We start from the raw sequence: 54,223 nt of genomic DNA, 5'->3' as shown, positions 1-54,223 counted from the left end.
GGAGGTGCTGGTCGAGGCGGAGCGCATCGCCCTCCAGGAGACGGGGGCGATGGACGGCACCGTCGCTCGGTTCGCCGGACTCTACGGCCCGGACCGCTACCGGATAGAACGGTATCTCGACGGGCCGGTGGCCGAGGGCTACCTGAACCTCGTCCACCGCGACGACGCCGCGGGGGCGGTCCGGTTCCTGCTGACGGAGGATTACGCACGCGACGACGTCGTGCTCGTCGTCGACGACGAGCCGGTGAAACGACCCGCGCTCGCCAGGTGGCTTGCGGACGAGTGCGGCGTCGAACGCCCCGAGGTGCGGCCCGCGGGACAGTCCGAGCGCGCGCGGACGAGCAAGCGCTGCTCGAACGAGAAACTCCGGGAACTCGGGTACGAGTTCGAGTACCCGACGTTCCGCGAGGGGTATCGGCCGGCGATATCAGAGTTCTGTTAGCGTCTGACACCTGTAATCATCGGGAAAAATTCTTGTTTTCTCGTATCGTCCAGGGAATATGGAGTTTCCGGGCGGCGGGTCGGCACCGACTGCACGAAGCCTGGTCCGGGAGGTCGAGGCCTACAGCGCTACGAATCCGGTCCTCGTCGCCGTGGCGGTGCTCGGCGTCGTCGTGGTCGCCGTCTCGCTGTGGCTCGTCGTGCGCTGGATTCGCCGGCCGATGGGCGCCCGACTTCGGCGGGCGCTGGCTAAACGCGACGAGATAGTCGTTTTGATGCATCCGAACCCCGACCCGGACGCGATGGCCTGCGCCGTCGGCGTCGCTCACCTCGCCGAAGCGGTCGGCACGGACGCGACGCTGCAGTACTCCGGCCAGATACGCCACCAGGAGAACCGAGCGTTCCGGACCGTCCTCGACCTCGATCTCGAATCGGTCGACGACGTCACCGACCTCGCCGCGTCCACCATCGTGCTCGTCGACCACAACACGCCCCGGGGCTTCGACGGGGCGGAGCGAATCGAACCGTACGCCGTCATCGACCACCATCCCGGTAACGGCACCGGCGAGGTGTTCACCGACAAGCGGACGAGCTACGGCGCGTGCTCGACCATCGTCGCCGAGTACTTCCGCGACCTCGGCGCGGACCCCATCGGTCCCGACGCTGTTCCGCCCGAGAACGACCTCGCACTCCCCTCGCTGGTCGCGACGGGTCTCATATACGGCATCCAGTCGGACACGAAACACCTGACCAACGGTTGCTCGGAGGCGGAGTTCGACGCGAGCGCCTTCCTCTACCGCGGCATCGACGAACATCGCCTCGACCGCATCGCCAACCCGCAGGTCAGCGCGGAGGTGCTCGAGGTGAAATCGCGGGCAATCACGGACCGAGAGGTGCGAGGCTCGTTCGCGGTCAGCAACGTCGGCGAACTGTCGAACGCCGACGCCATCCCGCAGGCCGCCGACGAACTGATGCAGCTCGAAGGCATCACGGCGGTCGTCGTCTACGGGCGGCGCGAGGACGCCCTCCACCTCTCGGGGCGTTCGCGCGACGACCGGGTTCACATGGGTCGGGCGCTCCAGGAAGCCGTCGACGACATTCCGGGCGCGAATGCCGGCGGACACGCCCGGATGGGCGGCGGGCGGGTGCCGGTGGAGTCCGCCATCGTCGCTGGCGGCTCCGAGGTCGGCCTCTGGTCCGAACAGCAGTTCACCGACGACGTGTTCGACGCGCTCAGCGGGAACGTCTGAGTACGGCGGTCCTTCGTCCGCCCCGCGCACAGGGTGGCTCGCACGACCGACTCGGGCGGCTCGTCGCGACGTCGTTGCCGGACCACGCGTTTATGTCGAACGACCGCCAAGCGTGCATATGGGTCTCTCGCTCGACGCGACGCAACTTGACCGTTACTCCCGGCACATCATCATGGACGAGGTGGGCACGGACGGCCAGGCCGCGCTGCTGGACGCGTCGGTGCTGGTCGTCGGCGCCGGCGGTCTCGGCTCGCCGGCCATCCAGTACCTCGCCGCCGCGGGCGTCGGGACGCTCGGCGTCGCCGACGACGACGTCGTCGAGCGGAGCAACCTCCAGCGCCAGGTCGTCCACGGCGACGACGACGTCGGCCGGCCGAAGGTCGACAGCGCCGCCGAGTTCGTCGCCGACCTGAACCCCGACGTGACCGTCGAGCGCCACCAGACGCGGGTCGAACCGGGGAACGTCGAGGAACTGGTCGACGGCTACGACTTCGTCGTGGACGCGACGGACAACTTCCGGACGCGCTACCTCGTCAACGACGCCTGCACGCTCGCCGACGTCCCCTTCTCGCACGGAGCCATCTACAAGTTCGAGGGGCAGGTCACCACCGTCACGCCCGGCGGCCCCTGCTACCGCTGTCTGTTCCCCGAAGCGCCCCCGGAGGGGATGGTCGCCGACTGCGCGAGCACGGGCGTCCTCGGCGTCCTCCCCGGGACCGTCGGCTGTGTGCAGGCCACTGAGGCGGTCAAGGCCGTCGTCGGCGTCGGCGACCTCCTCGAAGGGCGGATGCTGTTCTACGACGCGATGGCCATGAGCTTTGAGGAGGTGGAGTACCGGCAGAATCCGGACTGTCCCGTCTGCGGCGAGGACCCCATCGACTCCGTCGCCGACGTGGACTACGCCGACGACTCCTGTGCGGTGAACGCGGACTGACCGTCGGCGCGCCGTCGCGGTACGCGCGAGGCGGTCGGAATCCCCGACGGTCGTCAGCAGCAGAAGATGAACGGGTACATGAGCGCGACCCGGTCGCCGTCGCGCAGTTCGGTGTCCAGCCCGTCCAGGTGCTCGTTGAACCGGCCGTCGACCGTCACGCGGGCGTACGCGCGGGTCTGTTCGCCCTCGGGGTTCTTCCGCCACGTCCCCGGGAGGTCGCTCACCTCGGCCCAGCCGCGGGTCGTCGCGTCCGCCTCCGTCTCGGCGATGATGAGGTCGGCGACGTCGTACTCCTCGAAGAAGGCGTCGAGGAACTCCCTGAGCGTCGAGCCCTCGAAGCTGAACTCCAGGCGGGACTCGCCGATGGCGGTCCTGACGTGACCCGTACAGCGCACCGTCACGGTCGTCGCCGTTTCCTCGCCCGGGTCGTCCGCGGTAGCGACGGTCGTGCTGTCGTTCATGCGACTCGGTACGTCTCGCCGGCACCTACCTCGACTTCCGAACATGTTCGTCAGTTCTCAGTCGTCGGGAACCGGAGCCATCGTCTTTTGTACGGCCCCGAAAGTCGAGAGCGAGTGATACAGATGCGATCAGATCGACGCACGTACCTGAGAACTCTCGGTATCGCGGCGACGAGCACGAGCCTTCTGGCCGGCTGTCTCGGGGGCCAGACGGACGGCGACGGCGGCGACGGCGGCGGAACGACCACCGACGGCGGTGAAGGCGCAACGACCACCGACGGCGGCGACCAGTCCTCGTCGTCTGAGTTCGGCGGCTGGTTCGACGGCGTGACCAACTTCGACGGCGTAACCGACGAAACGGGCTCGAAGAAGGTGACGGTGAAGGTCGGGACGAAGGGTAACAACGGTAACAACGCCTTCTCTCCGGCGGCGGTGAAGGTCTCGAAGGGCACTACGGTCGTCTGGAAGTGGACCGGTAAGGGCAGCATGCACAACGTCGTGGCGAAGAGCGGCGACTTCGAGAGCGACATGATGTCCGATGAGGGCGCGACGTTCGAACAGACCTTCGACAGTGCGGGAACGTACAAGTACTACTGCAACCCCCACAAGGCGATGGGGATGAAAGGCGCTATCGTCGTCGAGTGAGACGACCGACGGGGTGGCGGCGGGGGAAGTCGGTCAGCTCACCCGTCGGAACTCACTCGTGGTCGGCCGACGCACGGACGGGAGACGAGCGACGCCGAATCACGACGAGACGCACCGTCGAAACGGTCGAGGAGCGGGCTCGTTCTCACGGGGCGGGAACGATTTCAGTGTCGTGAGAACGACTCTCTACTTATATGCAATCTTCCGTCCAAGATGTACTTGTAAGGTGACCGAAGATGGCAACTAACGAAATCGAGACTGGAGCGAACACGTTCGAGAGCAAGCTGGGCGGCCTGACGGTCCGCGGCCGGGCGCACAGCCTGAGCGCGTGGTTCGTCCTCGCGCTCCGGCTGATGATGGGCTACGCGTTCCTCCACGCGGGGTGGACGAAGATCGCGGCGGCCGAACCGTTCGACGCGGCGGGCTACCTGACCCACGTCCCGGCGGCCAGCCCCGCGACCGGGCTGTTCCACTGGATGGGCACGACCCCCTGGTTCGTGGACTTCGTGAACGTCGCGGTCCCGTGGGGCGAGTTCCTCATCGGACTGGGCCTGCTCGTGGGCGCGTTCGTCCGCCTCGCGGCGTTCTTCGGCGCGTTCATGATGCTCACGTTCTACCTGGGGAACTGGAGCGTCGAACACGGGTTCATCAACGGCGACTTCGCCTACATGCTCGTGTTCCTCGCCGTCGCGGCGTTCGGCGCCGGCCACATCCTCGGGCTGGACAGCATCATCGAGGAGTACGAGGTCGACGGCGAAGCCCTGATCGAACGCTACCCGGCGCTGCGGTACGTGCTCGGATGAGCGCAGCCCGCACCCTCACGAACTGATTTTCGCGGTCCCGACGTGGACCAGAGAGTTCTCTTCCCGCGTGACGCGGAGCCTCGCCTCCCCGCGTCGGCAGGAGTTCTATTATCGTCGACCGTGTAGGTCCGTGTCATGGGCGACCCGCCGGGCAGGGAGACGCGACCAGCGCGGAGCGCCCGCCGTAGCTCCTGGTACGGCCTCGGGAAGACGACGACCGTCGAGAAGGACGGCGTCGGCCGCTTCATCGACGACCTCGTGTACGCGTTCGCCGACGTATCGCTCACCGGCCTCCCCGTGCTCTGGCACGTCGCGACGACGGCGACCAACCGGTACGCGGGGGTCAAGACCGCCGCCCTCGTCGCCTGGACGACGATGGTCGTCGGCGCCGCCGCGATTCGCGGCGGCTGGGTCACCCCGCTCGGCACCTCGGTCCCCGGCTGGGTGTCGGTGACCCCGCTCCTGGTCGTCTTCCGCGTCTTCTACTTCGGCGTCGCGCTGGCGGTGGCCGCCTACGGCGGCGGCGCACTCGCCGTGGAGTTCGCCCTCCCGCTGGAGTCGGTGACGTTCGCGGCGACCGTCGCGGCGCTCGCCGTCGGCGCGTTTCCGCGGTTCGCCGAGGAGTACTACCGGGTCGCGTCGGCGTACGTCGACGCCTGGAAGGCGAGGCCCCGATAGCGACCCCGCCGTACCCGGACCGGCCGCCGCCGGAGTGCCCGGGACGCGAGACCGTCGCTCGACGAATCCGGAGTTTACATGCCCGTCCGACCGCTACGCCCAGGCATGAGAACCGCATCGATACGGAGACTACTTCTCTCCGCGCTCGGCGGGTTGACGGCCCTCTCTGGCGTCGCCGCGGCCCACGGTGGCGGTCACCCCCGACCGTACCCCCAGTGGCTCGCACTGGCCGTGCTGGTCGCGGGGGTAGTCGTCGCCGCCGGCAGCGTCTTCCTGGGTCGAGGCGACGTGCCGCGAAGCTCCGCGCTCGGCGGCGTCTTCCTCGGTCTCGTGGTCGCCGCCGGGGGCGCGGTCGGCCTCGTCCAGCTGTCGCCGGTCGAGACGCTTCGGGCCTCCCAGATGCCCATCGCTCGCGCGTGGTACGGCCCGCTGACGCTCGCAGTCGGCGTCGGTATCGCGCTCGTTAGCCTCGTCGCCGGTCGGCTGAAGTACCCCGACCGCCCGCGGTTCGCCATGCTCGGCGCGCTGCTGGGGATGTGGGTCGCCTATCCCGTGCTCGGCAGTCGGACGAACCCCGTGGGCTACCTGCTCGTCGTCGCTCTGCCGCTGGCCGTGGGGTACGTCCTCTACCGGGACGCCCGCGAGCCCCTCGCGCGAGTCCTCCGCGACGGCGCGGCTCGTCGGTTCGGCGTCGGAACGGGCGTGCTCGCCGGCCTCTTCTTCATGTTCTCGATGGGAATGATCACCTTCGTCCCAGAGCACGGCATCAACATGCCGACCCACCGGTTCGTGACCGTCGCACCGGTGGCGAACCCGCTCGTCTACTGGTCGGCGGTCGAGTTCTACTTCCCCTCCGTCCCGACCAGCGGCGTCGTCTCGCTCGGGATGGCGATACAGGTCGGCGTCGTGGCGGTGCTCGTCGGTCTGAACGGGGCCGTCGTCGCACGGCAGTGGCTCGCCGACGCGAGCGCCGGGACGACCGAGGCGACGACGGGTACCGCCGCCGTCGCCGCGCCGAACGCCTGCTGTTGTTGCGGTCCCATCGTCTCGGAACTCGCGGTCGTCGCGGTCGGCCCGTCCGCCGCCGCGCCGCTGTACTGGCTGTTCGTCGACCTCGCCTCGCCCGTCGGCGCGCTCTTCTTCGTCGGCAGCGTCGCGCTGCTCGCGGGCAACCTCGCCTACTTCGGCGTCGAGAGCGCGTAGCGACCCCTCTGCGGGGTGGCGACCGACTCCGTCGCCCGGCCGTGACTCACCGACCCGGCGAACGGCGGCGGTACTCCCAGTCGTTCCGCGCCGCCGTCCACACCGCCCGTCGAACGGCGGGCACCGCGAACAGTCGCGCGGCCAGCACGGGACGACGCAGGAGCCGCGACAGCGCCTTCCGTGCCCGACGGTCAACCTCCTCGATGTCGATGCCCGACGCGGCGTCGAGCATCACCGCGAGCAGGTCGGACCGGCCCGCCGCGATCACCGACGTCGCCAGCGACGAGAGGAGGTACTCCGCGCGCATCGAGCGATGGAGTCGCCGCGGATAGTCGGCGACCCGACCCGCGGCGACGCAGTCGGCGAGCAGCCGGGCCGAGTGAATCGCCTGCGAGATGCCCTTGCCCGTGAAGCGGTTGGCGATTCCGGCGGCGTCGCCCACGCGGACCGCGTTCAGTTCCGGCAGGTGGAGACGTTCCGGGTCGAGGCTCGGCCCGCGCGGGATGACGTCGACGTTGGTCGCGGCGCGGTCGGGGACGGGCCAGCCGTTGCGCTCGCAGGCCGACCGGAGGGCGGCGAAGTAGTCTTCCGGCGGATCGTGCCACCCGACGCCGACGTTGGCGCGCGTCTCGCTCTTCGGGAACGCCCACGCGTACCCGAGATACCCCTCGAAGACGATGCGGGCGCGAGGGTGGAGTTCGTCGAAGTCGCCGGTCGCGTCGGCGTTGAGCGCGACCATCCACCCGGCGTACTCGTCGGTCGCGCTCCGGACCTTACTCGCCAGCGACGGCTGGCCGGTGGCGTCGACCACCAGGCCGTGTTCGCGGCCGAGTTCCCGGAACTCGGCCTTCGTCACGCCGCGGCCCGCCTCGACCGCGACGCCTCGCGCCGAGAGCCGCTCGGCCCACGCGCGCTCCACGGCGTTCCTGTCGGTGACGAACCCGTCCTCGGCGGGGAAAGTTCCGGTGCCAAGGTGGCGGCCGTCGACGCGAACGCTCACCTCGAACGCCGGGACGGGATTGAGGAAGCCGTTCTCCGGCGTCTTCGCCAGCGGGACGGCCGAGGCGGCCGTCATCGCCTCCCCGCAGTTGACTCGCTTCTCGTCGTAGCGCTGGCGCTCGTACAGGGTCACGTCGCGGCCCCGGGCCGCGAGGTGATGGGCCGCGGCCAGTCCGCCCATCGCGCCGCCGACGACGGCGACGCTCTCGCTGGACCCCATCCGGGAACGGTACGCGACCTCGACGGAAAGATTACTCGGCCAACAGGTCGTCGACGAGGCGGGTGAACCGGTCGACCATGCGCTCCGGCAGCGACGGTTCGATTGCGGCGAGCAGGCGCGTCGTCCGCTGGGGATGCGTCGGGACGAGCGTCACCCGGTTGCGGTCGTCCCGGCGCTTCTCGACGAGGTCCTGTTCCTGGAGGTGGCCGACGTGCCACTCCACCGTACTCCGGGCGACGTCGAGTTCCTCGGCGAGGTCCGCGGGCCGCGCTCGTTCGCGCTCAAGCAGCGTGAGAAGGAGGTCCCGGACTGTCTCGCGCCGCAGCAGCGCCAGCGCGGCACGCTCCCAGTCGTCGTACTCCGGCGGGTAGTAGTGGGTCTTGCCGTACAGTTGCTCGCGGACGACCCTGTCGTCGGCGAGCAGGCCCCGAAGGTGGTACTGGACCTGCCCGGGCGCGAGGTCCAGCCCCCTGACGAGCGCGTTGAAATGGACGCCGGGTTTCGAATCGACGCGACGTCGGATGCGCGTTCCCTGGTCGGTCATAGCTCTCGCTCCACCGTCCGTGCGTAGTACACCGCGCCGACGAGCAGGCCAACCACGGCGACGTCGAGCCCGTGCTCCGCGAGGTGGTGGGTCGACGGCCCGAGGTGGCCGGTCATCGTCAGCGCGCCGACGAGCGCACGGGCCGAGAGCGCCGCGAACGCCATGGCGACGAGGGCGTACGGCAACGAGCGCCGGCGTCGTAGCGCCGCCAGCGCGAGCGCGAGCACGAGTACGGACCCGAGCGCCGCCAGCGCGAGCAGCGCCGACAGGGTCGGACCGCTCGCCGGCACCGCGTGCAGGGGCGTCGACGCGACGGACAGTACCATCTACGTCGGCCTACGCGTCGGAGCACCGTCAGGGACTCGGTTCCGGCTCCGGCGCTTTCGAACGCCGGTTCGAGCGACGGCGTGGCGTCTCAGGCGTTCGACCCCTCTACGAGCCGCCGGAGCTGCTCCGGCGGGATGGCACCGCTTGCGGCGTGCTCGTCGGCGGCGAACGTCGGAACGCCGCGGACGCCCGCTCGACGCGCCGCGTCGAAGCGCTCCCGGAGTTCGGTGTCGAGTCCATCGTCGTCGACCGCGTCGCGAATCTCGTCGGGGTCGAGGCCGACGTCCTCGGCGAGGTCCGCCAGCACGTCCGGGTTGCCGATGTCGCGGGCGTCCTGCCAGAGCGCGTCAAAGACGGCGTGGTGGAACGCGCGAGCGTCGTCGGCGTCGTGGGTCTGTCGGAGGTGGACAGCGGCCTTGTTCGCGTTCCACGAGTCCACGTCGCGCGAGAGGTCTATCGACATCTCCACGTCGTAGCGCTCCCGCAGACGTTCGACGTTCTGCCGGGCCTGCTCGTAGTACTCCTCGTCCTTGCCGTCGTCGGCGTCGTGGTCTATCTCCCCGTCGTCGTCGCGCTTGCCGCCCCGGAGGTCGAAGACGCGCCACTCCACGTCCAGCGAGTCGTCGCGTTGCTCCCGGTACCGTTCGAGCGACGCCCTGCCGAGATAACAGAACGGGCAGACGTAGTCGCTGTAGACGACGAGCGTGTCGGTCGCGGCTTGCTGGCTCATCGTCGGTCGTAGCCGCTACAGGGTGAAAAGTCGCGGGGCAGGGGAAACGCGCGCCGGCTCTGTCCCGAGACGGGCCCGGGCACCGCGGGCGGGCGTGCTCCCCGGGCGACGACAGCCTTCGCTCGTTATTTGAGGCGCGGTCACGCAGTAGCGGTATGGACGAACTTCTCGAGGCCGCACGCGAAGTGCAGGCGAACGCACACGTCCCCTACTCGGACTACCCAGTCGGGGCGGCGCTCCGGACCGCGGACGGCACGGTGTACGTCGGCTGTAACATCGAGAACGCGAACTACAGCAACTCCCTGCACGCCGAGGAGGTCGCCGTCGCGGAGGCGGTCAAGGAGGGGCACCGGGAGTTCGACCGACTGGCCGTCAGTTCCGCCCGCCGGGACGGCGTCACCCCCTGCGGGATGTGCCGGCAGACGCTCGCGGAGTTCTGCGACGACGACTTCCCCGTCGTCTGCGACGAAGGCGACGGTACGAGCGAGTACGCGCTCGGCGAACTCCTGCCGAACACCATCACCGAGGAGATGCTCGGGTAGGGACGCGGACGAACGCGACTGGCTCGCGACGACCCCGGCCGCGCCGTAGACGGAAGAACATATTTCGGCCGGGAGCGATAGGCCGGCATGGACGACAGTGAGGACCCCAACGACGACGTGCAGTACCACCTCGAGGTCGGCGAGGGCGACGTCGCCGACGCCGTGTTGCTCCCCGGCAATCCCGAACGAGTCGACAAGATAACGCAGTTCTGGGACGAGGCCGAGGAGGTCGCTCGCCACCGCGAGTACCGCACGGTCACCGGCGAGTACGACGGCGCGCCCGTCTCCGTGACCTCGACGGGTATCGGCGGTCCGTCCGCCGCCATCGCCGTCGAGGAACTCGCCCGCGTCGGCGCGGACACCTTCCTCCGCGTCGGCTCCTGCGGCGCGATACAGCCTGATATGGACGTCGGCGACCTCGTCATCACGACTGGCGGCGTCCGCCAGGAGGGAACCAGCGACGAGTACGTCCGGGAAGACTACCCCGCCATCGCCGACTACGAGGTGGTCGCAGCGCTCGTCGCCGCCGCCGAACGACTGGACTACAACTATCACGCGGGCGTGACGATGAGCGCCGACAGCTTCTACGCCGGTCAGGGGCGGCCCGGATTCGAAGGGTTCCGCGCCGAGGGCAGCGAGGACCTCGTCGAGCACCTGAAGGAAGCGAACGTGAAGAACATCGAGATGGAGGCGAGCGCCATCATGACCATCGCCAGCGTCTACGGCCTCCGCGCGGGCGCGGTCTGTTCCGTGTACGCCAACCGCGAAACCGGCGAGTTCCGGACGGAAGGCGAACACCGGGCGGCCGAGACGGCGAGTCTCGCTGTGAAGTTGCTCTCGCGCATGGACGACGTCAAGGCCGACGCCCGCGTCGACCGCTGGCATCCCGGCCTCTCGCTGGAGTAGCGGGACGTCCGCTCCGCTCGCGCCGTCGAGGGCTGTACGGGCGATTCGGACGGTCGGCGGAGACGATTCGCCGCAGCAGAAGAGGAGACGGAGACGCGGGACGTTCGTCGGTCGTTACGCGTACGCTTCGCGGGCCTTCTGGAACGCCGGGATGACCACCCAGAACAGGAGCATCCCGAAGATGGCGAGCCAGAAGAACACTTCCCGCAGGACGATAGCGAGGTTGCCGTACAGGCCGAGCCCCTCCGGAACCTCGCCGATGAGTTGCGTGTCCTCGAACCCCGGCGTCGTGTACCAGCCCGAGATGACCATCCAGGCCAGGCCCGCCGTCGTGGCGATCCCGAGCCCCTTGGCGAATTCGTCAGCCATTGTTCGACTGTTCGTTGGAGTCGTCTTTAGGCTTTCCCATTCCCTCGGCCCGGAACCGGGTCGAGAAGGCGTACACCACCGAGCCGGCGACGATGAGCGCCAGTCCGGCCAACGCCAGCGGGACGTTCATCTCCTCGAAGCTCGCTCGCGCCCGGTTCGTCGCCACGTCGAGCACGATGAATCCACCGACGACCGTCGCGACCGCGAACAGCGTCGAGAACACGGTCACCGCCTTGTACACCCGGAGCGGGACGACGACTTCGCGCGCGACGATGCCGTCGTCGGTCTCCCGAACGATGGAGTCGTCGTCGGAGACGCTCCTCTCGGACCCGTCGTCGTCTGCGCCGGAAGCAGGCATGCGAGAAGAGGGTTATTTCGGCGGCCGGAGTCGGTAGTACCGCCGGTTCAGGCTGAACATGTACCCCTCGCGCATCGCCTTCAGCACCGCGTAACTGATGAAGCCGGCGACGAACGGCAGCAGGAACGTCAGGTCGAACGCGAGGTGAGAGTTGATCGGCAGCAGGTTTTTGATGGACAGTCCGCTGATGGTGAGAGCGAACGTGACACCGAAGATGCCGACGGCCGCCCAGAACGGCTGTTCGACGGGCCGTCTGGCGCTCCCCTTGTTCAGGAAGGGGACGATGGCGATGATGCCGACCACGACGACGTTCGCGACGACGCCGTACGTACGGTCCGCCATCAGCTTCTCGCCGCCGAGGATGGCGAGCTCCGGGTTGAGCGGGCCGAGTTTCAGCAGGCCGAACGACCAGTAGAGATACCAGTCGGGCAGGATGATGGCCGGCGTGGAACTCGGGTCCGCCGGCGCGCCGAGGTGGGGCGGGAGCGTCGCGGAGAGAAACAGGATCATCCCCACGAAGAAGCTCGTGATGGAGAGGTTCCTGATCATCTCGTGGGGCCACGTCGGGAACGCCAGCACGTCGCGCTCGACGTAGCTGGACTCCTGTCGGAGGTCCTGGTCCTCGCGACGGGCCCGCTCGAAGTATTCGTACGTCAGCCGGGAGAGCCCCTGCGTGCGCTGCTTGCGCTCCAGCCACGAGGGGGTCTCGTCGTCCGGCGGGACGATGCCGGTGCCGCTTCCGTCGGTCTGCGGTTCGTTGTCGTCGGTCATGGTTAGTGTGGTTCAGCGATGCCCTGCATCCAGACGATGCCGATGTGGACCGCGATGAGCGTGGTCACGACGAACGGGAGCAGGAACACGTGCATGATGTACATCCGCTGTAGCGTGGGCTGTCCCGGGCTGAACCCGCCGAATATCAGCTGGGCGACCCACTCGCCTATCAGCGGGATGGAGAGGCTCATCTCGACGCCGATCTGGCCGGCCCAGTACGCCAGCTGGTCCCACGTCAGGAGGTAGCCGGTATACCCGAACACCATCGTCAGGCTGATGAGCACGATGCCCAGTATCCAGTTGAGTTCGCGGGGTTCCTTGTACGCGCCCGTAAAGTAGACGCGGAGCATGTGCAGGAACACCGCGGCGACCATCACCTGCGCGGACCAGCGGTGGAGGCTCCGGAGCATGAACCCGAAGTTCAGCTCCGTCATGATGAAGGTTAGCTGGTTGTACGCGGCCGACGGGTCGCCCGCCGTCGACGGCGAGTAGTAGAACCCGAGCAGCGCGCCGCTGATGGCGGCCACCACGTACGCGAGCGTCGAGAAGCTCCCGAGCGCGTAGAGGGGGTACCAGTACCAGAACTTGTTGTCCAGCCCGTACTGTTCGGTGTGGCTCTTCGGCATCTGGAGGTTGACCCGGTAGTACAGCGTCTCCAGCAGCTCAAGGTAGTCCACGATGCGGAACCGCCGGTCCATCCAGATCAACGTCGTGAGGAACGTCGTCTCTATCGGCGTCAGGTCCTTCTCCTTGAGCCACTCGCCGTGGTCGTGTTCGTCTTTCGGTTCGAGACTCATGTCATTCGTCCTCCGGGCGGGGGAGCGCCGTGAACGATAGCTCGACGATCGAGAACGGGTCGTAGACCGACTGATGGCACGGGCAGTATATCATGTTCTCCGCCCCGAACTTGGCGGACCCAGAGATGCCCTTGAACGACGGGACACAGCAGAAGTGGGTGCACTTGTTCAGGTTGGCGATGAACCCCTTCTCCGTGCTCTCCTTGAGCCACTTGCTCTCGCCGGACATCTTCTCGACCCGCTTGCTCCGGATGATCTGTACCGTTATCGTATCGCTCGCAGGAACGTCCTGGGACCGCCAGGTGACCATCGCCGGCTTGCCGAGGCCGGACTTCCCGATGCCGTTCCCCCAGCTCTCGTAGTCGCTGAAGTCGTCGACGTGGACCTTGTCGCCCGCGCTGACCTCCTGGCTCTGCCAGTCGAACTTGGAACCTTCCTTGTACCGGAAGTAGTTGTCCTGGTCTGCCTCCGGGTCGATGCCCTTGTACGTCTGGACGCCGCAGTACTGGAACCACTTGGGCGAGTAGGTGATGCCGCCGATCTCCTTCTCGGCGACCGTTACTTCCCGACCCTGCTCCGTCTTGGTCTCTGCTTTCGGCATCATGCCCTTGAGGTATCCCTCGTCGTCGATCTCGATCGGGACCTGGGGCATCCCGCGGGGAGCGGGACCGGCCGTGTTCTCCATCCCCATGAACTTCGTGATACCGCCACCTTCGCCGGTCGGGGCGGTCGTCGCCTTCAACGCTGTCGCCCCGGTGACGCCGGCGGCAGCGAGCGTCCCGCTACCGACGACGCCTTTGACGAAACGACGGCGACCTGTACTCTCTGGATATTTGTCCTCTTCTGCCATTTTTATCGTTTGTAGTAGGGGTAGACTGCTTTCTTGAACTGCTCCCACGCGTCACCGACCGACTCGGTACCGTACTGCTGCCCTTCGCGCACGTAGAGGTCCTCCCACTTGCGACGACGCTTCTTGACGATCATCACGTCGGGGAGGAACTCCTTGCGGTACAGCATCAGGATGAACGCGAGGTCGATGAACACGACCGCGAGGATACCTCCGAGATACATGTTGCCGACCTCCGACAGCCCCCAGCCGTTGAGGAGGCCGTAGGTGAACAGGCCGACGAACACGACCTCGATGATCGTCAACAGGACGATGGCGATAGCTGCCGTCGTGCTCTCGCGAGCCGGTTCGTAGCGGTGGATGTCGCCGTAACTGTTACCTGTCGATGACATTTACTGTCCACCTCCGCTCGTGTGTGCGGATTCGCCGTACTTCAGGAAGAAGAACGTGTAGATGAGCGAGACTATCATCATCAGAATCGTCGCGATGCCGACGTAGTGGGCCTGGAACGCGACGCCCATCTCCTCGGGGTCGGCTTCCTCCTCGCCGCCGCCGCCACCGCCGCCACCGCCGCTGCCGACGCTGATGGTGCCCGTCATTCCCAGCGCCTTGTGGGGGGCACAGTAGTACTCGTAGGACCCGGTGGCCTCGAACGTGTGCTCGTGGGTGTGGCCCGAGTCGTACAGCTTCGACTCGCCGCCCTCCGTCCCCTGCCAGTTAGAACCGCTGGGCTGGTTCTGGACGACGATGTTGTGGCCGTTCCCTTCCCAGACCCACTTCACCGTCGTGCCGGGAGTGACGGAGATCTCCTGGGGTTCGAACGCGTTGTCGACGACCTTCACCGTCTTCGTCGGACCGCCACCGCCTCCGCCACCCCCTTCCGACTGGTTACCGCTGGAGTTGTTCCCGCTGGTACCGTTGCCGCCGGTCTGGTTACCACCAGTCGTCCCGTTGCCGCCCGACTGGTTACCACCTCCCGACGTCGTCGTCTCCTGGGCGGCAGCGGACGCAGTCGCGGCTGTTCCGCCGGCCACGCCGCTGGCCGCCAGTAGAAAGTCCCGCCTCTTCATACAGTCCGAACTCAGGATGGGAATTGCTTAAAGCCACCGATGCCGTCGGACTGACGGCGATTTCGCCGTCAATCGTCCGCGTCCGTCTCTGCGTCATCGTCGTCTATCGGCAGGAAGTCGGGGCGTTCGCCCGACTCCACGCCGGCGTTCCGAAGTCGGTTGCGGTACTCCTCCGAACGGAAGCGGTCGGAGAGCCGCGCGTTCGCGACCAGCAGAAGGACGAACAGGCCGAAGAGGAGGAATCCGCCACCGACCACCGCCAGCAGCGCCGACGCCTGCCGGATGTTCCGGGACACGTCGAGAATGCCGAGACTCACTACCACCCACGCGACGAGCATCCCGATGCCCGCGACGACGTGTATGCCGGCGATGATTCCCATCAGCTTGTTCCCCAGTTCGCCGCTGCCCTCCGGCACCTCGTCGGGGTCCGGCAGGGCCTCGTCGGGGGCGTCGGGCACGTCGTACTCCTCCATCGACGCCAGGGCGATAGTCGGCTTCACGTCTCGGAGCACGGTCCCGCTCCCCTCGACGCTCCCGTCCGGGTAGACGATAGCGTACCCCTCGTCGGAGTAGGCGAGCAACTGGGACTGGCCGTCCCGGGTGACGCGTTCGAGAACCGCGAACACGTCCCGGTTCGCTATCCGATTCCGGAGGTCGGCCTCGACCCTGTCGAGCAGGCGGTCGCCCGTGATCCACGAGTCGGGGTCGAACGCGGCCTCCCACTCCTCGAGGTCCATCTCCGCCATGTCCTCGGGGCCGAAATCGTCGAAGTCGTACTTTCCTTCGACCTCGCGGCGGAGTTCCTCGCGGGACTCGTCGTCGGCATCCCCTGCCTGCGTCCCACTGTCGGAGTCAGCCATCGTGTTGACCTTACGGTTCGACGGCTAAACGTCTTCTGACATCAGGGAGCCGGGAGCGGCGACCGGGGCGTTCACACGCCGAAATCCGGGCGTCGCACGCCGGATTCGTCCAGCGATGTTCCGCACAGTTTAACGCCGCTCGGTCCAACCCCCTCGCATGGTGAGCGACGCGGCGGTGGCGACGGTGGTCGCGCTGGTAGTCACCGCGAGCTTCCCGTTCTACCTCTACGGCGCGTGGATAATCGTCGACGCCGAGGTCGTCACCTGGGACGTGCTCACCCACCACCTCCGGTTCATCGTCGTCGGACTCCTGCTGACGACGGTGCCGGTCCTCGGCTGGATGCTCCCCCGCTTCGTCTCCCAGCTCGGCGGCCTCGCGGCGGTCCACGCCTTCCTCGGACTGCAGGCGTACGCGATGCTCGTGTTCGCGCTCACCGGCATCGTCCGCATCTTCCAGGTCAAGCGCAACCACGACATGTACGACGCACCCGACCGCGATGTCGACATCGACGAACTACACGAGGACATGTCCTCGTGGCGCTGGCGGCTCCGCGCCGGCGTCGCGGGCTACGTCGTCTTCTGGCTCCTGGCGTGGGCGCTGGGAATCGGCCGCTACGTCATCAAGTATGTCGCGCTCTGAACGCCGCGAGGACCTAACGCTCGTCCCACGACTCGCCGCTGGCGAGGTCGACGTCGTGGTCGAGCTTCGACGACGGACAGAGGTCCTCAAGCACGCAGTCGCCGCAGTCCGGACTGCGCGCGGTGCAGGTCTCGCGGCCGTGGCTGATCAACAGGTGCGTGTACTGCTGCCAGTCCTTTTCGGGGACGACGGACATCAGGTCCTGCTCCATGGCCTTCGGGCGTTCCTCCTCCGTGATGGCGAGACGTCGCGAGATGCGCTGGACGTGGGTGTCGACGACGATGCCCTCTACCACGTCGTGACCGTGTTGGAGGACGACGTTCGCCGTCTTGCGCCCGACGCCTTTCAGTTCGGTCAGTTCGTCCATCGTGTCCGGGACCTCGCCGTCGTGCTCCTCCAGCATGGTCCGGGCGGAGCTGACGATGTAGTCGGCCTTGCTGTTGTGGTAGGTGATGGAGCCGATGTCCTCCGATAGCTCGTCCACGTCTGCGTTCGCGTAGTCCTCGACCGTCTCGTACTTCTCGAAGAGGTCCGCCGTCTCCTCGTTGACGCGTTCGTCCGTGCACTGCGCCGAGAGCATGACCGCGATGAGCAGTTCGAGCCGGTTCGAGAAGTTCAGCGAGATAGTGGAGTCGGGGTACGCCTCGTAGAGCCTGTCGAGCACTTCCGCTACCTGTTCCTCGCGTGGTTCGCGCGGTTCGCCCATACCCGCGTGGTTGGCAACCGCGGATTTGAGTGGTTCGGTCTCCGAACCGCGTCGACCGGACGAAGCGGCGGCGTCGACGCTGGTGGGCGAGAGACGGGAAAAACGAGAAGAGCGACGGGAGCGGTCCTGCGCCGGTCAGGCGAACAGCGCCGCCGCGGCGGCGAACGCCTCCTTGGTGGCGGGACCGAACACCGGAAGCAGCGCCACCGTCATGATGGCGGCGGCGACGATGGCCGCGTAGAGTCCGACCGGGCGGCTCTCCATCTCGAACTCGCCCGACGGGTCCTCTATCCACATCGCCTTCACGACACGGCTGTAGTAGAACAGCGACAGCGCGCTGTTGGCCGCGCCGAGGGCAGCGAGCCACCAGAAGCCGGCACCGACCGCGCCCGCGAAGAGGACGTACTTGCTCATGAAGCCCGCGAACGGCGGCAGGCCGGCGAGGCTGAACATGAACGCCGTCATGGCGACGCAGGCGACGGGCGCCTGCTTGGCCAGACCGTTGTAGTCCTCGAAGGTGCGGCCGAGTTCCCAGTGCTCGACCAGGCCGATGAACAGGAACGCGCCCGTGTTCATGAAGCCGTAGACGAGCAGGTGGACCATCGCACCGCCCATCACCCACTCGTTGTTCGCGTTCGGGCCGTACAGCGCCGCCAGCCCGATGAGTGCGTAGCCCGCGTGCCCGATGGACGAGTACGCCAGCATGCGCTTGACCTTGTCCTGGGTCGCGGCGGCGAGGTTACCGAGCGTCATCGTCACGACCGCGAGTATCTGGAACACCAGCACCCAGTCGACCGTCGCGGCGACGGCCTCGAAGGGGAACGCGGTGGTGAACACGCGGAACATGACGGCGAACCCGGCGGCCTTCGAGGCCGACGAGAGGAACGCCGAGATGGGCGCGGGTGCGCCCTCGTACGCCTCGGGCGCCCAGAAGTGGAACGGCACCGAGGCGGTCTTGAAGGCGAACCCGCCGAGCACCATCAGCACGCCGACGCCGAGCACGCCCGAGACGCCGTCCCAGCCGCTGCCAGCGAGCACCGACGCCACCTGGGACAGCCGCAGCGACCCGGTGACGCCGTAGACGAGGCTGATGCCGTAGGCGAAGATAGCCGACGACAGCGCGCCGATGAGGAAGTACTTCAGACCTGCCTCGACGCTGCCGCGGTTCTGCTTGAGGATGGCGACCAGCGCGTACGACGGCAGGCTGGCGAGTTCGAGGCTGACGAACACGACGGCGAGGCTGTTGGCGCTCGCCATCAGCGTCATGCCCGTCGCGGCCAGCATGACCAGCGCGTAGTACTCCGCCTGGTAGGAGTGGTCACGCAGGTAGTCGTAGCTCGCCACCGTCACCAGCGCGGTGACGCTGGTGAAGATGAGCACGAAGAACAGACTCATCGTGTCGACGACCAGCGCGCCGTTGTACATCGTGATGGCCTCCTCGCCCGTACTGGCGCTGAGGAACCAGCCGGTGATGCCGAGCGCGACGACCGACCCGACGGTCGCGATGCCGGACAGCAGCCCCCGGTTCGTCGAGTCGGGCCAGATGCTGTCCACGACGAACAGCAGCATGGCGGTCAGGCCGAGGACGAGCGTGGGCGCTATCGCGGACCACGTCGGCCACTGGAACGCCATCAGTGACCACCTCCCGTCGCCGCGGCCTGGGCAACGGTGGGGATGTCACGGACCGCGTCCTGGATCATCGTGTAGAATATGTTCGGGTCGACCCCGAGCAGGATGACCAGCAGGACGAGCACCACGAGGGGCGCGACGTCGTGGAACGCCGCGCGGCCGACGTCGTAGTCGGTCTCGACCTCGAACGGCCCGAACAGCGTCTGCTGCATCGCCATCAGCAGGTAGCCGGCGACGATGACGATGCCGAACATCGCTATCGCCGTGATGATGGCGAGACCGTTCGTCCCCAGCACGGTGCCGGCGAGCACGGTCGACTCGAACGCGCCGACGAAGATGAAGAACTCCGCGGCGAAACCGGCCATCAGCGGCAGACCCATGTAGCCGAACGCGCCCGCGACGAACACCGCGACGGTGATGGGCATCCGGTCGGCGAGCCCGGACATGTCCGAGACCATCCGGGTGTGGGTCGTGTTGTAGATGACGCCGACCGCCATGAACATCAGACCCGAGATGAGCCCGTGGGCGACCATCTGGAAGGTCGCACCGCCGACACCGTACATCGTGTACGCGACGAGGCCGAGGATGACGTACCCCATCGAGGACACCGAGGAGTACGCGACGATGCGCTTGAGGTCCGTCTGGGCGAGCGCCAGCATCGCGCCGTAGATGACGCTCACGACGGCGAACAGGGCGATGAGCAGCGCGTAGTCGCGCGCCACGCCCGGCAGCATCGTGAAGTTGAACCGCAACAGCGCGTACGTGCCCATCTTCAGCAGGACGCCGGCCAGCATGATGGAGACCGGCGTCGGGGCCTCGACGTGGGCGTCCGGCAGCCACGTGTGGAACGGGACGACCGGGACCTTCACCGCGAACCCGAGGAACATGGCGAAGAACGCCAGTACCTTCAGGGTGTTCGCGCCCACGCCGGCGAACCCTGTCATGCCGCCGTCGTTGAGCGCCTGGGCGATGGCCGGCATGTCCATCGACGTCACCGAGTCGCCCAGTCCGAACACGAGCGCGATGAACCCGATGAACATCACCAGTGAGGCGACGTTCGTGTACACGAAGAACTTGATCGCCGCGTACTTGCGGCGCGGGCCGCCCCAGACGCCGATGAGCAGATACATCGGCACCAGGACCATCTCCCAGAAGACGAACCAGACGAAGAAGTCGAGCGCCGCGAAGACGCCGAGCAGGCTCGTCTCCATGAACAGCATCAGGCCGTAGAACTGGCTCTGGCGCTCGTCGATGGGCGTCCACGCCGCCAGGATAGCGAGCGGGGTGAGCACCGTCGTCAGTACGAGCAGCGGCATGCTGATGCCGTCGAGGCCGACGTGCCAGTTCAGCGAGTACGGCCCGAGTGCGAGCCAGTTGGCGTTCGTCTCGAAGGCGAGGCTACCGCCCAGCAGGGCGTTGCCTTCCGCGCCGGTCGAGCCGAACCGACTGTACATCCAGATGCTCCCGGCCGTCGGGAGCAGGCTCAGCGCGAACGCAAGCTTCCCCGCGACCCGATTGGGGGCGACGAAGACGACGAACGCGCTGACCAGCGTAGTCGCGATTAGCGCTTCGATCCACATTTCAGAACCAACCTCCCGTGAAGCCGATGACGACGAGCAGGACGACGAAGCTCAACACGAGCAGGAGGGCGTAGTTCGTCACGACGCCGCTCTGGACGCGCTTGACGCGACTCCCACCGAAGAGGCTCACGCTGGAGACGCCGTTGACGACGCCGTCGATGACGCCCTGGTCGAACTTGTCGGCGGCCCGCGCGAGCGGGAGCGTGACGCCCTCGGCCAGCCAGACCTGGTACTCGTCCTGGTAGTAGTTGTTGAACAGTACGGTCTTCGCGCTGCCGAGCTTGTCCGTGTGCGGCTCGGGCGAGTCCTCGTTGTAGAGCGCCCACGCCAGTCCCGCGCCCGCCAGCGCGAGGGCGAGACTCACCGCGCCCGGCACGAGCGGCGACACGCCCTCGGCCGCCTCGTAGCCGGCGACCTCGGAGAGCAGGTCGCCGTAGTGGTGGGCGCTGGTCGCCTCCACCGGACCGTTGAGCCACGCGTGGAGGTACTCGATGTGCGCGCCGGTCAGCTCCGCGACCGGCACCATGTTGACGAACCCGGCTGTCGCCGCGAGGACGCCGAGCACGACGAGCGGTCCCTTCACGTTCCAGCGGACGCCGTGGGGGTCACGAGCGGTGTCGGTCCGGGGTTCGCCGTGGAAGGTGAGGAACACCATCCGGAACGTGTAGAACCCGGTGAAGAACACCGCGAGCAGCCCCATGGCGTACGCCGCGAGCAGGATTTCGTTCTCCATGCCGTGGACGAGCGCCTCGTACAGCACCTCGTCCTTCGACCAGAAGCCCGCGAACGGGACGATGCCCGCCAGGGCGAGCGACCCCGAGAGGAAGGTGTAGTACGTCACCTTCATGTGGTTCTTCAGGCCGCCCATGTCCCACATGTCCTCGTTGTGGTGCATGGCGATGATGACGGACCCGGCACCGAGGAACAGCAGGGCCTTGAAGAACGCGTGGGTCATCAGGTGGAAGGTCGCCGCGACGTAGCCGCCGGCTCCCAGGCCGAGCATCATGTACCCGTACTGGGAGATGGTCGAGTACGCCAGCACCTGCTTTATCTCGTCCTTGACGACGCCCATCGTCGCCGCGAACAGTGCGGTGAACCCGCCGACGAACGCGATGATGGCGAGCACCGTCGGCAGCAGGGCGTAGAACCCGTACATCCGGGCGACGAGGTAGACGCCGGCCGCGACCATCGTCGCCGCGTGGATGAGCGCGGAGACGGGGGTCGGACCCTCCATCGCGTCGGGCAGCCACGTGTGCAGCGGGAACTGCGCCGACTTGCCGATGACGCCGCCCAGCACGAGCAGTCCGAGCACGGCGAACCACGCCTGCGGGTCGAGCCCGAAGAACGTGGTCACCTCGCCCGCACCGCCCTCGCCGAGCGCCTGCTCGGCCGCGTGGACGAACGAGTGGTCGCCGACGAAGGTCGCCGTACCGAACGTTGCGAACACGCCGACGACGCCGATGAGGAAGAAGTAGTCACCGAAGCGGGTGACGAGGAACGCCTTCTTCGCCGCGCTCGGCGGCGCCGGCTGGCGGAACCAGAACCCGATGAGCAGGTACGAGCACAGCCCGACCAGCTCGAAGAACATGAACGCCATCAGCAGGTTGTCGGCGAACACGAACGCGAGCATGCTGAAGCTGAACAGGCCGAGGCCGGCGTAGTACCGCGGTAGCCCTATCTCGTCCTCGTCGTTCATGTAACCGAGACTGAAGATGTGGACGAGGAACGAGACGAGCGAGACGATGACGAGCATCATCGCCGACAGCGGGTCGACGAAGACGCCGAAGTGCAGGTCGAAGGTGCCGTTACCGACGACCCACGTAATCTGTCGGTGGTACGTCTGGCCGCCCGCGACCGTCAGGGCCGCCCACCCCGACAGCAGGAGCGACCCGCCCATAGCGATGATACCGGGCAGCGCCCCGCCCTTCGGGAGCATCTTCCTGGCGAACTCGCCGCCGAAGAGCGCGATCAGGAACGATACGAACGGCAGCAGTGCGATAACCGGAACCAGTTCGAATGCAGTTGCCGCCATCTTTACCACCTCATCGTTGTCGCCTGGGTCACGTCGACGTCCTTGAAGTTACGATACAGCACGAGGATGATACCGATACCCACTGCGACCTCGGCTGCGGCCAGCGCCAGCGTGAACAGGCTGAACGTCTGACCGGTGACGTTGCCGTGGTAGTGGGAGAACGCGACGAGGTTGATGTTCGCGGCGTTCAGCATCAGTTCGACGCTGATGAGGAACATCAGCGCGTTCTCGCGCGTGAGGATACCGAACAGTCCGATACAGAACACGGCCGCCGAAAGCAGCAGGTAGTTTTCGACCGGAACCGCCATCACTCGTCACCTCCGTCGGTCGTCGTCTCGTCCGGTTCGCCGCCGTCAGCGCGGAGCGGCGTCATGATCGCGCCGGCCTCCTCGCGACGCGCCAGCATCACGGCCGCCGCCAGCGCAGCGACGAGCACCAGGTCGATTATCTCGAACGCGACGAGGAACCCCTCGCTCTCGACGATCTGTTCGCCGCCGATGCCGAACAGGTTGAACATCGCGTAGCCGATGCTGGCGGTGATGTTCGCGCCGTTCGGGAACCCGGTCGCGTCACCGAATGACGCGCCGAGGAACACGACGGCGAGAACGACGAACAGCGCCACGGCGACGACGCCGCGGAGCATGGTCGACGTGCTCCGTAGTCGCGGACGCGAGGTCATGCGTTGGTCACCTCCTCTGTACTACTCTGTTGACGTGTGAGCATCACTGCGAACGTGATGAGTACCAGCACGCCGCCGACGTACACCAAAATCTGCATCGCCGCGACGAACTCCGCCTGTAACATCACGTAGTGGACGGCGAAGCTCAGCAGCGACACGCCGAGCAGCAGCGCGGAGTGCCACACGTCCCGCACCAGGACAGCGCCCAGACTGCTCGCTACCGTTACCAGGGCGAACAGACCAAACGCAATCATCTCGTATGCCATTTCAGTCACCTTGTTGATTCGTAGAAACGCCCTTTCAACATTTCGAGACGGGCGTGATTACTGATAGTCGACCTCGCCTTCGCCTTCGCCGATCCACGCACCGCGGTCGGGTTCTCGCGATTCGAGCGGGTCGATGTCCTTGTACCACGGTACGTTCTTCAGCTGTTCTTTATTGTACACCAGTTCGTCCCGGGTGTCGCCCGTGAACTCGAAGTTCTGGGTGAGCAGGATGGCGTCGACGGGACAGACCTCCTCGCACAGTCGACAGTAGATACACTGTCCGATGTGGAGGTTGTACTGCTCGCCGTTGCGCTGGTCGTCCTGAACGATCTGAATCGTATCGTTCGGACAGACGTTCTCGCACTGGCGACACCAGATGCAGCGCTCCTGGCTGAACTTGTGGACCCCGCGGAACCGCGGGCTTACTTCGGGTGCCACGTCCGGGTACTCGACCGTGAACGTGGACCCGTCCAGTGCGTGCTTCATCGTTGTTGCCATTGATTTCAGGACTCCGATCATTAGAGCATCACCCCTACGATGACGGCCGTGAGGACGAGATTGGCGAAGCTAAGGACGAGCATGCCCTTCCAGCCGATCTCGATGAGTTGGTCGATGCGGACGCGCGGCACGGCCGACCGCGCCCACTGCGTGAACAGGAAGAACGCCCAGATCTTGATGACGAACCAGATGAAGCCCGGCAGTATCGGGCCGTCCGGACCGCCGAGGAAGACGGTGGCGATTATCGCACCGCCGAGGAAGATGTGCAGGAACTCGCCGAGGTAGAACAGGACGAAGTAGACGCTGGAGTACTCCGTCTGGTACCCGGCGACGATTTCCGTCGGTGCTTCCGGGATGTCGAACGGGTTGCGTCCGATCTCCGCCAGGTTCGCCACCAGGAACAGCACGAACGCGAACGGGTTGACGAACGCGAACCAGGCCGGAATCGCCAGTCCGCCGATGTTGACGAGCGTCTCCTGCTGCTGGGCGACGATCTGGCTCGTCTGGAGCGTCCCCGTGAAGATGACCACCGACGCTGCGGTGATGACGAGGGGAATCTCGTACGCGATGTTCTGTGCGACCGCCCGGAGCGCCCCGAGCATCGAGTACTTGTTGTTCGACGCGTAGCCGCCCATCGTCACGCCGAGCGTCGCGATGGACGCCACCGCGAACACGTACGCGAGCCCGGTCTCGGGGTCGGCCAGTTGCACGTTGACGCCGAAAATAGAGCCCATCGGGATGACGGCGAACCCGAGCAGCGCCGACCCGGCCATCACGACCGGTGCGGCGTCGAACGCCGGGCGGTCCGCGCCGTCGGGGATGATGAGCTCCTTGCTCAGCAGGCGGACGGCGTCGGCGACGATGATGAGCAGGCCGAACGGACCGACGCGGTTGACCGCGATGCGGTCGGTGAACGACGCCGTTATCTTCCGCTTGGCCCACGGTCCGGCGACGCCCGTCATCGCCAGCATGATATTGCCGATGATGAACGCGCCGAGGAACGCCGCTATCAGCTCCTGCCACGCGGTCATCTGGCTGCCGAACAGCCACTGGCCGATGGTCTCGGGCAGCATCTTCTTGCCGCCGCCCTGCTGAAGCGGTAGCAGGACGTTCATCGGTCGACCTCCCCGAGAATCACGTCGAGGCTACCGAGCGTGGCGACGAGGTCCGGAATGTACTCGCCGTTGGACATCTCGTGGAGCGCCGAGAGGTTACAGAAGCACGGACTCCGGATCTTGAACCGCGCCGGTTTGTCGGTCCCGTCGGCGCGGATGTAGATGCCGAGTTCGCCCTTCGCACCCTCGACCGCCCGGTACACCTCGGTGTCCGCGTCCGGCTTGAGCGTACGCGGCACGTTGGCCTGTATCTCGCGTTCCTCTTCGGGCCAGTCTTCGAGCAGGTCGACGCACTGCTCGATAATCTTCGCGGACTCCTCGACCTCGCGCATGCGCACGAGCAGTCGGGAGAAGTTGTCGCAGCCGTCCTCGGTGACGACGTTCCAGTCGAGTTCGTCGTAGTAGCCGTAGGAGTCGTCCCGGCGCAGGTCGTAGTCGATGCCCGACGCCCGGGCGACGGGACCCGTCGCGCCGTACTGCTTGGCGGTCTCGGGTTCGAGGATGCCCGTGCCGACCGTCCGGGTCTGGAATATCTCGTTGCTGGTGATGAGGTCGTGGTACTCCTCGAGCGCTCCCGGCAGGTCGTCGAGGAAGTCCCGGACCTTCCCGAAGAACTCGTCGCGCGGTTCGGGAATGTCCCAGACGACCCCGCCGAGCCGGAAGTAGTTGAACATCATCCGCTGGCCGGTGAGATCTTCGAGGATGTTCTGGGCCTTCTCGCGGTCCCGCATCGCGTACATGAAGATGGCCGTGAAGTCGCCGTACACGTCGAGACAGAACGTCCCGAGCGCGAGCATGTGCGACGCGATGCGACAGATCTCCGCACCCATCGTGCGGATTATCTGGGCGTACTCCGGTACGTCGATGTCCGCGAGGTCCTCCGCGACGCGAGCGTAGGCCCACTCGTTGAGCAGGCCCGCCGACGCGTAGTCCCAGCGGTCCGGGTACGGCATGATCTGGTGCCGATAGGTCCCGTTCTGGGCCATCTGCTCCTCGCAACGGTGGAGGTAACCGATGTCCGGCTCCACGTCGGCGACTTCCTCGCCGTCGAGGGTCGTCTTGAGGTGGAGCACTCCGTGGGTCGCGGGGTGGTGCGGACCGATGTTGAGGAACATCGTGTCCGACTCCTCGTCGTGGTGGCTCCCCTGAAGCGGGTTCTGGTGCTCCTGGAGGGGGACGAGCTGGGGCCGGTCCTGGTCGTAGTTCGAACTCAGCGGATGGCCCTGCCACGTCTCGGGCAGGAGGATGCGCCGCAGGTCCGGATGACCCTCGTACTCGACGCCGACGAGGTCGTACGCCTCGCGCTCCTGCCAGTCGGCCGTGCGGTAGACGGGTTCCGCCGTCTCGCTGACCGGGTCCTCCCTCGACGTCGGGACGACGACGCTCACTTCCTGCGTGCGGTCGTCGTACTTCGTGAGGTGGTAGATGCTCTCGTAGCGGTCCTCGTAGTCCTGTGCGGTGACCATCGAGAGGTGGTCGAACCCGGCCTCGTCGCGCAGCGTGAACAGCGCGTCCTGCACCTCGTCGGGCCGGACGACGAACGCCGGCGCGTTCTTGTGGTCTTCGCGGCCGATAGCCAGGTCGCCGAGCAGGTCCGCGAGCGCCTCCTCGCTGGTCCCCTCGACCGTTCCGGAGATCTCTTCCTGCTTGCTCATGGCGAATCAGCCCAGTTGTAGCGCATGATGAGCGTCTCCTCGTCGATCTGGTCGGCGAGTTTCTCGACCATCTCGTCCTGTTCGAGGTCACCGAACTGCTCCAGTTCGTACGGCTTGACCGTCACGGGACTCGTCTCGCCGTTGGCGATGCGCTCCTGAAGCTTGACGACGCCGTACACGAGCGCCTCGGGGCGAGGCGGACAGCCCGGCACGTGGATGTCGACCGGGATGATCTCTTCCGCGCCCTTGACGACGTTGTACCCTTCCTGGAAGGGTCCGCCGCTGATGGAGCACGAGCCCATGTTGACGACGAACTTCGGCTCGGGCATCTGGTCGTAGACGCGCTTCATGCGCGGGCCGAACTTCGAGACGATGGTTCCTGGGACGATCATCACGTCGGCCTGGCGCGGCGACGCCCGCGGCACTCCCGACCCGAAGCGGTCGAGGTCGTGTTTGACCGCGTAGGTGTGCATCATCTCGATGCTACAGCAGGCGATACCGAACTGCAGCATGAACATCGACGACCCCCGGACCCAGTTCATGAACTTGTCGAACTTCGTGAGGATGAACGGCGACGATCCGAACGCCTCCCGAAGCTTCGAGTTGAACCGGTTGTCGGTTCCCCCACCCATTCGGGCCTCGCGGGTCTTCGTCTGTGCGTCTGTACTCGATTGTATGTACTCGCGTGGCTCGTTGCTCATTGTTCCACTCTCCGTTGCCGATCACGGGGGGTGCGAACCCACCGTACTGCGCCGTTGCGCCAGGCCCACACGAGCCCGACGACGAGAACGCCGACGAACACCAGCATCGGGACGAGCGCCTTCCACAGTCCGACCCCGCTGTCGAGGGCGGACTGGTAGATGACGGTCCAAGGGAAGATGAGGACCGTCTCGATGTCGAAGACGACGAACAGCAACGCCACCATGTAGTACTGGATGTTGAAGCGGATACGCGTCGTCCCCGTTGGGACCTCGCCGCTCTCGTACACGGCCGTCTTTCCTTTTTCGGGCACAGTTGGCCTGAGGAGGCTCGAAACCGCCATCATCCCGAACGGAATGAGGAGCCCCACCAGTGCCAGCGCGCCAATGGCTACCCATGGATTCATACCGGAGTCTCCTAGCAGCGGTGTTTTGTGAGCGCACCCCTATAAGCGTTGATTCTTGCGATTCATCGGTTTCAGCCCCGCTCGTGGGTAGATACGACAATCGACGCTTTCTCTCGCGTAACGCTACATTTCCGGCGAGCGACTCGACGGGACGAGCACTCGGACGGTCGGAAAAAAGACCGAGACGCCGGCGATTACTCTCGGTCCCGAAACGCCGGCGTGCCGCGTTCGTGTAACTGCCGAGAGACGTTTCCGACGCTCTCCTGGAGGTCGTCGTGGTACGCGATGAGTCGCTCCCGGAGGTCGTCGTGTTCGCGAGCGAGAATCTGGGCCGCCGACAACGCGGCGTTGAACGACTTGCCGGCGTCCACCGCGACGATGGGGGCGCCGGTCGGCATCCCCACGACGGAGGGCAGCGACTTCTCCTGGACGGGTACGCCGACGACGGGCACCGGGTAGGCGAGCGACGCGGTCATGTTCGGCAGGTCGGCCGACTTGCCGCCGGCCCCAGCGATTATCACGTCCAGTCCGCGCGCTTCCGCCGTCTCGGCGTACGCGTACATCAGTTCGGGCGTCCGGTGAGCCGAGACGACGTACGTCTCGAAGGTGAACCGCGCCTCGGGCGGGTCCTCGTAGTCCGTGACCTCCTCGAAGCCGAGTTCCGTGAGGGCGTCGTACGCGCCCGGGGACGCGTCGGTGCCGGCCATCACGTCGAGGTCCGAGTCGCTGCCCATGATCACCCCCACGTCGGGGGTCGTCTTGGGCGAGCGGTCGCGCTCCGCCTCGGCTTCGAACTGTTCGATCAGGTCCTGGACTGAGTCTGCTGTGGTCATGGGTGTACGGTCAGCGGAAGGTCAGCGCGTCGGTGCAGTCGCGGGCTTCGGCCAGCAGGTCGCTGGCGGACGGTTCGCCGACGAGGGTGACGTGGCCCATCTTCCGGAGCGGCCGCACCTCGTCTTTGCCGTACCAGTGGAAATTCGCGCCGCGCGTGGCGAGCACCTCGTCGACCCCGGCCAGTTCCGCGGGGCGGGGCTCCTCGACGTCGCCCAGCACGTTCGACATCGCCACCGGACCGCGGAGGTCGGTCGCTCCCAGGGGGTAGCCCAGCACGCCGCGGACGTGCTGTTCGAACTGCGAGGTGAGCGCCCCCTCGATGGTGAAGTGGCCGGAGTTGTGCGGCCGGGGCGCTATCTCGTTGACGAGAATCCCGTCGCTCCGGGACGCCTGCGGCGTCTCGCCCGTCTCGAACAGTTCGATACCGTACACCCCCCGCCCCGACATCGCGTCCAGCACGTCCCGGGCGACCGCCTCGGCCCGTTCGCGGGTGTCCTCGGAGGTGCGCGCCGGGACGACGGTCTCCCGGAGTATCTCTTCCTCGTGCACGTTCTCGCCGACGGGGAACGTCGCCACCTCGTCGTCGCCCTTCACGGCGATGACCGACAGTTCGCGTTCGAACGGGACGAACGCCTCGACCATCAGGTCGCCCGACACGGCGGCGAGCGCGTCGTCGACGTCCTCGGCGCTCTCGACGGGGACGTTCCCCCGGCCGTCGTAGCCGCCGCGACGGGCCTTCAGCATCATCGGGTAGCCGAGTTCCTCGCCTGCCGCGAGCAGGTCCTCCCGGTCCTCGACGGGCCGGAACTCCGGCACCGGAACGCCCCACTCTCGCAGGCGGCGCTTCTGTACCAGCTTGTCCTGTATCGTCCGGAGCGTGGCCGGGTCGGGGTGGACCGGGACGCCGCGTTCCTCGCCGACCCGTTCCAGCAGGTCGGGGTCGGCGAGCTCTATCTCGAACGTCAGCGCGTCCGAGCGCGCCGCCAGTTCGTCGAGGGCGTCGGCGTCGTCGAAGTCGCCGACTATCTGCTCGCGGACGACGGGCGCTGCCGGACAGTCCGGAGTCGGGTCCAGCACGACCAGTTCGACGCCGAGCGGGGACGCGGCCTCGGCCAGCATCCGGCCGAGCTGTCCGCCCCCGACGACGCCGAGCGTCGGCGGTTCGCCGAGCGTGCGCATCGTACCCCGCAGTTATCGTCGCCCCTGCATAAGATTTGCCAACTCTCTCGGCCGATATACACGTTCTCGCACATCCGGGGACCAAGACGGCTCACGCCGAGTCGCTTCTCGCCTCACGGAGCGCGCGCTTTTCGATGAAGACAGTCGTCTCGCTCCCCCAGAGCGTGAGTTCCTCGTCGTACGCCCGGTAGCCCTCCAGGCGGGCCGAGACGAGGTCTCTCTTCGACGAGCGCGTGATGACGACGGGCGGAAGGTCGCCCTCCAGGTCCTGCTGGTCCATCGTGCTCTCGACCTCTGCGTCGGCGAGTTCCGTGTACCAGGGCAGCGGCAGGCGGTTGTACCAGCCGCTCGCGGCCGGGATGCGGTCGTTGTCGCCCTCGTCGCGCACGTAGAAGATGTAATCGCCGTTCTCGTTGACGTGCCCGTAGTAGAGCACGTCGGTCCCCTCGTTCGTCCGGGCGACGGCCTGCATCTTCTCCAGGGTCGGCCCGATGCCGTCTGCGGGCTGGCCGAACTGGACGATGTGGTTGTCCGTCTGCTCGCCCAGCGGCGGGATCATCGTATCGTCCTGCGGGTGGACGTACACCGCGCCGACCATGGGGACCGCTATCTGCCACGCGACGACGAGGACGACGACGCCGGCCGCGAGCGTCGCGCTCGAATCGTCGTGCTCGTACGCCTCCCGTCCCCAGCGGTACAGCAGGCCCGCGCCGACCGCCGCCGGGATGGCGAGCGGCGCGACGGCGTGGACCGTCGCCCACGGGGCCTTGATGTCCGTCGCGAGGGGGTAGCCGAGGACGCCGACCGCACCCCAGTAGAAGGCGAAGGAGACGAGGTCCCGCGGGCGCTCGTCGACGTAGCGCGCGGCCACGAAGCCGACCACGGCGAACGCGACCAGCGGGAGCGCGCCCTGTTCGAGTACCGTCACGTAGTGTTCAAAGTACGGCAGGTACGGGTGGCCCTGACTGCCGAGCCACGTGTTCGTGAACTCGTTCCACGACCCGAGGGTCGCCTCCCCGACGACCGCCGGCCAGAGCGTCGGGTCCGTGACGGCGTCGACGATGCCGGTGCCCGGGCCGGGTCTGCGCGGCGCGTAGAAGTAGACGACGATGGCGAAGAACTCGACGAGCGCGACCAGGAGGTGGGGCGCCCACGACGCCAGACTACGCCCGAGGTCCGCGAGCGCGTCCGCGAGCACGCCGGTCCACTCGCGCTCCTCGTTGCGCGCAAGAAAGAGGCGGTGGTCGAGCAGGAGGACGGCTGCGCCGAGCCACGACAGCAGGTACAGCAGGACGTTCTCCTTTGTCGTGAACGCCAGCGCGAGCGACGCGGTCCCGGCGTAGAGATACCGCGGTCGCCCGGTCGCGTGCGCGCGAAGGAAGAATCCGAGGGCGAACAGCGCGAACGCGGCGAGCAGCACGTCGTTGCGCATGAACCGGGAGTAGTACAGCAGGATGGGGTTGACGGCGAACAGAAGGCCGAACGCTACCATCTCCGAATCTCGGAGGTGGTCGCGGTAGAGCCACGCTGCGAGCGGGAGCAGACCGGTGACGACCGCGACCGGGAGGCGAGCCACGAAGTCGCTCGCGCCGAACAGCTCGAAGAGGACGCGGTTCACGATGCCGAAGAAGGGACCGTGGATGCCGGCGCTGTACTCCCAGAACCCGTTCTCCTGGTAGCGCAGAATCCAGTAGCCGACGCGAGCCTCGTCCCAGTGGGCGACCCGGTCGCCCAGTTCGAACAGGCGCAACGCGAGCGCCAGGACGGTGACCGCGACCACTCCCAGCGCGGTCCCGTCGCGGCGCCGCAGACCCGCACGGAGCGATTCGGGGCGTTGGCTCGAACTCATCGGTTCTCTCAAGAAGTCAAGGGGATACAAGCTTTCCGGAGACCGACGGGAGGAGCCATCCTTGCGGAGAACGGTAGTTCTTTTACCCGCGCTGGCCTCCCGCCACACATGGTATCCCTCGGACTCGTCGTCGCGGAGTTCAACGCGCCGATAACGGAGGAGATGGAGGAGTCGGCCCGCGAAGCGGCCGAGGACCGCGGCGCGAACGTGGTCGAGACGCTGCACGTGCCCGGTGCGTACGATACGCCGCTGGCCGCCGACCGCCTCGCTCGCCGCCCGGACGTCGAGGCGGTAGCGGTCGTCGGGACCATCGTCACCGGCGACACCGACCACGACCAGGTCATCGGCCACGCCGCTGCGGCGAAACTCAGCGACGTGAGCCTCGACCGGGACACGCCGGTCGCGCTCGGTATCACGGGGCCGGGGATGTCAGCCGAAGAAGCGCGCGAACGCACCGACTACGGCGCGCGCGCCGTCGAAAGTGCAGTCGATCTCGCGGAGGAACTCTGATATGAACTTCTCACAGCGCATTCAGCGAGTCGAACCGAGCGCGACGCTCGCCATCAGCAGTCTCGCCTCGCAACTCGAAAGCGAGGGGAAAGACGTGGTGGACCTGAGCGTCGGCGAACCGGACTTCCCGACCCCCGACAACGTCGTCGAAGCCGGGAAAGAAGCGATGGACGCCGGACACACCGGCTACACGCCCTCGAAGGGCGTCCCCGAACTCCGGGCGGCCATCGCCGAGAAGCTGCGGGACGACGGTCTCGACTACGAGGCCGACAACGTCGTCGTCACGCCCGGCGCGAAACAGGCCCTCTACGAGGCGGTCCAGTCCACGGTGGACGACGGCGACGAGGTCGTCCTACTCGACCCGGCGTGGGTGTCCTACGAGGCGATGGTGAAACTCGCCGGGGGCGACCTGAACCGGGTCGACCTCGCACCCCACGATTTCCAGCTAGAACCCGCGCTCGACGACCTCGGCGAGGCAGTCTCCGACGACACCGAACTGCTCGTCGTCAACTCGCCGAACAATCCGACCGGCGCGGTGTACTCGGACGCCGCGCTCGAAGGGGTGCGCGACATCGCGGTCGACCACGACGTGACCGTCATCAGCGACGAGATCTACGAGCGCATCACGTACGGCGTCGACCCGACGAGTCTCGCCACCTTCGACGGCATGCGCGAGCGCACCATCACCGTCAACGGCTTCTCGAAGGCGTACTCGATGACGGGCTGGCGGCTCGGCTACCTCGCCGCGCCCGAGGAACTCGTCTCGCAGGCGTCGAAGCTTCACTCCCATTCGGTCTCGTCGGCGACGAACTTCGTCCAGCGCGCCGGCATCGAGGCGCTCGGGGACACCGAGGCCGCGGTCGGCGAGATGGTCGAGGCGTTCCACGAGCGCCGCGACCGGCTGGCCGCCCTCCTCGAGGAGCACGACGTGGACGTGCGGATGCCCGACGGCGCGTTCTACATGATGTTGCCCGTCGCCGACGACGACCAGCAGTGGTGCGAGGACGTCCTCGAACAGGCCCACGTCGCCACGGTCCCGGGAAGCGCCTTCGGCGCGCCGGGGTACGCCCGGATGTCCTACGCCAACAGCATCGAGCGCATCGAGGAGGCCGTCCGGCGACTGGCCGACGAAGGCTTCCTGTAGCGACCGCCCCTCGTTTTCCGCCACCGTCACCGCGCGAACGCATAGCGCGACAGCTCCGTCCGCGAGGCGTCACCCGACCGCCGACGCAGCGCCGGCGACCGCCGTCGCCGGACCGTTCGGCCGACGAGACCGCATCGGAGACCCGGAACGGCCGTCGAAGGGTGTCTTTCTTAACTGTTCGTCTCGTACGAACGACCATGACAGGCGTACGGATCGCAGGCGTCGGTCTCACGCACTTCGGGGAGCATCCCGAGCGGACGGGACGGGACCTCTTCGCGGAAGCCAGCGCGACGGCGTTCGACGACGCCGGCGTGGACCGGGACGACGTCGACTCGCTGTACTACGGGAACTTTATGGGCGAACTGTCGGAACACCAGGGCCATCAGGGGCCGCTGATGGCGGAGGCCGCCGGGATTCGCGCGCCGGCGACGCGCTACGAGAGCGCCTGCGCCTCCAGCGGCGCGGCGGTCCGGCAGGCCGTGAAGGACCTGCGCAACGGCGAGGAGGACGTGGTGCTCGTCGGCGGCGCGGAGCGGATGAACAACCTCGGCACCGCGGGAACGACGGAGGCCCTCGCCATCGCCGCCGACGACCTCTACGAGGTCCGCGCCGGGATGACGTTCCCCGGGGCGTACGCGCTGATGGCCAGGGCGTACTTCGAGCGGTACGGCGGCAGCCACGAGGACCTCGCGCACGTCGCGGTGAAGAATCACGAGCACGCGCTGCCGAACGAGTTCGCACAGTACCAGCGCGAGATAACCGTCGAGGAGGCGCTCGACGCGCCGACCGTCGCCGACCCGCTGAGCCTCTACGACGCCTGCCCCATCACGGACGGGGCGAGCGCGGCCGTCCTCGTCAGCGAGGACTACGCCGACGAACACGACGTGGACGCGCCGGTCGCGGTGACGGGCACCGGGCAGGGCGGCGACCGGATGGCGCTCCAGGGCCGAGAGTACCTGGCGCGCACCCCCGCCGCAGAGCGGGCCGCGGAGGAGGCGTACGCCGACGCCGGCGTGGACGCGACGGACCTGGACCTGGCGGAGGTCCACGACTGCTTCACCATCGCCGAGGTGCTCGCGCTCGAAGCGCTCGACTTCTACGCGCCCGGCGAGGCCGTCGGCGCGGCGCGCCGGGGCGAGACCACCCGGGACGGCGACCTGCCGGTCAACCTCTCCGGCGGCCTCAAGGCGAAGGGCCACCCCGTCGGCGCGACGGGGACCAGCCAGGTGGTCGAGATGACCCGGCTCCTCCGGGGCGACCACCCCAACAGCGACGCCGTGCCGGACGCCGACCGCGGCGTCACCCACAACGCAGGCGGCACCGTGGCGAGCACGACCGTTCACGTCCTGGAGGTGGTTTCGTGAGCGAACACCTGGAGGCCCCCGACGTGCGCGACGAGGGGTACGACGACTGGCTCGACGCCGTCGATGCGGGCGAGGGGTTCTACCTTGAGTGCGAGAACGGCCACGGGTCGCTGCCGCCGCGGCGGGTCTGTCCGCGCTGCGGCGCGACCGACCTCGAAGAGACCACGCTGCCCGACGCGGGCGAGATAGAGACGTTCACCGAGATAGCGGTCGCGCCGCCGTCGTTCGTGGAGGACACGCCGTACGTCACGGCGGTCGCGGACTTCGGTCCGGTTCGCCTGACGGGGCTGGTCCGGCGCGCGGACGGCGCGGACCTCGACGGCGAGGACGTCGCCGTCGGGATGTCCGTCTCGGCGGCGGTCGGCGAGTCGGAGACGACCGGCGAGCGAGCGCTCGTGCTCGAACCGCGGTAACGGACTACTGTTCTTCTATCGGCGTCAGTTCGTCGAACAGCACGTCGAGGAACGGGCCGGGGTGTTCGGCGTGGGGGAGCAGTCGCGCTTCGTCGAAGACGACGAGGCGGGTGTCCCCGCGGTCGGCCAGTTCCTGCCCCTCCTCGAGCGGCGTCACCTTCGCGTCGCGACCCCAGACGAGCGTCACCGGGACGTCGACCGCCGCGAGTTCCTCCCCGAGGTCCACGTCGGGGTCGAGATACCCCGAGACGAACGACGCGGGCGCGAACCGCGCGCCCGCCTGGTGGGCGGTCTGCCACTGGTAGGCGACGTCGCGTTCGGTGTACGACGCCTGGCGGAAGTAGCCGTCGCGCTCGTTGAACCGCCGGATGGAGCGCTTGCTCGCCAGCGCGTTGAAGAGTGCGGTGCCGACCAGCGGCGACCGCAGCAGCGCGCGCAGCCACCCCCGGCGCTCGCCTGTGTCCGCCGTCGGGCAGATGAGTTCGAGCCGCGAGAAGACGTCCCGCTGGCGCTGGGCGATCGTCGCGTACGCGCCCGACAGCGAGGAGGCGACGCAGATGGCGTCGTCGGTGTGTTCGGCCGCGAACTCGGACACGAAGTCGACGTACATCGCCGCGGTGTAGTTCACCGGCGGACGCGAGGAGCGCCCGAACCCGGGCAGGTCCGGCACGACGACGTGGTAGGTCTGTGCGAGCTGTCGGAACACCTGGTCGAACTCCTTGGTCGAGGCGGCGGCGTGGACGCCGTGCAGCAGGAGGACGTCCTGGTCCTCGGGGTCGCCGGCCTCCGTGTACGCGACGTCGAATCCTCGCCAGCGGTACGTCCCCTGATACCCCTCCAGCGCCGGTTCGAGCGGATCTGCGCGCCAGGAGAGCGTCCGGTTCGCGAGTGCAGCAGCGCCGGCCCCACCGGCCGCGGCGGTCACGAGTTTGCGAAGCCTCATACGTGAACAAGATACGCCACCGGATTTAGCCGTTGTGCCACATCTCGTACCGTCGGGGGCGAGGCGAGAACGTGACGTCGGCTACGACCGCTTCTCGTCGACGCACTCTCTCAGGGGAGCGAGCACGTCGTCGGCGACGGCGTAGGGGTCGGTCTCGCGGGCCACCACGGCCTCGACGAGTTCCGCCACGCCGCCGTGGTCCTCGATTTCGCCCTCGACGAGGTCGCTCAGGTCCTCCCGCAGCAGGGTGCGAATCTCCTCGGCGTACCGGGTCCGGGCCTTCGCTTCGAGCATCCCCGTCGCTTCGAGGTGGTCGCGGTGTGCTTCGAGCACGTCGAGGAACGCGTCGACGCCCTCCCCGTCCTTGGCGACCGTCTCGACGACACGGGGCTTCCAGTCGTACTCCTCGACGCCGGCGACGTCGCCCGGAAATTCCAGGTTCGCGCCGTAGTCGTCGCGCATCTCTATCATCTCGGTGAGTTCCTGGACGGTGCGGTCGGCCCCCTTGAGGTCGGCCTTGTTGACGGCGAACACGTCGCCGATCTCCAGGATGCCCGCCTTCAGCATCTGGACGTTGTCGCCGCTCTCGGGCGGCACGAGGACGGCGACCGTGTCGGCGGTCCTGACCACGTCTATCTCGTTCTGGCCCGCCCCGACCGTCTCGATGATGACCTTGTCCTTGCCGAAGGCGTCGAGCGCCTTCACGGCGTCCGTGGTCGCGGTCGAGAGGCCGCCGAGGCTGCCGCGGGCGCTCATCGACCGGAAGAACACCTCCATGTCGCCGACGTTGCTCGCCATCCGGATGCGGTCGCCCAGCACCGCACCGCCCGTGAACGGGGAGGAGGGGTCGACCGCGATGACGCCAACGGTGAGGCCCTGCTCGCGGTAGCGAGTGGCCATCTTGTCGACGAGCGTGGACTTGCCGGCGCCGGGACTGCCCGTGATACCGATGACGTCCGCGTCGCCGGTGTGGGCGTGCAGTGCGGAGACGAGGTCGCGGTAGCCAGGGTCGCGGTTCTCGATCTTCGTGATGACGCGGGCGAGCGCCCGGTGTTTACCGGCGAGGAGTTCGTCGACGAGGTCCGTCTGCTCCGCGCTCATCGCTCGGGTGCGTTCTCGCGGACGAACTCGATGGTCTCCTCCATCGGCGTGCCGGGACCGAACACCTCGGCGACGCCCATCTCCTTCAGTTCCTCCTTGTCGTCGTCGGGGATGACGCCGCCGACGAGGAGGAGGGTGTCCTCGAACGCGTCGTACTCTTTCAGGCCGTCGATGACCTTCGGTACGAGCGTGTTGTGCGCGCCAGAGAGAATGGAGATGCCGAGGACGTTGACGTCCTCCTGGACCGCGGCCTGCACTATCTCGTCGGGCGCGTTGTGGAGTCCGGAGTAGATGACCTCGAAGCCCGCGTCCCGGAACGCCCGCGCGATGACGTGGGCTCCCCGGTCGTGGCCGTCGAGTCCGACCTTGGCGACGAGGCATCGAATCGACTGCTGCTGTTCCTGGTCTGCGCTCATACCACCTACTTCCGCCCGTTCGGCTTTCACTTTAACGGAAGTACATTTGAAATCCCATTTGTCATAACCCAATTCCGGTTGTTGAACTTGTCGGGAACGCCCCGCTCAGATGCCCTTGCCCATCAGGTGGCTGCGGAGCACGTCGTCGTCCTTGTTGCCCGCGCCGGTGTTCAGGAGGACGACGGTGTCGTCCTCGTCGAACTCCCCTCGCCGGGAGAGTTCCCACGCGCCGCTGGCGGCCGCCGCGCAGGTCGCGCCCATCTCGACGCCCTCGTTCTGCGCGACCGCGACCGCCGAGTCGAGGATGTCCTCGTCGCTGGTCGCGACCGCGCCGCCGTCGCTCTCGCGGAGCGCGTCCAGGATAAGCGGACTCGCGCCGGGGTCGGGAATCTCGATGCCGCCGCAGATGGTGTCGGGCGTCTCCCACGTCTCGTGGACGTCGCGGCCCTCCTCGAACGCCTCGACGATGGGCGCACAGCCTTCCGCCTGGGCGGCGTACATGGACGGCAGTTCGTCGGTCAGTCCGAGGTCGCGGAACTCCTTCGCGGCCTTGTGCATCCCGACGAGGCCGACCCCGCCGCCGGTCGGGTAGACCACCGCGTCCGGGACCTCCCAGCCCTCCTGTTCGACGAGTTCGTACAGCATCGTCTTCTTGCCCTCGTGGCGGTACGGCGTCACGAACGTCTTCACCGAGTACCAGTCGTCGTTGTCCGCCATCGCGTCCTGGTAGGCCGCCCCGGCGTCGCCGATGCGTCCCTCGACGACGCGCATGTCGCCGCCGTGGACGTTCACCATCGCCTTGTTCGTGAACCCGGCGCGCGAGGGGAGGAAGACGTGCGAGTCCAGCCCTGCCCGCGCGGCGTACGCGGCCGCGGCCTGCCCCGCGTTGCCCGCCGAGTTGAGCGCCACGTCGGTCGCGCCGTGCTGGACCGCCGCCGTCACCGCCGCGGTCTGGCCGCGGTCCTTGAACGTCCCCGTCGGGTTGCGCCCCTCGTCCTTGACGAGCACGCGCCCGACGCCCATCTCCTCGGCGAGGGACGGACAGTCGACGAGCGCGGTCGCGCCCTCGTCCATCGACACCGCCGCATCGCGGGGGAACGGGAGCAGTTCCTCGTAGCGCCACATCGAGTCGAAGCGGCGCGATTCGAGCGCCGACCGGGAGAGGTCGATGGCGTCGTAGTCGTAGTCCGGGTCGAGGATACCGTCGCAGTCGGGACAGCGGTGGGTCGCCGTCTCCGCGTCGAACGTCTCGCCGCAGTCCACGCAGGTGAGGCCGATGAACGCGTCCGTCGTCTCCATGCGCGCACCTTCTGTCGGCGGGGACTAATCATTGTCCATCGGTTCCTGCGCTCCCGTCGAACGCCGTCGTCGGTCCGACGACGGGACCCGCTCTCCGCACACCGCACCCAGATATTAGAAAATTTATAAAACTTATCAGCCCGTCCGACCACCCGGGTGGTATGCGCGCGGACCTCGGTCGGGCGCTCCCCGACCCGCGACTGACGGCGGTCCTGCGAGGGTCGCTCGCCGACCTGTGGAGATACGCGAAGCACCTCCTCGCCCACTCGATATACGTCGGCACGAGCGTCGCCGTCGTTGCCCCGGTCGTCGTCGGCACCGGGGCCACCCTGATCTGGTTCGGGTCGACGACGCTGCCGCCCACCCCGTGACTCGTCGTTCCCTACTGCTTCGGCGGATTCGTGCTGCTGATGGTCGAGTTCACCGTCCTCCGGAAGCTCGCGCTCGCGTGGGGGACCGTCGTCTTCCACGTCCTGCTCGACGAGGAGGACCGCGAGGAACGCCGGACGCCGCACCACTGAGGGGCAGACGACTCCCGCCGTCCGGTCCGGGCGATTCGGCCGGCGTTCCCGCCGAACGCCATCGTCGGACCGAAACGGCGCTGGACGTCGAGACCGGCGTCTGACGAACGTTTATAAGTCGTTGCTAGGGAGTCTCAGTCGGTACTATGGTGAATGCGATTCGTCGGATGGCCGAGAGCAGTTCCAGAGTGGTGGAGCGCTACCTCCCGGACGCCTTCCTGTTCGCGATACTGTTGACGTTCGTGGCGTACGGGCTGGCGTTCGCGTTCGTCCAGCCCCAGCAGGGATATCTGACCCACGCCCGGGGGCTCGTGCTCGACGGCTGGTACGGCGGGTTCTGGGGACTGCTCACGTTCGCGATGCAGATGACGCTCATCCTGATGACGGGGTACGCCCTCGCCCAGACCGACCTCGTCGACGGCGTTCTCTCGCGACTCGCGGCGGTCCCGTCGACCGAGCGCAGGGCGGCCGCCTTCGTCCCCGTGGTCGCCGCCGCCGCCTCGTTCGTCCACTGGGGCCTGGGGTTGGTCGTCGGGGCCATCTTCGCCCGCAAGGTGGCCGAGGAGATTCGGAGCATCGACTTCCCCATCGTCGTCGCCGGAGCGTACTCCGGGTTCGTCGTCTGGCACGGCGGCCTCGCCGGTTCCATCCCGCTCGTGATGAACTCCAGCGCGGAGAACGGCAACTTCCTCATAGCACGTGGGGTGCTGGACGCGACCATCCCGACGGGCCAGACCATCTTCACGGTCGCCAACCTCGCTCTCGTCGCGGTCGTCGGCTTCCTCTTTCTCCCCGCGCTCTACCTGCTGATGTACCCCGACGACGAGCGCAAGAAGACGACCATCGACCCCGAAACGCTGAACGACGCCCAGGCCGACGGCGGCGAACCCGCGGCCGTGACCGCGCCGTCCGAGCACGCGACGATGGCCGACCGAATCGAACACTCCGCCGCCGTCGCGTGGGCCATCGGTCTCTCCGGCGTCGTCGCCGTCCTGCTGTACTTCGCCGTTCCGCTCGTCGACGACGGCGTCATGCCGTGGAACAACCTCGGGCTGAACGTCGTCAACTTCGCGTTCCTCTTCCTCGGGCTCTTGCTCCACGGAACGCCGGCGGCGTACGTCGAGGCGATGAAAGAGGCCGTCGAGAACGTCTGGGGCATCATCCTCCAGTTCCCCTTCTACGCCGGTATCATGGGCGTGATGAGCTACGCGCCGGAGGGGTCGACCAGCCTCGCGACCCAGATAGCCCAGGGCATGGTCGCGGTGGCTCCCGACGGAGCGCTGCCCGCCATCGCCTTCCTGACGGCGGGGCTCGTCAACTTCTTCGTCCCGAGCGGCGGCGGCGAGTGGGCGGTCGTCGGCGAGACGCTCGTGAAAGCCGCCAAGGCCGGCGGCGCGAGCGTTCCCCGCATCGCCGTGGCCGCCGCGTGGGGCGACGCGTGGACGAACATGATACAGCCGTTCTGGGCCATCCCGCTGCTGGCCATCAGCGGCCTCTCCGTCCGGGACATCATGGGATACTGCGTGATGGTGTTGCTCGGCAGCGGCGCGATAATCCTCGTCGGCATCACGGTCCTGCCCATGTGACCCGCCGAACGAGATAAGGTCGTTCGCACCGTTGAAGGTGATAGAAGTCCAGACTGCATGAGCGGAACTCGTCTCTCGCGCCGTCGATTCCTCACGGTAGTCGCAACGACCGCGGTCGCTGGCGTCGCCAGCGGCCAGGAGAAGACGTTCGAGTTCGCGGGCAGCGTGTCGGGGTGGCAGGGCCGCTCCCCGAAGGCCATCGCCGACGAGACGAACCCGACGCTCCGCCTCGTCGCCGGCCAGAAGTACGTCGTCTCCTGGGAGAACGTGGACGGCGAACCGCACAACTTCGCCATCGAGAACGAGAGCGGAGAGGTGCTGAAGGAGACGGAGGTCGTCAGCGAGAAGGGCGGCGTACAGACGGTGGAGTTCACCGCCAAACCCGGCATGGCGACGTACTTCTCGCAGGTCAACCCCGAGACGATGCGCGGGAAGATAGTCGTCCGCCAGCCCACGACGACCGCGACGCAGACGACGAACGGGACCGCGGGGACGACGAACGGAACGGTGGGGACGAACGGGACGACCGGAACGACGGAGACGACGGCGACCGAGACGACGACCACCGGAACCGAGCCGAGCGCCACGACGGACGAAACGCCGGCGACCGAGACGACGACCGGCGACACCGCCAACGACGGCGGTCAGCCCGGAGTCGGTCTCCTCGCCGCGCTCGGTAGTCTCGCCGGTCTCGCCTACCTGCTCCGGCGACGCGGAGACTGACGACGGGTCGTGCCGACCGACCGTCGAGAATCACCGGTCGAGGCGACCGTCGGTACGCGCCCCGGCGCAGCAAAACGACGGCGCTAGAAGCTGTTCTTTATTTTCTCGAAGAAGCCCTGTTCGACGTCGACCTCCTCGCCGCCGGCCTCGGCGAACGCTTCGAGGGCTTCGCGCTGGTCGTCGTTCAGCGATTCGGGCGTGACGACCTGCGCCTTGACGTAGAGGTCCCCGTGGCCGCGCCGCCGGAGGTGGGGCATTCCCTTGCCCTGCAGGCGGAAGGTCTCGCCGCTCTGGGTGCCGGCGGGAACGTCCATCTCGACGGAGCCGTCGACGGTGGGAATCTCGACGGTGTCCCCGAAGACGGCCTGCGGGAACGAGACGGCCGCACGGTGGTGGAGGTCCGCGCCGTCCCGCTCGAACTCCGGATGGTCGCGGACGGAGACCTCGATGAGCATGTCGCCGTTCGGGCCGCCGTTCTCGCCGGGCGCACCCTCGCCGTCCATCTGTAGCGTCTGGCCGTCCTGGATGCCGGCCGGCACCTCGACCGAGAGCGTCGCCTCGCGCTGGACGACGCCGTCGCCGCCACAGTCGCTGCAGGTCTCCTCGTACAGTTCGCCCTGGCCCTCACAGCGCGGGCAGGTGCGGGACTGCTGGACGCGACCGAACGGCGTCTGCTGAACCTGGGTGACCTGTCCCTGGCCGTTGCACTCGGGACAGGTCCGGGCGTCGGTTCCCGGCGGGTGGCCCTCGCCGTTACAGGTGTCACAGCGCTCCGGTCGGCGGACAGTCACCTGTTTCTCCGCGCCGTGGTACGCCTCTTCGAGGTCGATGGTCATGGTCGTCCGCAGGTCGGCACCCTGGCGCGGCCGGGAGCCGCCGCGCTGGCCACCGCCGCCGAAGAACTGCTCGAAGATGTCGCCCATCCCGCCGCCCATGCCGCCGCCGGCGCCGCCGAAGGGGTTGCCCTGGCCGGCGCCAGCGCCGCCGCGACCGCCGTCGAAGCCGCCGCGCTTCTCGGCCTGCTCGAAGCGGTCGTGGCCCATCTGGTCGTACGCCTGGCGCTTTTCCTCGTCGGTCAGTACCTCCTTCGCCTTCTTGACCCTCTTGAACTTCTCCTCGGCGTTCGGGTCGTCGCTGACGTCCGGGTGGTACTGCGTCGCCTTCTCCCGGTAGGCCTCCTGAATCTCGTCCTCGCTCGCGTCACGGCTGACGCCGAGCACGTCGTAGAAGTCCTCGCTCATTCGTTATCCCTCGATAAAAGTCGGAGTTACTTGAAGGGTCCGTTGGCGTCGCGAGCCCATCGGTCCTTCGTGGCCGCCGTTGCCTCGTCGCTACTGCTCCTCGTCGTCGTCGACGTCCTCGAAGTCGGCGTCGACGTACTCCTCGCCCTGCTGGTCGCCGCCGGCGCCCGCGCCCGGACCTGCACCGCCCGGACCAGCGCCGCCGGGGCCGCCGCCCATGCCGCCGGGGCCGGCACCGCCGGGACCGCCACCCGCGCCGGCCTGGGCCTGCTCCTGGTACATCTGCTTGCCGATCTCCTGGAGCTGTTCGCTCAGGCTCTCGGTGGCCTCCTCGAGGTCCTCCTTCGTCGCGTCGTCGTCGTCCAGCGTCTCCTGGACGGCGTCGATCTCCTCGCGGATGTCCGATTCGAGGTCGTCGTCGATCTCCTCCTCGTTCTCGTCCAGCAGCTTCTCGGCGCGCTGGACGGCGCTCTCGGCGGCGTTGCGCGCCTCGATGCGCTCGCGGCGCTGTTCGTCCTCTTCGGCGTGCTGCTCGGCCTCATCCTGCATGCGCTCTATCTCCTCGTCGGAGAGGCCGGCACCACCTTCGATGGTGATCTCCTCGCTGTTACCGGAGCCCTGGTCCTCGGCGGAGACGTTGACGATGCCGTTCTCGTCGATGTTGAACGACACCTCGATCTGGGGCGTTCCGGCCGGGGCCGGTGGGATGCCGGTGAGGTGGAACTCGCCGAGCAGTTCGTTCTCCTCGGCTATCTCGCGTTCGCCCTGGAACACCCGGACCTGGACCGAGGTCTGGTTGTCCGCCGCGGTGGTGAACACCTTCGACTCCTCGGTCGGGATGGTCGTGTTCTTGTCGATGAGGCGCTCGAAGAGGCCGCCCTTGACCTCGATGCCGAGCGAGAGGGGCGTCACGTCGAGCAGGACGATGTCGTCCACGTCGCCGGAGAGGACGCCGCCCTGGATGGCCGCGCCCAGCGCGACCGCCTCGTCGGGGTTGACGTTCTTCTTCGGCTCCTGGCCGGACATCTCCTCGACCTTCTCCTGGACCTGGGGCATCCGGGTCGAACCGCCGACGAGGATGACCTCGTCGATGTCGCTCTCGGAGTAGCCGGCGTCGTCGAGGGCCTGCTCGGTCGGGCCGACCGTGCGCTCGATGAGGTCCTCAGTGAGGCTCTCGAACTTCGCGCGGGTCAGGCTCTCCTCCAGGTGGACCGGTCCGTCGTCGGTCGCCGTGATGAACGGGAGGTTGATGTCCGTCTCCTTGCGCGAGGAGAGCTCTATCTTGGCTTCCTCGGCGGCGTCTTTCAGGCGCTGGAGCGCCTGCCGGTCGTCGCGGAGGTCGATGCCGTGGTCGTTCTCGAACTCGTCGGCCAGGTAGTCGATGATGGCTTGGTCCCAGTCGTCGCCGCCGAGGTCGTTGTCGCCGTTCGTGGCGACGACCTCGTAGACGCCGCCGCCGAGGTCCAGCACGGAGACGTCGAACGTCCCGCCGCCGAGGTCGTAGACGAGCACGGTCTGGTCGGTCTCGTCGTCGAGACCGTACGCCATCGACGCGGCCGTCGGCTCGTTGACGATGCGCTCGACCTCGAAGCCGGCGATCTCGCCGGCGTCCTTCGTGGCCTGGCGCTGGTGGTCGTTGAAGTACGCGGGGACCGTGATGACGGCCTTCTCGACGTCGTCGCCGAGGTACTCCTCGGCGTCCCGCTTTATCTTCTGGAGAATCATCGCCGAGATCTGCTCCGGCGTGTACTCTTCGCCGTCGACCTCGACGGTGTAGTCGTCCTCGCCCATGTGACGCTTGATGGACTGGATCGTGTCCTCGGGGTTCTGGACCGCCTTGTTCTTGGCGGGTTTGCCCACGAGTCGCTCGCCGTCGTCGGAGAAGGAGACGACCGACGGCGTGGTTCGGTCGCCTTCCCCGTTGACGATGATTTCGGGGTCGCCGCCCTCCATCACCGCGAACGCGCTGTTCGTGGTACCGAGGTCGATACCCAGTATCTTGTTGCTCGCCATCGTTGGGCCAACGTAGCCGTTTCGGGCGGTTAAAGGTTACTAGACGCTACGACGTTGCCCAGAAGACGACCTCGCTGCCTGCTTGCGATTCTGGGTTCGGTACGCGCTCCCATCCGGGAGTTTTATCACGAACCGGTACTCCATCCCGGCTCCCGTTTCGACGTCGAGGGTCGCCGCTACTCCTCGTCTCCCTCGCCATCGCTGACAGTTACCTGCGCCGACTGGAGCACCTTGTCGGCCATCTCGTACCCCGGGCGGTACACGTCCGCGATGGTGTCCTCGGGGTGGTCGCTGTCGACGCGCATCATCACCTCGTGGCGCTGCGGGTCGACGTCCTCGCCGGGGTCCGGTTCTATCTCGGTGACGTTCTCCTCGTCGAGCACGCGGTTCAGCTCCTTCAGCGTCAGTTCGACGCCCTCGCGCAGGCTCTCGACGTTCTCGTGGTCGTCCTCGACGGCCCGTTTCAGGTTCTCGTGGACGTCGAGCAGTCGTTCCACGAGGTCCTCCGTCGCGCGCTCTTCGAGTTGCTCCTGGCGCTTCTTCGCTCGCTTCTTGTAGTTCTGGAAGTCCGCCTGCTTTCGCTTCAGCTTCGACTCGAACTCCTCGGCTTCGGCCTCGGCCTCCTCGCGCCTGCGTTCGAGGTCCGCGAGGTGCTCCTCGAGGTCCACGGCGAGACCCTCGTCCTCGACCGCGACCTTCGCCACGAGCGACGTGCTCGTCGGGCCGAGTACGTCCTCGACCGACTGCTCCGTCTCGCTCTCGGCGTCCGCTTCGTCGGCCGGTTCGGTCCCTTCTGGCTGCTCCTCGTCGGGCGTCTGGGCGGCCTCCTCCTCGGTCATACACGAACGAAGCCGCCGTACGCGTTTAAGGTTTCAGAAACGGAGCGACGTAGACGCCGGAACGACGACCGGAGCCACGGCCGCGCTGGAGAGCGGACCCGAACTCACGTCCGTGACGTCTCCAGTTCGGCGGCGAACCGGAGCAGGGAGGCGAGCGACTCCGGGACGTCGGCCAGGCCCGCCATCAGGCCGATGGGCTCGTACTCGACGACGCCGGCCGTCGCCAGCGCCGGGAGATTCGTCTGGACCAGTTCGACGAACGTCCGCTCGTAGGCGTCTTCGGGGACCGCGTCGACCGACACGTCCCACTCCCAGGCGGCGACCTGACGGGCGAGCCGCTCCAGTCTCACCGGGCGGGAGTCACGCCGGGCGAGATAGTAGAGGACGTACCTGGTGCGCCGGTCCGCGAGCAGTCGAAGCAGGGCGAACCAGCGGACCGGCGTACCGCCGTCCGGAACCGACCGTCGCGCGTCACGGTTCGCCAGACGGCCAACCTCCGGGTCCGGCGAGTGGCGGTACGCCCACGAGAGCGCGAGAAGTACCGAGCGGACCGTCCGGACGAAAAGCGTCACGGAGACGGTCCACCCGTTCGGGGGATATGCGTCCGCCGGAGCGGTTCCTCTGTCCGTCATCGTCTCCTCCGGTTTCCAAGGGCGTGACCGGAGTTTAACCCCCCTCACCGTTCGTGTCGTTCACGGACTGCCCCGGGGACGCGGGCCACGTGGTGTGTCGATTACGCCGACGACTCGGCGTCTAGACCGTCGACCGGTCGAGACGAGTCGCGCTAAGCGAACGGACCGAAACGGACGAGGGGGGACGGTCCGGCCCCCGACGGTGATGACCTACCCGGGGCGGGACGGCGACGGGTCGAAAGGCGACCCGAAACGCGTTCAACCGTCGTTCTGCGACCGACACGACGGATTATCTCGCTCGACCGAGCGTTATCGAGGGTCGGCGGCGACGTATCCCCGTTCACCGTCGAGTTATCGCGGGCTGACGTCCGGACTCGAACGGATAACGAGCGTTACTCGTAGCGTCTCGGGCGTCGACGGCGGCCGGGGCCGCCAGACGGCGGTACGTTCCGTTTCTCGTCGCGCGAGCGCAGGTGTCACAACCCTTTTCCGCCCTGCGAGAGAAATCGGACGTATGGTAGACGACGAATCCAACGAGAAGGACACGACCGAGCAGAACGAGGGCAGCGAGGAGGAGAAATCCTTCCGCGAACGCGTCGAGGAGATCCGCGAGAAGCGCGCCGAGGAAGGCGAAGAGGGCGACCGCGAGGAGCGCATGAAGGAGGCCCTCGGCGGCGGCGGCCCCGGCGGCATGGGCGGCGGTGGCGGCAACCCGTTCGCGCAGATGATGGGCGGCATGATGGGCGGCGGTGGCGGCCCCGGCGCGATGGGTGGAGGCCCCGGCGGCGAGAGCGAGGGCAACGAGGAACTCGTCCGCGAGGTGCGACAGCTCCGCGACGAGGTCCGGGACGCGACGCGACAGCTCCAGCGCATCGCCGACGCGCTCGAAGACTGAATTTCCTGTCAGAAACCTTTCGGTAATCCGAGAGACGAAAGCTGGGATTCTTATAATTCCCTCGTCTATTTCGGTTCGTAACAGTGGTCGCAGAGTCCAGTAGCGGGAGTTCGCTCCGCCTGTTCGGTGACCGCGAGTTCCTCGCGTTAGCCGGCACCGCGTTCGCCAGGAGCCAGGCGTACTCGACCATCCTCATCGCGCTGGCGCTGTACGCCGAGATGTTCCACACCAGCAGCACGGTCGAAGGTCTGTTCGGTACCGCGTTCGCAGTCGTCCAGTTGCTCATCGTGCTCCCGCTGGGCCGCTACATCGACATCCAGGACTCCAAGCGGTTCCTGCTCGCCGGCCTCCTGCTCAACGTCCTCGTGTTCGTCGGGTTCGCGTTCGTCGAGACCGTCGAACACGTCATCCTCATCAGGGCGCTCCAGGGACTGAGCGCGAGCATGCTCTGGCTCACCGGAACGACCGTCGTCGGCGAGATATCTGACGAGGGGTCGCGGGGGCTGTGGATCGGCACCTACAACCAGGTCGGCGCGTTCTCCAGCCTGTTCGGAGACATCTTCGGCGGCCTGCTCCTCTACCTCTACGACTTCTCGCTGACGTACGCGGTGCTGAGCGCCATCACGCTCGGCGCGTTCCTCGCGGTGTTTTTCTTCCTCCGGGACAACCCCGGCGGGCGAAAAGACCCCGAGGTGGCGACCGGCGTCGAGACCATCCGTACGCTGCTCGAACGGACCGCCATCAGGGCTCTCGTCTTCTTCCGGGTCGCGTTCAGCGTCGGAAAGATGGCGGTCATCATCTTCCTGCCCATCTACGCCCGCACGGAGTTCGGCATCAACCCGTTCGTCATCGGCGGCATCATGGCCGGCGGGAAGCTGACGAAGTCCCTGACGCAGGGGAAGGTCGGCGACTGGACCGACCGCGTCGGGAACAAGTACCAGTTCATCCTCGCGGGCGCGCTCGTGTACGCGATCGGAACCGCGCTCATCCCCTTCGCGGGGATGGCCCACCAGTACGTGCCGGGAACGACGATCAGGGCCTTCGGAGGGTCGATGGAGCTTCCGGGAGCCTTCTTCGTCCTGTTCGCGGCGTACGCCGTCCTCGGCATCGGCGACAGCCTTCGACTGCCGGCGAGCATGGCGCTGTTCGTCGAGGAGGGCGAGCACTTCGACGCCGTCGCCTCCAGCCTCTCGCTGCGCTCCATCGCGTGGAAGGTCGGACAGGTCGGCGGCCCCGTCCTCATCGGTGCCATCTGGGACGCGACCACGGTCTGGGTCGCGTTCTGGTCCGCCGCCGCGTTCATCGTCGTCTCCTCGGTCGTGTTCGCGTCGCTCTTCAGCATCGACCCCGCGCCCGACGTGGACGCGGTGGCCGGGGACTGAGTCCGGGCCACGGTCGTCGGCGGGCCGCGCCGAAAGCGCCAGCGCGAGACGCAACCGTGAAACCACCGAGGCTCCAACTCCAGCACATGGACGAACGACCGGGGCTGTCCGACCAGTATCGAAAGTCCAGTCCGTGGCCGATGTTCGTCGCGGTCGGGCTCGCGCTGTTCGAGGTTGGCATCGTGCTCGCCGACGTGCTCTTTCCCGTCGCCGTCGGGGGGATGCTGATGTTCGTCGGAAGCGTCGTCGGCATCCTCCGCGAATCCGAGTACATCGCCGACCCGTGGAAGGCGCTCGTCGTCTGTGCCGGCCTGGCGTTCGCCGTCGGCGGTCTCCTCTGGACCCAGACGGCCGGGTCGGTTCAGGTGCGGGGAACTGCTATCCTCGTCGGCGGCGTCGTACTGCTCGTCGGCGGCGTCGTGGGGGCGCTGTGGCAACCGTCGGCAGCGTGAAAACGGCGCGAGAGACGTCGTCCCGCCCGTAACGCCGAACGACCGCGAGTCCGGTCGGAACCACAAACCTATTTGATGCCGCCGACGCTACCTCCCGGTAATATGGCAGAGAGCGTCTTCGACAAGGAAACGTTGCTGGACATCACGGTGAACGTCGTGCCGCTAGGGATTATGGCGTTCTTCTTCGTCCTCTTCCTGCTCCAGAGCCTCAAGACCGGTGACAGACTCGTCGAACTGGTCAGTTGGGGTCTCATCATCGTCCCCTTCACTCTGCTCGCCCTGTTAACGTATATCGCGGCACGGGAAATCTAGGCCCCGTACAGCGACGGAACCTTACCTTTCTTTACCCTGTAGTCCTCAGCGTCTCCTATGGCAGACACTGGGCAGATTGCTCTCACAGTCGTGATGGGAGTGCTCTTGCTCGCCGTCGCCGCCTTCCTCACGCGCCTGGAGGACTGGCGGTCGTACGCGCCACTCGGCAGTGGGGGGTACGGGTACGGTGAGCGCTCCGAGCACGTCCACGAGGAGAAACCGTCCGGCATCGTACGCTGGTTGACGACTGTCGACCACAAGGACATCGGAATGCTGTACGGGGCCTACGCCCTGTTCGCGTTCGCGTGGGGCGGCATCGCCGTCCTGCTGATGCGGGCGGAGCTGTTCGCTCCCCAGACGGATATCATCGAGCCGACGTTCTACAACGCTCTTCTGACCACGCACGGTATCACCATGCTGTTCCTGTTCGGGACGCCCATCATCGCGGCGTTCGGGAACTACTTCATCCCGCTGCTCATCGGGGCAGACGACATGGCGTTCCCGCGCATCAACGCCATCGCGTTCTGGCTGCTGCCCCCGGGTGCGCTACTCATCTGGGCCGGCTTCTTCATCCCGGGAGTCGCCCCGTCCCAGACGAGCTGGACGATGTACACGCCGCTGTCCGTCGAGCAGACGTCGAGCGCCATCGACCTGATGCTGCTCGGACTCCACCTGACCGGCGTCTCGGCGACGATGGGTGCGATAAACTTCATCGCGACCATCTTCACCGAGCGCGGCGACGACGTCGGCTGGCCCGACCTCGACATCTTCTCGTGGACGCTGCTCACCCAGTCGGGGCTCATCCTGTTCTCGTTCCCGCTGCTGGGCAGCGCACTCATCATGCTGCTGCTCGACCGGAACTTCGCGACGACGTTCTTCGCGACAGAAGGCGGCGGTCCCATCCTCTGGCAGCACCTGTTCTGGTTCTTCGGCCACCCCGAGGTGTACATCCTCGTGCTACCGCCGATGGGACTGGTCAGTCTCATCCTGCCGCGGTTCTCCGGCCGGAAGCTGTTCGGGTTCAAGTTCGTCGTCTACTCGACGCTAGCCATCGGCGTCCTCTCGTTCGGCGTCTGGGCCCACCACATGTTCGCCACCGGTATCGACCCCCGGATTCGGGCGAGTTTCATGGCGGTGTCGCTGGCCATCGCAATACCGAGCGCGGTCAAGGTGTTCAACTGGATCACCACCATGTGGAACGGCCGTCTACGGTTGACCGCGCCGATGCTGTTCAGCATCGGATTCGTCCAGAACTTCATCATCGGCGGCGTCACCGGCGTCTTCCTCGCGGCGATTCCCATTGACCTCGTGCTCCACGACACCTACTACGTCGTCGGACACTTCCACTTCATCGTCATGGGTGCCATCGCCGTCGCCGGCTTCTCGGCGTTCTACTACTGGTTCCCCATCTTCACGGGGAAGATGTACCAGAAGCGGCTGGCTCACTGGCACTTCTGGCTGACGATGATCGGCTCGAACGTCACGTTCTTCGCCATGCTGTTCCTCGGTTACGGCGGCATGCCGCGCCGCTACGCGACCTTCCTACCGCAGTTCGCCACCTGGCACCAGGTCGCCACCGTCGGCGCGTTCCTCATGGGCATCGGTCAGCTCATCTTCGTCTGGAACGTCGCCCAGTCCTGGCTGGAGGGACCGCTCGTCGAGAGCCCCGACCCCTGGAAGCTCGAAGAAGACGGGCTCCGCTCGAAGGAGTGGGAGTGGTTCGAACGGAAGCAGGAGACGGCCATCACCGACGGCGGTGAGGAGACCGACGGCCACGGTCCCGCGGACGACTGAGTCCGACTGGCGAAGACGACCGCCGTTCCCTTTCTCTTTCCATCGCTCGATAGACCGGCGACGACCGCCGGGAGAGCGAGTCGTTCGCGAGCGACGTCTGCAGCGCGTCGGTTACGTCACCGCGAGGATAATGCCCATGGAGAACATGAGCACGGTGAGGCCGCCGAGTACGAGAGCGAGTAGTTCCTTCTCGGACATGGTCGTACTACGTGCGGTCGAATGAAAAGGCTAATCCTCTCGGTGTCGTTAGCTCGAGGCGTGCCCGCTCGACTCGAAGGTCCGTCGCTGGTCGTCGGCATGTACGCCTTCATCGTCGCGTTCGCCGGCGTCGCCGGCGCGCTCATCGGTACGTTCGCCCCCGACTTGCTCGGTACCGAACTCGACCCGGTGGCGCTGTTCGGCATCTTCGAGATTCAGCCGACGCCCGTCGGCCTGGCCGTCTACGGGATGGTGACCATCGCGCTCCTTCTCGGCATCCCCCTCGCACTGGTGGTGTACGTCTCCAACCGCTTCGACGACGACGCCGTGTAGGCGCGGAACCGCAACGAGCGGTCCGCCCACGCGAACCAATAAGCCCGTTCGCGTCGAAACGACGGCTATGTATCACGTACTCGTGGCACTCGACGAGGACGAATCGCGAGCGCGCGCCCAGGCGGAGGCGGTGACCGAACTACCCGCTGCCGCCGACGAGGTGCGCGCGACGCTGTTCCACGCGTTCACCGACAACCCCCGTGGAGCTTCCGCGCCGCAGGTGGCGGGCGTCCGGCGCGCCCGGGAAGCGTTCGACGCAGCGGGCGTCGAGGTCGACGTGGTCGAGACGAGCGGCGACCCGGCGGAGGAGATACTCGACGCGGCCCGCGACCGCGACGCGAACGCCATCTGCGTCGGCGGGCGCAAGCGCTCGCCGGCCGGGAAGGCGCTGTTCGGCAGCGTCGTCCAGTCGGTCGTGCTCAACGCGGACCGTCCCGTCATCGTGGCCGGCGAGCGCGAGGCGGAGTAAGGCTCGCGACGCTGCCGACGCGGGTCTCCCGTCCACCGCGCGGTCGGCCCGCTCTTGCATCAGTGCGCCGCCGGACCGCTCGACCCTACCCTTCGCCGACCATGCGGTCCTCGTCGTCCCACTCCCGCTCGCGGAGTTCGTACTTCTGGACCTTGCCCGTCGCGGTGGTCGGCAGGTCGTCGACAAACTCGATCCGGTCGACCCGCTTGTAGGACGCCATGCGTTCTCTCGTGAACTCCCTGAGCTCCGCTTTGGTCACGCCCGGTTCGTCGGGGTCGTCGGACACGGGGACGACGAAGGCCTTGGGCGTCTCGCCCCACCGGTCGCTCGGGGCAGGGACGACGGCGACGTCCGAGACGTCATCGTGTTCGAACAGCGTGTCCTCGATCTCGATGCTGGAGATGTTCTCGCCGCCGGAGATGATGATGTCTTTCTTGCGGTCCTGGATGGAGACCATGCCGTGCTCGTCGACGACCGCGAGGTCGCCCGTGTGGAACCAGCCCTCGCGCTTGTCGTCGAACGTTTCCTCGGTCGCTTCGGGTTTCTCCCAGTAGCCGTCCATCACCTGGTTGCCGCGGACGACGATCTCGCCGATGGTCGAATCGTCGCGAGGCACGTCTTCGCCGTCGTCGTCGACCACCGCGACCTCCGTGCCGAGGACGCCAATCCCCTGGCGTTTCTTGATCTTGAACCGGTCGTCGGCGTCGCCGTCCAGCAGCCGCCGCGCGTCCGACGTCGTGATGAGCGGTCCCGTCTCGGTCGCGCCGTAGAGATGTTTCAGGTACCAGCCGAACTCGTCTTCGACGGCCCGGATGGTCGCCTCCGGCGGGGCGCTCCCCGCGGTCGTGACGCGCACATCGTTTTCGCCGGCCATCTCCGGTCGTCCGTTCGCCTCGTAGTAGTCGACCAGCATGTTCAGCACCGTGGGCGCGCCACAGAGGAACGACACGTCCTCGTTCCGGATGGTCTCGACGACGTCCGCGGCGTCGACGCCGCGCGTGCAGACGTGTTTCGCGCCCATCCCCGTGACGGCGTAGATGTGACCCCAGCCGTTGACGTGGAACATCGGCAGCGTCCAGAGGTAGACGTCGTCGTCGTACAGTTCGTGGTGAACCGAGAGCACGTAGGCGTGGAGGGTCTCGGTCCGGTGCGTTCGCATCACGCCCTTCGGGTCGCCCGTGGTCCCGGAGGTGTAGTTGATGGTGATGACTTCGTCTTCCGCCATCTCCGGACGTTCGTAGCCGTCGGGGTCGGCCGCCGCGACGACCGCCTCGAAGTCCTCCCAGTCGCCGTCCGTCCGGTCGGCGTCGTTGCTGACGAAGACGCTGGTCGGCACCGAGTCGCGCACCGCCTCTATCTTGTGGGCGTAGTCGTAGTCGGCGACGACGGCGTCCACCGCCGCGTCGGACAGGATGTACTCGAAGTCGTCGGGGGTGAGCCGGTAGTTGAGCGGCGTGTGGACCGCCCCGAGTTGCATGGTCGCGTAGGCGGTTTCGAGGTGGTAGTGGGTGTTGGGGTCCAGTACCGCGACGCGGTCGCCCTTCTCGATGCCGCGCTCGGCGAGCGCCGCCGACAGTCGGTCGACCCGGTCGCCGAGTTCGTCGTACGTGTACCGTTCCCCGGTCGTCGCGACGACCGCCTCCTGGTCACCGTAATGATTCCGGGCCCGGTCGAGAAAGTCCGTCACGAGCAGCGGTTTGTGCATGAGGAGAAGGACATTTACTTTGATGATATACGTTGCGGTGAGTGCAAATCTTCACGAGAGAGATAGCGACCGACGCTCGAGCGAAGCGAGAAGAGGATACGACGGCGGTCCCGGTCGAACCGGAACGCGCCGTCTACGCGTCAATCGGGACGACCCCCTCAGTCGCCCTGGACCTTCTGCTGGATGTCCGAGACGACCTCGGGGTTGCGGAGGGTGGAGGTGTCGCCGAGTTGTTCGTCGTTGGCGATGTCCTCGAGCAGTCGGCGCATAATCTTGCCCGAGCGAGTTTTGGGGAGTTCGGGGGTGAACACGACCTGTTCGGGCCGCGCGATGGGGCCAATGGCGTCCTCGACGCCCGCGACGATGCGGTCGCGCAACTGGTCGTCGCCCTCGTGGCCCTCCTCGGTGATGACGTA

General features: G+C 67.1%; 62 protein-coding genes (1 of these 62 cut by a window edge). 24 read left to right on the top strand and 38 right to left on the bottom strand.

From position 1 onward, the window contains the following. From ACRYA2_RS11445 to ubaA, 3 genes are all read left to right on the top strand, one after another. Positions 1-442, top strand: partial view of an SDR family oxidoreductase gene (locus tag ACRYA2_RS11445; RefSeq protein WP_433627945.1) — the 3' portion only. 404 nt of this gene lie to the left of the window's left edge; only the last 442 of its 846 coding nucleotides appear in the window; its start codon lies off the left edge, out of view; the stop codon is at positions 440-442. Positions 443-500: 58 nt separating this feature from the next. After that, entirely contained in the window at positions 501-1,691 is a 1,191-nt protein-coding gene (locus ACRYA2_RS11440; protein WP_433627943.1) for a DHH family phosphoesterase, read from the top strand. 118 nt (positions 1,692-1,809) lie between these two features. Then, positions 1,810-2,625 (top strand): SAMP-activating enzyme E1, encoded by an 816-nt coding sequence (gene ubaA, locus ACRYA2_RS11435; RefSeq protein WP_433627940.1) that lies wholly within the window; start codon positions 1,810-1,812, stop codon positions 2,623-2,625. A 53-nt stretch (positions 2,626-2,678) separates the two neighbouring features. Here ubaA and ACRYA2_RS11430 read toward each other — a convergent pair whose 3' ends face one another. Next, the gene (locus tag ACRYA2_RS11430) at positions 2,679-3,086 is read right to left on the bottom strand and encodes a MoaD/ThiS family protein (RefSeq protein WP_433627937.1); all 408 of its coding nucleotides are present in this window, start codon (positions 3,084-3,086) and stop codon (positions 2,679-2,681) included. A 123-nt stretch (positions 3,087-3,209) separates the two neighbouring features. Here ACRYA2_RS11430 and ACRYA2_RS11425 point away from each other — a divergent pair, with 123 nt between their 5' ends. The 4 genes from ACRYA2_RS11425 to ACRYA2_RS11410 all read left to right on the top strand — a co-directional run bounded on the left by ACRYA2_RS11425 (position 3,210) and on the right by ACRYA2_RS11410 (position 6,415). Further along, positions 3,210-3,731 (top strand): halocyanin domain-containing protein, encoded by a 522-nt coding sequence (locus ACRYA2_RS11425; protein WP_433627935.1) that lies wholly within the window; start codon positions 3,210-3,212, stop codon positions 3,729-3,731. Positions 3,732-3,967: 236 nt separating this feature from the next. Then, positions 3,968-4,534, top strand: coding sequence for a DoxX family protein (locus ACRYA2_RS11420; RefSeq protein WP_433627932.1), 567 nt, complete (start codon positions 3,968-3,970; stop codon positions 4,532-4,534). A gap of 135 nt (positions 4,535-4,669) precedes the next feature. Next, the gene (locus ACRYA2_RS11415) at positions 4,670-5,212 is read left to right on the top strand and encodes a DUF8215 family protein (RefSeq protein ID WP_433627930.1); all 543 of its coding nucleotides are present in this window, start codon (positions 4,670-4,672) and stop codon (positions 5,210-5,212) included. A 105-nt stretch (positions 5,213-5,317) separates the two neighbouring features. Further along, positions 5,318-6,415, top strand: a complete 1,098-nt coding sequence (locus ACRYA2_RS11410; RefSeq protein WP_433627928.1) for a hypothetical protein — start codon at positions 5,318-5,320, stop codon at positions 6,413-6,415. 46 nt (positions 6,416-6,461) lie between these two features. Here ACRYA2_RS11410 and ACRYA2_RS11405 read toward each other — a convergent pair whose 3' ends face one another. The 4 genes from ACRYA2_RS11405 to ACRYA2_RS11390 form a co-directional block, all read right to left on the bottom strand. Then, a complete protein-coding gene (locus ACRYA2_RS11405) occupies positions 6,462-7,634 on the bottom strand; it encodes an NAD(P)/FAD-dependent oxidoreductase (RefSeq protein ID WP_433627925.1) in 1,173 nt (390 codons plus the stop codon). Positions 7,635-7,665: 31 nt separating this feature from the next. Beyond that, entirely contained in the window at positions 7,666-8,178 is a 513-nt protein-coding gene (locus tag ACRYA2_RS11400) for a winged helix-turn-helix transcriptional regulator (RefSeq protein WP_433627922.1), read from the bottom strand. After that, the gene (locus ACRYA2_RS11395) at positions 8,175-8,504 is read right to left on the bottom strand and encodes a DUF7471 family protein (protein ID WP_433627920.1); all 330 of its coding nucleotides are present in this window, start codon (positions 8,502-8,504) and stop codon (positions 8,175-8,177) included. The genes ACRYA2_RS11400 and ACRYA2_RS11395 overlap by 4 nt, the downstream gene beginning before the upstream one ends. Before the next feature lie 89 nt (positions 8,505-8,593). After that, positions 8,594-9,235, bottom strand: coding sequence for a DsbA family oxidoreductase (locus ACRYA2_RS11390; RefSeq protein WP_433627919.1), 642 nt, complete (start codon positions 9,233-9,235; stop codon positions 8,594-8,596). Between the two features lie 155 nt (positions 9,236-9,390). On the opposite strand from ACRYA2_RS11390, the gene cdd reads away from it, so the two are divergent. Both cdd and ACRYA2_RS11380 read left to right on the top strand, forming a co-directional pair. Continuing rightward, positions 9,391-9,777 (top strand): cytidine deaminase, encoded by a 387-nt coding sequence (cdd, locus tag ACRYA2_RS11385; RefSeq protein ID WP_433627917.1) that lies wholly within the window; start codon positions 9,391-9,393, stop codon positions 9,775-9,777. An 87-nt stretch (positions 9,778-9,864) separates the two neighbouring features. Next, on the top strand, positions 9,865-10,683 hold the full coding sequence (locus ACRYA2_RS11380) for a nucleoside phosphorylase (RefSeq protein ID WP_433627915.1): 819 nt from the start codon (positions 9,865-9,867) through the stop codon (positions 10,681-10,683). Positions 10,684-10,797: 114 nt separating this feature from the next. On the opposite strand, the gene ACRYA2_RS11375 is transcribed toward ACRYA2_RS11380, so the two are convergent. From ACRYA2_RS11375 to ACRYA2_RS11340, 8 genes are all read right to left on the bottom strand, one after another. Beyond that, positions 10,798-11,052: a DUF7314 family protein gene (locus tag ACRYA2_RS11375; protein ID WP_433627912.1), complete on the bottom strand. Its 255-nt coding sequence runs from the start codon at positions 11,050-11,052 to the stop codon at positions 10,798-10,800. After that, a complete protein-coding gene (locus ACRYA2_RS11370) occupies positions 11,045-11,410 on the bottom strand; it encodes a DUF7315 family membrane protein (protein WP_433627910.1) in 366 nt (121 codons plus the stop codon). The genes ACRYA2_RS11375 and ACRYA2_RS11370 overlap by 8 nt, the downstream gene beginning before the upstream one ends. Before the next feature lie 12 nt (positions 11,411-11,422). Then, entirely contained in the window at positions 11,423-12,181 is a 759-nt protein-coding gene (locus ACRYA2_RS11365; RefSeq protein WP_433627907.1) for a cytochrome b family protein, read from the bottom strand. Positions 12,182-12,183: 2 nt separating this feature from the next. Then, positions 12,184-12,978 (bottom strand): cytochrome b, encoded by a 795-nt coding sequence (locus ACRYA2_RS11360; RefSeq protein ID WP_433627904.1) that lies wholly within the window; start codon positions 12,976-12,978, stop codon positions 12,184-12,186. Between the two features lies 1 nt (position 12,979). Further along, positions 12,980-13,828, bottom strand: a complete 849-nt coding sequence (locus tag ACRYA2_RS11355; protein ID WP_433627901.1) for a ubiquinol-cytochrome c reductase iron-sulfur subunit — start codon at positions 13,826-13,828, stop codon at positions 12,980-12,982. A gap of 2 nt (positions 13,829-13,830) precedes the next feature. Continuing rightward, on the bottom strand, positions 13,831-14,217 hold the full coding sequence (locus tag ACRYA2_RS11350) for a DUF7318 family protein (RefSeq protein ID WP_433627898.1): 387 nt from the start codon (positions 14,215-14,217) through the stop codon (positions 13,831-13,833). Then, the gene (locus tag ACRYA2_RS11345; protein ID WP_433627896.1) at positions 14,218-14,895 is read right to left on the bottom strand and encodes a plastocyanin/azurin family copper-binding protein; all 678 of its coding nucleotides are present in this window, start codon (positions 14,893-14,895) and stop codon (positions 14,218-14,220) included. It lies immediately after the preceding gene. A gap of 68 nt (positions 14,896-14,963) precedes the next feature. Beyond that, on the bottom strand, positions 14,964-15,755 hold the full coding sequence (locus ACRYA2_RS11340; protein ID WP_433627894.1) for a DUF7319 domain-containing protein: 792 nt from the start codon (positions 15,753-15,755) through the stop codon (positions 14,964-14,966). Between the two features lie 157 nt (positions 15,756-15,912). On the opposite strand from ACRYA2_RS11340, the gene ACRYA2_RS11335 reads away from it, so the two are divergent. Further along, complete coding sequence (locus ACRYA2_RS11335; protein WP_433627891.1) at positions 15,913-16,395, top strand: DUF7321 family protein; 483 nt, start codon at positions 15,913-15,915, stop codon at positions 16,393-16,395. A 13-nt stretch (positions 16,396-16,408) separates the two neighbouring features. On the opposite strand, the gene nth is transcribed toward ACRYA2_RS11335, so the two are convergent. The 15 genes from nth to ACRYA2_RS11260 form a co-directional block, all read right to left on the bottom strand. Further along, positions 16,409-17,101 carry an endonuclease III gene (gene nth, locus ACRYA2_RS11330; RefSeq protein WP_433627888.1) on the bottom strand — a complete coding sequence of 231 codons (693 nt, stop codon included), beginning with the start codon at positions 17,099-17,101 and terminating at the stop codon, positions 16,409-16,411. A 135-nt stretch (positions 17,102-17,236) separates the two neighbouring features. Beyond that, entirely contained in the window at positions 17,237-18,733 is a 1,497-nt protein-coding gene (locus ACRYA2_RS11325; RefSeq protein WP_433627885.1) for an NADH-quinone oxidoreductase subunit N, read from the bottom strand. Beyond that, positions 18,733-20,310, bottom strand: coding sequence for a complex I subunit 4 family protein (locus ACRYA2_RS11320; protein ID WP_433627883.1), 1,578 nt, complete (start codon positions 20,308-20,310; stop codon positions 18,733-18,735). Before ACRYA2_RS11320 ends, ACRYA2_RS11325 begins: the two co-directional genes overlap by 1 nt. Before the next feature lies 1 nt (position 20,311). Further along, complete coding sequence (gene nuoL, locus ACRYA2_RS11315; protein WP_433627880.1) at positions 20,312-22,342, bottom strand: NADH-quinone oxidoreductase subunit L; 2,031 nt, start codon at positions 22,340-22,342, stop codon at positions 20,312-20,314. 2 nt (positions 22,343-22,344) lie between these two features. After that, positions 22,345-22,650, bottom strand: coding sequence for an NADH-quinone oxidoreductase subunit NuoK (gene nuoK / locus ACRYA2_RS11310; RefSeq protein ID WP_113277554.1), 306 nt, complete (start codon positions 22,648-22,650; stop codon positions 22,345-22,347). Next, positions 22,650-23,021, bottom strand: coding sequence for a proton-conducting membrane transporter (locus tag ACRYA2_RS11305; RefSeq protein ID WP_433627877.1), 372 nt, complete (start codon positions 23,019-23,021; stop codon positions 22,650-22,652). Before ACRYA2_RS11305 ends, nuoK begins: the two co-directional genes overlap by 1 nt. Beyond that, the gene (locus ACRYA2_RS11300; RefSeq protein WP_113277556.1) at positions 23,018-23,287 is read right to left on the bottom strand and encodes an NADH-quinone oxidoreductase subunit J; all 270 of its coding nucleotides are present in this window, start codon (positions 23,285-23,287) and stop codon (positions 23,018-23,020) included. The genes ACRYA2_RS11305 and ACRYA2_RS11300 overlap by 4 nt, the downstream gene beginning before the upstream one ends. A gap of 57 nt (positions 23,288-23,344) precedes the next feature. Continuing rightward, complete coding sequence (locus tag ACRYA2_RS11295) at positions 23,345-23,806, bottom strand: NuoI/complex I 23 kDa subunit family protein (protein WP_113277557.1); 462 nt, start codon at positions 23,804-23,806, stop codon at positions 23,345-23,347. Beyond that, positions 23,806-24,858, bottom strand: a complete 1,053-nt coding sequence (locus tag ACRYA2_RS11290) for a complex I subunit 1/NuoH family protein (RefSeq protein ID WP_433628505.1) — start codon at positions 24,856-24,858, stop codon at positions 23,806-23,808. Before ACRYA2_RS11290 ends, ACRYA2_RS11295 begins: the two co-directional genes overlap by 1 nt. A 38-nt stretch (positions 24,859-24,896) precedes the next feature. Then, entirely contained in the window at positions 24,897-26,555 is a 1,659-nt protein-coding gene (locus ACRYA2_RS11285) for an NADH-quinone oxidoreductase subunit D (protein WP_433627874.1), read from the bottom strand. Continuing rightward, positions 26,552-27,256 (bottom strand): NADH-quinone oxidoreductase subunit B, encoded by a 705-nt coding sequence (locus ACRYA2_RS11280; RefSeq protein WP_433627871.1) that lies wholly within the window; start codon positions 27,254-27,256, stop codon positions 26,552-26,554. The genes ACRYA2_RS11285 and ACRYA2_RS11280 overlap by 4 nt, the downstream gene beginning before the upstream one ends. Beyond that, positions 27,253-27,660: an NADH-quinone oxidoreductase subunit A gene (locus ACRYA2_RS11275; RefSeq protein ID WP_433627869.1), complete on the bottom strand. Its 408-nt coding sequence runs from the start codon at positions 27,658-27,660 to the stop codon at positions 27,253-27,255. The genes ACRYA2_RS11280 and ACRYA2_RS11275 overlap by 4 nt, the downstream gene beginning before the upstream one ends. A 194-nt stretch (positions 27,661-27,854) precedes the next feature. Then, positions 27,855-28,493 carry a 5-(carboxyamino)imidazole ribonucleotide mutase gene (gene purE, locus ACRYA2_RS11270; protein WP_433627866.1) on the bottom strand — a complete coding sequence of 213 codons (639 nt, stop codon included), beginning with the start codon at positions 28,491-28,493 and terminating at the stop codon, positions 27,855-27,857. A 10-nt stretch (positions 28,494-28,503) separates the two neighbouring features. Further along, positions 28,504-29,673 carry a 5-(carboxyamino)imidazole ribonucleotide synthase gene (locus ACRYA2_RS11265; protein ID WP_433627864.1) on the bottom strand — a complete coding sequence of 390 codons (1,170 nt, stop codon included), beginning with the start codon at positions 29,671-29,673 and terminating at the stop codon, positions 28,504-28,506. Between the two features lie 91 nt (positions 29,674-29,764). Further along, positions 29,765-31,522, bottom strand: a complete 1,758-nt coding sequence (locus tag ACRYA2_RS11260) for a flippase activity-associated protein Agl23 (protein WP_433627861.1) — start codon at positions 31,520-31,522, stop codon at positions 29,765-29,767. A gap of 108 nt (positions 31,523-31,630) precedes the next feature. Between ACRYA2_RS11260 and ribH the strand changes: the two genes are divergently transcribed. The 4 genes from ribH to ACRYA2_RS11240 all read left to right on the top strand — a co-directional run bounded on the left by ribH (position 31,631) and on the right by ACRYA2_RS11240 (position 34,953). Then, on the top strand, positions 31,631-32,032 hold the full coding sequence (gene ribH, locus ACRYA2_RS11255) for a 6,7-dimethyl-8-ribityllumazine synthase (protein WP_113277565.1): 402 nt from the start codon (positions 31,631-31,633) through the stop codon (positions 32,030-32,032). A 1-nt stretch (position 32,033) separates the two neighbouring features. Further along, the gene (locus ACRYA2_RS11250; RefSeq protein WP_433627858.1) at positions 32,034-33,176 is read left to right on the top strand and encodes a pyridoxal phosphate-dependent aminotransferase; all 1,143 of its coding nucleotides are present in this window, start codon (positions 32,034-32,036) and stop codon (positions 33,174-33,176) included. Positions 33,177-33,373: 197 nt separating this feature from the next. Beyond that, positions 33,374-34,540 (top strand): thiolase domain-containing protein, encoded by a 1,167-nt coding sequence (locus ACRYA2_RS11245; protein ID WP_433627855.1) that lies wholly within the window; start codon positions 33,374-33,376, stop codon positions 34,538-34,540. Then, positions 34,537-34,953 carry a Zn-ribbon domain-containing OB-fold protein gene (locus tag ACRYA2_RS11240; protein WP_433627851.1) on the top strand — a complete coding sequence of 139 codons (417 nt, stop codon included), beginning with the start codon at positions 34,537-34,539 and terminating at the stop codon, positions 34,951-34,953. The genes ACRYA2_RS11245 and ACRYA2_RS11240 overlap by 4 nt, the downstream gene beginning before the upstream one ends. A 4-nt stretch (positions 34,954-34,957) precedes the next feature. Here ACRYA2_RS11240 and ACRYA2_RS11235 read toward each other — a convergent pair whose 3' ends face one another. The 4 genes from ACRYA2_RS11235 to ACRYA2_RS11220 form a co-directional block, all read right to left on the bottom strand. Beyond that, on the bottom strand, positions 34,958-35,896 hold the full coding sequence (locus ACRYA2_RS11235; protein WP_433627848.1) for an alpha/beta fold hydrolase: 939 nt from the start codon (positions 35,894-35,896) through the stop codon (positions 34,958-34,960). 81 nt (positions 35,897-35,977) lie between these two features. Further along, entirely contained in the window at positions 35,978-36,997 is a 1,020-nt protein-coding gene (gene meaB / locus ACRYA2_RS11230) for a methylmalonyl Co-A mutase-associated GTPase MeaB (RefSeq protein ID WP_433627845.1), read from the bottom strand. After that, the gene (locus ACRYA2_RS11225) at positions 36,994-37,413 is read right to left on the bottom strand and encodes a cobalamin B12-binding domain-containing protein (RefSeq protein ID WP_113277571.1); all 420 of its coding nucleotides are present in this window, start codon (positions 37,411-37,413) and stop codon (positions 36,994-36,996) included. Before ACRYA2_RS11225 ends, meaB begins: the two co-directional genes overlap by 4 nt. Before the next feature lie 105 nt (positions 37,414-37,518). Continuing rightward, positions 37,519-38,712, bottom strand: a complete 1,194-nt coding sequence (locus ACRYA2_RS11220) for a threonine synthase (RefSeq protein WP_433627842.1) — start codon at positions 38,710-38,712, stop codon at positions 37,519-37,521. Positions 38,713-38,873: 161 nt separating this feature from the next. Between ACRYA2_RS11220 and ACRYA2_RS11215 the strand changes: the two genes are divergently transcribed. From ACRYA2_RS11215 to ACRYA2_RS11205, 3 genes are all read left to right on the top strand, one after another. Then, positions 38,874-39,083 carry a hypothetical protein gene (locus ACRYA2_RS11215; protein WP_433627840.1) on the top strand — a complete coding sequence of 70 codons (210 nt, stop codon included), beginning with the start codon at positions 38,874-38,876 and terminating at the stop codon, positions 39,081-39,083. A gap of 296 nt (positions 39,084-39,379) precedes the next feature. Then, positions 39,380-40,819 carry a short-chain fatty acid transporter gene (locus ACRYA2_RS11210; protein WP_433627837.1) on the top strand — a complete coding sequence of 480 codons (1,440 nt, stop codon included), beginning with the start codon at positions 39,380-39,382 and terminating at the stop codon, positions 40,817-40,819. Between the two features lie 57 nt (positions 40,820-40,876). Then, entirely contained in the window at positions 40,877-41,542 is a 666-nt protein-coding gene (locus tag ACRYA2_RS11205; protein ID WP_433627835.1) for a cupredoxin domain-containing protein, read from the top strand. Between the two features lie 83 nt (positions 41,543-41,625). Here the strand turns inward: ACRYA2_RS11205 and dnaJ are convergent, their stop codons facing one another. From dnaJ to ACRYA2_RS11185, 4 genes are all read right to left on the bottom strand, one after another. Beyond that, complete coding sequence (gene dnaJ / locus ACRYA2_RS11200) at positions 41,626-42,783, bottom strand: molecular chaperone DnaJ (protein ID WP_433627833.1); 1,158 nt, start codon at positions 42,781-42,783, stop codon at positions 41,626-41,628. 90 nt (positions 42,784-42,873) lie between these two features. Next, positions 42,874-44,796, bottom strand: a complete 1,923-nt coding sequence (dnaK, locus tag ACRYA2_RS11195; protein ID WP_433627830.1) for a molecular chaperone DnaK — start codon at positions 44,794-44,796, stop codon at positions 42,874-42,876. Positions 44,797-44,972: 176 nt separating this feature from the next. Then, positions 44,973-45,635 carry a nucleotide exchange factor GrpE gene (locus ACRYA2_RS11190; RefSeq protein WP_433627828.1) on the bottom strand — a complete coding sequence of 221 codons (663 nt, stop codon included), beginning with the start codon at positions 45,633-45,635 and terminating at the stop codon, positions 44,973-44,975. Positions 45,636-45,739: 104 nt separating this feature from the next. After that, the gene (locus ACRYA2_RS11185) at positions 45,740-46,267 is read right to left on the bottom strand and encodes a DUF7344 domain-containing protein (protein WP_433627825.1); all 528 of its coding nucleotides are present in this window, start codon (positions 46,265-46,267) and stop codon (positions 45,740-45,742) included. A 514-nt stretch (positions 46,268-46,781) separates the two neighbouring features. Here ACRYA2_RS11185 and ACRYA2_RS11180 point away from each other — a divergent pair. The 7 genes from ACRYA2_RS11180 to ACRYA2_RS11150 all read left to right on the top strand — a co-directional run bounded on the left by ACRYA2_RS11180 (position 46,782) and on the right by ACRYA2_RS11150 (position 52,102). After that, positions 46,782-47,162 (top strand): hypothetical protein, encoded by a 381-nt coding sequence (locus tag ACRYA2_RS11180; protein ID WP_433627823.1) that lies wholly within the window; start codon positions 46,782-46,784, stop codon positions 47,160-47,162. A gap of 83 nt (positions 47,163-47,245) precedes the next feature. Continuing rightward, a complete protein-coding gene (locus ACRYA2_RS11175; protein ID WP_433627821.1) occupies positions 47,246-48,544 on the top strand; it encodes an MFS transporter in 1,299 nt (432 codons plus the stop codon). Positions 48,545-48,630: 86 nt separating this feature from the next. Then, positions 48,631-48,996 carry a DUF7541 family protein gene (locus ACRYA2_RS11170; RefSeq protein ID WP_433627818.1) on the top strand — a complete coding sequence of 122 codons (366 nt, stop codon included), beginning with the start codon at positions 48,631-48,633 and terminating at the stop codon, positions 48,994-48,996. Positions 48,997-49,098: 102 nt separating this feature from the next. Beyond that, a complete protein-coding gene (locus ACRYA2_RS11165; RefSeq protein WP_433627815.1) occupies positions 49,099-49,308 on the top strand; it encodes a DUF6684 family protein in 210 nt (69 codons plus the stop codon). Positions 49,309-49,365: 57 nt separating this feature from the next. Next, on the top strand, positions 49,366-51,102 hold the full coding sequence (ctaD, locus tag ACRYA2_RS11160) for a cytochrome c oxidase subunit I (RefSeq protein ID WP_433627812.1): 1,737 nt from the start codon (positions 49,366-49,368) through the stop codon (positions 51,100-51,102). A gap of 258 nt (positions 51,103-51,360) precedes the next feature. Beyond that, the gene (locus ACRYA2_RS11155) at positions 51,361-51,633 is read left to right on the top strand and encodes a DUF7520 family protein (RefSeq protein ID WP_433627809.1); all 273 of its coding nucleotides are present in this window, start codon (positions 51,361-51,363) and stop codon (positions 51,631-51,633) included. 67 nt (positions 51,634-51,700) lie between these two features. Further along, positions 51,701-52,102 (top strand): universal stress protein, encoded by a 402-nt coding sequence (locus ACRYA2_RS11150; protein WP_433627806.1) that lies wholly within the window; start codon positions 51,701-51,703, stop codon positions 52,100-52,102. An 85-nt stretch (positions 52,103-52,187) separates the two neighbouring features. Here ACRYA2_RS11150 and ACRYA2_RS11145 read toward each other — a convergent pair whose 3' ends face one another. Both ACRYA2_RS11145 and ACRYA2_RS11140 read right to left on the bottom strand, forming a co-directional pair. Beyond that, positions 52,188-53,807 (bottom strand): class I adenylate-forming enzyme family protein, encoded by a 1,620-nt coding sequence (locus tag ACRYA2_RS11145; RefSeq protein ID WP_433627803.1) that lies wholly within the window; start codon positions 53,805-53,807, stop codon positions 52,188-52,190. Positions 53,808-53,965: 158 nt separating this feature from the next. Then, the coding region (locus ACRYA2_RS11140) for an AMP-binding enzyme (protein ID WP_433627801.1) at positions 53,966-54,223 on the bottom strand (258 nt) is incomplete at its 5' end.

It is taken from the genome of Halomicrococcus pelagicus (genome assembly GCF_050954125.1).
The sequence above is the reverse complement of the archived record's forward strand: the minus strand, read 5'-3'. Positions and strand labels throughout refer to the sequence as shown.

Coding starts and splice junctions, on each gene's coding strand:
- ACRYA2_RS11285 (WP_433627874.1), bottom strand. CDS start 26,555: ATGAGCAAGCAGGAAGAGATCTCCGGAACGGTCGAGGGGACCAGCGAG.
- ACRYA2_RS11150 (WP_433627806.1), top strand. CDS start 51,701: ATGTATCACGTACTCGTGGCACTCGACGAGGACGAATCGCGAGCGCGC.
- ACRYA2_RS11260 (WP_433627861.1), bottom strand. CDS start 31,522: ATGAGTTCGAGCCAACGCCCCGAATCGCTCCGTGCGGGTCTGCGGCGC.
- ACRYA2_RS11265 (WP_433627864.1), bottom strand. CDS start 29,673: ATGCGCACGCTCGGCGAACCGCCGACGCTCGGCGTCGTCGGGGGCGGA.
- ACRYA2_RS11370 (WP_433627910.1), bottom strand. CDS start 11,410: ATGCCTGCTTCCGGCGCAGACGACGACGGGTCCGAGAGGAGCGTCTCC.
- ACRYA2_RS11300 (WP_113277556.1), bottom strand. CDS start 23,287: ATGGCATACGAGATGATTGCGTTTGGTCTGTTCGCCCTGGTAACGGTA.
- ACRYA2_RS11340 (WP_433627894.1), bottom strand. CDS start 15,755: ATGGCTGACTCCGACAGTGGGACGCAGGCAGGGGATGCCGACGACGAG.
- ribH (WP_113277565.1), top strand. CDS start 31,631: ATGGTATCCCTCGGACTCGTCGTCGCGGAGTTCAACGCGCCGATAACG.
- ACRYA2_RS11220 (WP_433627842.1), bottom strand. CDS start 38,712: ATGGAGACGACGGACGCGTTCATCGGCCTCACCTGCGTGGACTGCGGC.
- ACRYA2_RS11280 (WP_433627871.1), bottom strand. CDS start 27,256: ATGAGCAACGAGCCACGCGAGTACATACAATCGAGTACAGACGCACAG.
- ACRYA2_RS11360 (WP_433627904.1), bottom strand. CDS start 12,978: ATGAGTCTCGAACCGAAAGACGAACACGACCACGGCGAGTGGCTCAAG.
- ACRYA2_RS11170 (WP_433627818.1), top strand. CDS start 48,631: ATGGACGAACGACCGGGGCTGTCCGACCAGTATCGAAAGTCCAGTCCG.
- ACRYA2_RS11320 (WP_433627883.1), bottom strand. CDS start 20,310: ATGTGGATCGAAGCGCTAATCGCGACTACGCTGGTCAGCGCGTTCGTC.
- purE (WP_433627866.1), bottom strand. CDS start 28,493: ATGACCACAGCAGACTCAGTCCAGGACCTGATCGAACAGTTCGAAGCC.
- ACRYA2_RS11410 (WP_433627928.1), top strand. CDS start 5,318: ATGAGAACCGCATCGATACGGAGACTACTTCTCTCCGCGCTCGGCGGG.
- ACRYA2_RS11180 (WP_433627823.1), top strand. CDS start 46,782: ATGGTAGACGACGAATCCAACGAGAAGGACACGACCGAGCAGAACGAG.
- cdd (WP_433627917.1), top strand. CDS start 9,391: ATGGACGAACTTCTCGAGGCCGCACGCGAAGTGCAGGCGAACGCACAC.
- ACRYA2_RS11415 (WP_433627930.1), top strand. CDS start 4,670: ATGGGCGACCCGCCGGGCAGGGAGACGCGACCAGCGCGGAGCGCCCGC.
- ACRYA2_RS11305 (WP_433627877.1), bottom strand. CDS start 23,021: ATGACCTCGCGTCCGCGACTACGGAGCACGTCGACCATGCTCCGCGGC.
- ACRYA2_RS11245 (WP_433627855.1), top strand. CDS start 33,374: ATGACAGGCGTACGGATCGCAGGCGTCGGTCTCACGCACTTCGGGGAG.
- ACRYA2_RS11335 (WP_433627891.1), top strand. CDS start 15,913: ATGGTGAGCGACGCGGCGGTGGCGACGGTGGTCGCGCTGGTAGTCACC.
- nuoK (WP_113277554.1), bottom strand. CDS start 22,650: ATGGCGGTTCCGGTCGAAAACTACCTGCTGCTTTCGGCGGCCGTGTTC.
- dnaK (WP_433627830.1), bottom strand. CDS start 44,796: ATGGCGAGCAACAAGATACTGGGTATCGACCTCGGTACCACGAACAGC.
- ACRYA2_RS11375 (WP_433627912.1), bottom strand. CDS start 11,052: ATGGCTGACGAATTCGCCAAGGGGCTCGGGATCGCCACGACGGCGGGC.
- ACRYA2_RS11355 (WP_433627901.1), bottom strand. CDS start 13,828: ATGGCAGAAGAGGACAAATATCCAGAGAGTACAGGTCGCCGTCGTTTC.
- ACRYA2_RS11390 (WP_433627919.1), bottom strand. CDS start 9,235: ATGAGCCAGCAAGCCGCGACCGACACGCTCGTCGTCTACAGCGACTAC.
- nth (WP_433627888.1), bottom strand. CDS start 17,101: ATGGGCGAACCGCGCGAACCACGCGAGGAACAGGTAGCGGAAGTGCTC.
- ACRYA2_RS11205 (WP_433627835.1), top strand. CDS start 40,877: ATGAGCGGAACTCGTCTCTCGCGCCGTCGATTCCTCACGGTAGTCGCA.
- ACRYA2_RS11400 (WP_433627922.1), bottom strand. CDS start 8,178: ATGACCGACCAGGGAACGCGCATCCGACGTCGCGTCGATTCGAAACCC.
- ACRYA2_RS11295 (WP_113277557.1), bottom strand. CDS start 23,806: ATGATCGGAGTCCTGAAATCAATGGCAACAACGATGAAGCACGCACTG.
- ACRYA2_RS11440 (WP_433627943.1), top strand. CDS start 501: ATGGAGTTTCCGGGCGGCGGGTCGGCACCGACTGCACGAAGCCTGGTC.
- ACRYA2_RS11290 (WP_433628505.1), bottom strand. CDS start 24,858: ATGCTGCCCGAGACCATCGGCCAGTGGCTGTTCGGCAGCCAGATGACC.
- ACRYA2_RS11345 (WP_433627896.1), bottom strand. CDS start 14,895: ATGAAGAGGCGGGACTTTCTACTGGCGGCCAGCGGCGTGGCCGGCGGA.
- meaB (WP_433627845.1), bottom strand. CDS start 36,997: ATGAGCGCGGAGCAGACGGACCTCGTCGACGAACTCCTCGCCGGTAAA.
- ACRYA2_RS11145 (WP_433627803.1), bottom strand. CDS start 53,807: ATGCACAAACCGCTGCTCGTGACGGACTTTCTCGACCGGGCCCGGAAT.
- ACRYA2_RS11425 (WP_433627935.1), top strand. CDS start 3,210: ATGCGATCAGATCGACGCACGTACCTGAGAACTCTCGGTATCGCGGCG.
- ACRYA2_RS11190 (WP_433627828.1), bottom strand. CDS start 45,635: ATGACCGAGGAGGAGGCCGCCCAGACGCCCGACGAGGAGCAGCCAGAA.
- ACRYA2_RS11165 (WP_433627815.1), top strand. CDS start 49,099: ATGGCAGAGAGCGTCTTCGACAAGGAAACGTTGCTGGACATCACGGTG.
- ubaA (WP_433627940.1), top strand. CDS start 1,810: ATGGGTCTCTCGCTCGACGCGACGCAACTTGACCGTTACTCCCGGCAC.
- ACRYA2_RS11235 (WP_433627848.1), bottom strand. CDS start 35,896: ATGAGGCTTCGCAAACTCGTGACCGCCGCGGCCGGTGGGGCCGGCGCT.
- ACRYA2_RS11420 (WP_433627932.1), top strand. CDS start 3,968: ATGGCAACTAACGAAATCGAGACTGGAGCGAACACGTTCGAGAGCAAG.
- ACRYA2_RS11185 (WP_433627825.1), bottom strand. CDS start 46,267: ATGACGGACAGAGGAACCGCTCCGGCGGACGCATATCCCCCGAACGGG.
- ACRYA2_RS11210 (WP_433627837.1), top strand. CDS start 39,380: ATGGTGAATGCGATTCGTCGGATGGCCGAGAGCAGTTCCAGAGTGGTG.
- ACRYA2_RS11380 (WP_433627915.1), top strand. CDS start 9,865: ATGGACGACAGTGAGGACCCCAACGACGACGTGCAGTACCACCTCGAG.
- dnaJ (WP_433627833.1), bottom strand. CDS start 42,783: ATGAGCGAGGACTTCTACGACGTGCTCGGCGTCAGCCGTGACGCGAGC.
- ACRYA2_RS11405 (WP_433627925.1), bottom strand. CDS start 7,634: ATGGGGTCCAGCGAGAGCGTCGCCGTCGTCGGCGGCGCGATGGGCGGA.
- ACRYA2_RS11225 (WP_113277571.1), bottom strand. CDS start 37,413: ATGAGCGCAGACCAGGAACAGCAGCAGTCGATTCGATGCCTCGTCGCC.
- ACRYA2_RS11395 (WP_433627920.1), bottom strand. CDS start 8,504: ATGGTACTGTCCGTCGCGTCGACGCCCCTGCACGCGGTGCCGGCGAGC.
- ACRYA2_RS11365 (WP_433627907.1), bottom strand. CDS start 12,181: ATGACCGACGACAACGAACCGCAGACCGACGGAAGCGGCACCGGCATC.
- ACRYA2_RS11350 (WP_433627898.1), bottom strand. CDS start 14,217: ATGTCATCGACAGGTAACAGTTACGGCGACATCCACCGCTACGAACCG.
- ctaD (WP_433627812.1), top strand. CDS start 49,366: ATGGCAGACACTGGGCAGATTGCTCTCACAGTCGTGATGGGAGTGCTC.
- ACRYA2_RS11275 (WP_433627869.1), bottom strand. CDS start 27,660: ATGAATCCATGGGTAGCCATTGGCGCGCTGGCACTGGTGGGGCTCCTC.
- ACRYA2_RS11250 (WP_433627858.1), top strand. CDS start 32,034: ATGAACTTCTCACAGCGCATTCAGCGAGTCGAACCGAGCGCGACGCTC.
- ACRYA2_RS11430 (WP_433627937.1), bottom strand. CDS start 3,086: ATGAACGACAGCACGACCGTCGCTACCGCGGACGACCCGGGCGAGGAA.
- ACRYA2_RS11215 (WP_433627840.1), top strand. CDS start 38,874: ATGCGCGCGGACCTCGGTCGGGCGCTCCCCGACCCGCGACTGACGGCG.
- nuoL (WP_433627880.1), bottom strand. CDS start 22,342: ATGGCGGCAACTGCATTCGAACTGGTTCCGGTTATCGCACTGCTGCCG.
- ACRYA2_RS11325 (WP_433627885.1), bottom strand. CDS start 18,733: ATGGCGTTCCAGTGGCCGACGTGGTCCGCGATAGCGCCCACGCTCGTC.